This is a genomic window from Microbulbifer sp. ALW1, from assembly GCF_009903625.1.
Taxonomy (GTDB): domain Bacteria; phylum Pseudomonadota; class Gammaproteobacteria; order Pseudomonadales; family Cellvibrionaceae; genus Microbulbifer.
Genome location: NZ_CP047569.1, coordinates 1884752 through 1942422, shown reverse-complemented (window position 1 = coordinate 1942422; position 57671 = coordinate 1884752). Strand labels below are relative to the sequence as shown.

General features: G+C 57.6%; 55 protein-coding genes and 1 riboswitch (2 of these 56 running past the window's edge). Of the genes, 26 read left to right on the top strand and 29 right to left on the bottom strand.

All coding sequences use genetic code 11. The annotated features are described in order from the left end of the window. Positions 1-1909, top strand: partial view of a M48 family metallopeptidase gene (locus GRX76_RS07925; protein ID WP_160152810.1) — the 3' portion only. 113 nt of this gene lie to the left of the window's left edge; 1909 of the gene's 2022 nt are visible here — the last part of the coding sequence; its start codon lies off the left edge, out of view; the stop codon is at positions 1907-1909. 15 nt (positions 1910-1924) lie between these two features. Here GRX76_RS07925 and GRX76_RS07920 read toward each other — a convergent pair whose 3' ends face one another. From GRX76_RS07920 to zapE, 8 genes are all read right to left on the bottom strand, one after another. Next, positions 1925-2545 carry a Yip1 family protein gene (locus GRX76_RS07920; RefSeq protein ID WP_160152809.1) on the bottom strand — a complete coding sequence of 207 codons (621 nt, stop codon included), beginning with the start codon at positions 2543-2545 and terminating at the stop codon, positions 1925-1927. A 201-nt stretch (positions 2546-2746) separates the two neighbouring features. Further along, on the bottom strand, positions 2747-3139 hold the full coding sequence (locus GRX76_RS07915; RefSeq protein ID WP_160154883.1) for a ClpXP protease specificity-enhancing factor: 393 nt from the start codon (positions 3137-3139) through the stop codon (positions 2747-2749). A 24-nt stretch (positions 3140-3163) separates the two neighbouring features. Then, entirely contained in the window at positions 3164-3793 is a 630-nt protein-coding gene (locus GRX76_RS07910) for a glutathione S-transferase N-terminal domain-containing protein (RefSeq protein WP_160152808.1), read from the bottom strand. 124 nt (positions 3794-3917) lie between these two features. After that, positions 3918-6119: a ubiquinol-cytochrome c reductase gene (locus tag GRX76_RS07905; protein WP_160152807.1), complete on the bottom strand. Its 2202-nt coding sequence runs from the start codon at positions 6117-6119 to the stop codon at positions 3918-3920. Next, entirely contained in the window at positions 6116-6715 is a 600-nt protein-coding gene (gene petA, locus GRX76_RS07900) for a ubiquinol-cytochrome c reductase iron-sulfur subunit (protein ID WP_160152806.1), read from the bottom strand. The genes GRX76_RS07905 and petA overlap by 4 nt, the downstream gene beginning before the upstream one ends. A 514-nt stretch (positions 6716-7229) precedes the next feature. Beyond that, complete coding sequence (gene rpsI, locus GRX76_RS07895) at positions 7230-7622, bottom strand: 30S ribosomal protein S9 (RefSeq protein ID WP_160152805.1); 393 nt, start codon at positions 7620-7622, stop codon at positions 7230-7232. 13 nt (positions 7623-7635) lie between these two features. Further along, positions 7636-8064 carry a 50S ribosomal protein L13 gene (gene rplM, locus GRX76_RS07890; RefSeq protein WP_160152804.1) on the bottom strand — a complete coding sequence of 143 codons (429 nt, stop codon included), beginning with the start codon at positions 8062-8064 and terminating at the stop codon, positions 7636-7638. Positions 8065-8243: 179 nt separating this feature from the next. Next, positions 8244-9374 (bottom strand): cell division protein ZapE, encoded by a 1131-nt coding sequence (gene zapE / locus GRX76_RS07885; protein WP_236250599.1) that lies wholly within the window; start codon positions 9372-9374, stop codon positions 8244-8246. Between the two features lie 243 nt (positions 9375-9617). Here zapE and GRX76_RS07880 point away from each other — a divergent pair, with 243 nt between their 5' ends. Then, the gene (locus GRX76_RS07880; RefSeq protein WP_160152803.1) at positions 9618-10085 is read left to right on the top strand and encodes a YhcB family protein; all 468 of its coding nucleotides are present in this window, start codon (positions 9618-9620) and stop codon (positions 10083-10085) included. A 110-nt stretch (positions 10086-10195) separates the two neighbouring features. Here GRX76_RS07880 and sat read toward each other — a convergent pair whose 3' ends face one another. Further along, a complete protein-coding gene (gene sat / locus GRX76_RS07875; protein WP_201276941.1) occupies positions 10196-11386 on the bottom strand; it encodes a sulfate adenylyltransferase in 1191 nt (396 codons plus the stop codon). A gap of 197 nt (positions 11387-11583) precedes the next feature. On the opposite strand from sat, the gene GRX76_RS07870 reads away from it, so the two are divergent. Beyond that, positions 11584-12741 carry a S1C family serine protease gene (locus tag GRX76_RS07870; protein ID WP_160152802.1) on the top strand — a complete coding sequence of 386 codons (1158 nt, stop codon included), beginning with the start codon at positions 11584-11586 and terminating at the stop codon, positions 12739-12741. 57 nt (positions 12742-12798) lie between these two features. Here the strand turns inward: GRX76_RS07870 and hisD are convergent, their stop codons facing one another. The 5 genes from hisD to GRX76_RS07845 all read right to left on the bottom strand — a co-directional run bounded on the left by hisD (position 12799) and on the right by GRX76_RS07845 (position 17356). Further along, positions 12799-14118, bottom strand: a complete 1320-nt coding sequence (hisD, locus tag GRX76_RS07865) for a histidinol dehydrogenase (protein ID WP_160152801.1) — start codon at positions 14116-14118, stop codon at positions 12799-12801. 95 nt (positions 14119-14213) lie between these two features. Next, a complete protein-coding gene (gene hisG / locus GRX76_RS07860; protein ID WP_201276940.1) occupies positions 14214-14840 on the bottom strand; it encodes an ATP phosphoribosyltransferase in 627 nt (208 codons plus the stop codon). A 113-nt stretch (positions 14841-14953) separates the two neighbouring features. Beyond that, positions 14954-16216, bottom strand: a complete 1263-nt coding sequence (murA, locus tag GRX76_RS07855; RefSeq protein ID WP_160152800.1) for a UDP-N-acetylglucosamine 1-carboxyvinyltransferase — start codon at positions 16214-16216, stop codon at positions 14954-14956. Between the two features lie 48 nt (positions 16217-16264). After that, the gene (locus GRX76_RS07850; RefSeq protein WP_160152799.1) at positions 16265-16498 is read right to left on the bottom strand and encodes a BolA family protein; all 234 of its coding nucleotides are present in this window, start codon (positions 16496-16498) and stop codon (positions 16265-16267) included. 201 nt (positions 16499-16699) lie between these two features. After that, positions 16700-17356, bottom strand: a complete 657-nt coding sequence (locus GRX76_RS07845; protein ID WP_236250598.1) for a phospholipid-binding protein MlaC — start codon at positions 17354-17356, stop codon at positions 16700-16702. Between the two features lie 649 nt (positions 17357-18005). On the opposite strand from GRX76_RS07845, the gene GRX76_RS07840 reads away from it, so the two are divergent. The 12 genes from GRX76_RS07840 to yjgA all read left to right on the top strand — a co-directional run bounded on the left by GRX76_RS07840 (position 18006) and on the right by yjgA (position 27625). Then, positions 18006-18977 (top strand): KpsF/GutQ family sugar-phosphate isomerase, encoded by a 972-nt coding sequence (locus tag GRX76_RS07840; protein WP_160152798.1) that lies wholly within the window; start codon positions 18006-18008, stop codon positions 18975-18977. 132 nt (positions 18978-19109) lie between these two features. Further along, a complete protein-coding gene (locus tag GRX76_RS07835; RefSeq protein ID WP_305075904.1) occupies positions 19110-19628 on the top strand; it encodes an HAD family hydrolase in 519 nt (172 codons plus the stop codon). Between the two features lie 92 nt (positions 19629-19720). Continuing rightward, positions 19721-20284: an LPS export ABC transporter periplasmic protein LptC gene (gene lptC / locus GRX76_RS07830; RefSeq protein ID WP_160152796.1), complete on the top strand. Its 564-nt coding sequence runs from the start codon at positions 19721-19723 to the stop codon at positions 20282-20284. After that, entirely contained in the window at positions 20271-20840 is a 570-nt protein-coding gene (lptA, locus tag GRX76_RS07825; RefSeq protein ID WP_160152795.1) for a lipopolysaccharide transport periplasmic protein LptA, read from the top strand. The genes lptC and lptA overlap by 14 nt, the downstream gene beginning before the upstream one ends. 79 nt (positions 20841-20919) lie before the next feature. Further along, on the top strand, positions 20920-21645 hold the full coding sequence (lptB, locus tag GRX76_RS07820; RefSeq protein WP_160152794.1) for an LPS export ABC transporter ATP-binding protein: 726 nt from the start codon (positions 20920-20922) through the stop codon (positions 21643-21645). A gap of 232 nt (positions 21646-21877) precedes the next feature. Next, positions 21878-23353: an RNA polymerase factor sigma-54 gene (locus GRX76_RS07815; RefSeq protein WP_160152793.1), complete on the top strand. Its 1476-nt coding sequence runs from the start codon at positions 21878-21880 to the stop codon at positions 23351-23353. A gap of 168 nt (positions 23354-23521) precedes the next feature. Beyond that, positions 23522-23815, top strand: coding sequence for a ribosome hibernation-promoting factor, HPF/YfiA family (gene hpf, locus GRX76_RS07810; RefSeq protein ID WP_160152792.1), 294 nt, complete (start codon positions 23522-23524; stop codon positions 23813-23815). A gap of 74 nt (positions 23816-23889) precedes the next feature. After that, positions 23890-24351: a PTS IIA-like nitrogen regulatory protein PtsN gene (gene ptsN, locus GRX76_RS07805; protein WP_160152791.1), complete on the top strand. Its 462-nt coding sequence runs from the start codon at positions 23890-23892 to the stop codon at positions 24349-24351. A gap of 108 nt (positions 24352-24459) precedes the next feature. Continuing rightward, positions 24460-25323 (top strand): RNase adapter RapZ, encoded by an 864-nt coding sequence (gene rapZ, locus GRX76_RS07800; protein WP_160152790.1) that lies wholly within the window; start codon positions 24460-24462, stop codon positions 25321-25323. 16 nt (positions 25324-25339) lie between these two features. Continuing rightward, entirely contained in the window at positions 25340-25609 is a 270-nt protein-coding gene (locus GRX76_RS07795) for an HPr family phosphocarrier protein (RefSeq protein ID WP_160152789.1), read from the top strand. A gap of 65 nt (positions 25610-25674) precedes the next feature. After that, positions 25675-27042, top strand: a complete 1368-nt coding sequence (gene mgtE, locus GRX76_RS07790; protein WP_160152788.1) for a magnesium transporter — start codon at positions 25675-25677, stop codon at positions 27040-27042. A gap of 52 nt (positions 27043-27094) precedes the next feature. Further along, positions 27095-27625: a ribosome biogenesis factor YjgA gene (gene yjgA / locus GRX76_RS07785; RefSeq protein WP_160152787.1), complete on the top strand. Its 531-nt coding sequence runs from the start codon at positions 27095-27097 to the stop codon at positions 27623-27625. A 31-nt stretch (positions 27626-27656) separates the two neighbouring features. On the opposite strand, the gene GRX76_RS07780 is transcribed toward yjgA, so the two are convergent. From GRX76_RS07780 to mpl, 5 genes are all read right to left on the bottom strand, one after another. After that, complete coding sequence (locus GRX76_RS07780) at positions 27657-28259, bottom strand: lipase (protein ID WP_160152786.1); 603 nt, start codon at positions 28257-28259, stop codon at positions 27657-27659. Between the two features lie 156 nt (positions 28260-28415). Next, positions 28416-31103: an RND family transporter gene (locus GRX76_RS07775; protein ID WP_160152785.1), complete on the bottom strand. Its 2688-nt coding sequence runs from the start codon at positions 31101-31103 to the stop codon at positions 28416-28418. 94 nt (positions 31104-31197) lie between these two features. After that, positions 31198-31479 carry a SelT/SelW/SelH family protein gene (locus GRX76_RS07770; protein ID WP_160152784.1) on the bottom strand — a complete coding sequence of 94 codons (282 nt, stop codon included), beginning with the start codon at positions 31477-31479 and terminating at the stop codon, positions 31198-31200. A 60-nt stretch (positions 31480-31539) separates the two neighbouring features. Beyond that, positions 31540-32175, bottom strand: coding sequence for a flavin prenyltransferase UbiX (locus GRX76_RS07765; protein ID WP_160152783.1), 636 nt, complete (start codon positions 32173-32175; stop codon positions 31540-31542). Positions 32176-32242: 67 nt separating this feature from the next. Further along, the gene (mpl, locus tag GRX76_RS07760; RefSeq protein WP_160152782.1) at positions 32243-33625 is read right to left on the bottom strand and encodes a UDP-N-acetylmuramate:L-alanyl-gamma-D-glutamyl-meso-diaminopimelate ligase; all 1383 of its coding nucleotides are present in this window, start codon (positions 33623-33625) and stop codon (positions 32243-32245) included. 347 nt (positions 33626-33972) lie between these two features. On the opposite strand from mpl, the gene GRX76_RS07755 reads away from it, so the two are divergent. After that, entirely contained in the window at positions 33973-35241 is a 1269-nt protein-coding gene (locus GRX76_RS07755) for a 6-phosphofructokinase (RefSeq protein ID WP_160152781.1), read from the top strand. A 97-nt stretch (positions 35242-35338) separates the two neighbouring features. Here the strand turns inward: GRX76_RS07755 and GRX76_RS07750 are convergent, their stop codons facing one another. From GRX76_RS07750 to GRX76_RS07720, 7 genes are all read right to left on the bottom strand, one after another. Beyond that, positions 35339-36727, bottom strand: coding sequence for a glutamine synthetase family protein (locus tag GRX76_RS07750; protein ID WP_160152780.1), 1389 nt, complete (start codon positions 36725-36727; stop codon positions 35339-35341). Between the two features lie 153 nt (positions 36728-36880). Further along, positions 36881-37864 carry a hypothetical protein gene (locus tag GRX76_RS07745; RefSeq protein WP_160152779.1) on the bottom strand — a complete coding sequence of 328 codons (984 nt, stop codon included), beginning with the start codon at positions 37862-37864 and terminating at the stop codon, positions 36881-36883. A 173-nt stretch (positions 37865-38037) separates the two neighbouring features. Next, positions 38038-38526 (bottom strand): GNAT family N-acetyltransferase, encoded by a 489-nt coding sequence (locus GRX76_RS07740; RefSeq protein ID WP_160154878.1) that lies wholly within the window; start codon positions 38524-38526, stop codon positions 38038-38040. 29 nt (positions 38527-38555) lie between these two features. After that, on the bottom strand, positions 38556-39554 hold the full coding sequence (locus tag GRX76_RS07735) for an LLM class flavin-dependent oxidoreductase (RefSeq protein ID WP_160152778.1): 999 nt from the start codon (positions 39552-39554) through the stop codon (positions 38556-38558). A 140-nt stretch (positions 39555-39694) separates the two neighbouring features. Beyond that, a complete protein-coding gene (locus GRX76_RS07730; protein WP_160152777.1) occupies positions 39695-40414 on the bottom strand; it encodes a DUF6064 family protein in 720 nt (239 codons plus the stop codon). Between the two features lie 18 nt (positions 40415-40432). Next, complete coding sequence (locus tag GRX76_RS07725) at positions 40433-41368, bottom strand: aldo/keto reductase (RefSeq protein ID WP_160152776.1); 936 nt, start codon at positions 41366-41368, stop codon at positions 40433-40435. Between the two features lie 27 nt (positions 41369-41395). Next, a complete protein-coding gene (locus GRX76_RS07720) occupies positions 41396-41800 on the bottom strand; it encodes a hypothetical protein (protein WP_201276939.1) in 405 nt (134 codons plus the stop codon). Between the two features lie 333 nt (positions 41801-42133). On the opposite strand from GRX76_RS07720, the gene GRX76_RS07715 reads away from it, so the two are divergent. The 7 genes from GRX76_RS07715 (at position 42134) to GRX76_RS07685 (ending at position 49543) form a co-directional block, all read left to right on the top strand. After that, complete coding sequence (locus GRX76_RS07715; RefSeq protein WP_160152775.1) at positions 42134-43153, top strand: phospholipase; 1020 nt, start codon at positions 42134-42136, stop codon at positions 43151-43153. 92 nt (positions 43154-43245) lie between these two features. Then, entirely contained in the window at positions 43246-44580 is a 1335-nt protein-coding gene (locus tag GRX76_RS07710) for a peptidylprolyl isomerase (RefSeq protein WP_160152774.1), read from the top strand. Further along, positions 44577-45170, top strand: a complete 594-nt coding sequence (locus GRX76_RS07705) for a hypothetical protein (RefSeq protein ID WP_160152773.1) — start codon at positions 44577-44579, stop codon at positions 45168-45170. Before GRX76_RS07710 ends, GRX76_RS07705 begins: the two co-directional genes overlap by 4 nt. Positions 45171-45262: 92 nt before the next feature. Continuing rightward, positions 45263-45378, top strand: a riboswitch (TPP riboswitch). A 51-nt stretch (positions 45379-45429) separates the two neighbouring features. After that, positions 45430-47583: a TonB-dependent receptor gene (locus GRX76_RS07700; RefSeq protein ID WP_160152772.1), complete on the top strand. Its 2154-nt coding sequence runs from the start codon at positions 45430-45432 to the stop codon at positions 47581-47583. Between the two features lie 188 nt (positions 47584-47771). Then, positions 47772-48032, top strand: a complete 261-nt coding sequence (locus GRX76_RS07695) for a YkoF family thiamine/hydroxymethylpyrimidine-binding protein (protein WP_160152771.1) — start codon at positions 47772-47774, stop codon at positions 48030-48032. 3 nt (positions 48033-48035) lie between these two features. After that, entirely contained in the window at positions 48036-48674 is a 639-nt protein-coding gene (gene pnuC / locus GRX76_RS07690; protein ID WP_160152770.1) for a nicotinamide riboside transporter PnuC, read from the top strand. After that, the gene (locus tag GRX76_RS07685; RefSeq protein ID WP_160152769.1) at positions 48671-49543 is read left to right on the top strand and encodes a choline kinase family protein; all 873 of its coding nucleotides are present in this window, start codon (positions 48671-48673) and stop codon (positions 49541-49543) included. Before pnuC ends, GRX76_RS07685 begins: the two co-directional genes overlap by 4 nt. A 38-nt stretch (positions 49544-49581) precedes the next feature. Here GRX76_RS07685 and GRX76_RS07680 read toward each other — a convergent pair whose 3' ends face one another. The 3 genes from GRX76_RS07680 to GRX76_RS07670 all read right to left on the bottom strand — a co-directional run bounded on the left by GRX76_RS07680 (position 49582) and on the right by GRX76_RS07670 (position 53965). Then, positions 49582-50811, bottom strand: coding sequence for a HAMP domain-containing sensor histidine kinase (locus tag GRX76_RS07680; RefSeq protein ID WP_201276938.1), 1230 nt, complete (start codon positions 50809-50811; stop codon positions 49582-49584). Beyond that, positions 50811-51488, bottom strand: coding sequence for a response regulator transcription factor (locus GRX76_RS07675; RefSeq protein ID WP_201276981.1), 678 nt, complete (start codon positions 51486-51488; stop codon positions 50811-50813). The genes GRX76_RS07680 and GRX76_RS07675 overlap by 1 nt, the downstream gene beginning before the upstream one ends. 95 nt (positions 51489-51583) lie before the next feature. After that, complete coding sequence (locus GRX76_RS07670) at positions 51584-53965, bottom strand: TonB-dependent receptor (protein WP_160152767.1); 2382 nt, start codon at positions 53963-53965, stop codon at positions 51584-51586. Between the two features lie 270 nt (positions 53966-54235). Here GRX76_RS07670 and GRX76_RS07665 point away from each other — a divergent pair, with 270 nt between their 5' ends. The 3 genes from GRX76_RS07665 to GRX76_RS07655 form a co-directional block, all read left to right on the top strand. Beyond that, positions 54236-55018 carry an OmpW family protein gene (locus GRX76_RS07665; RefSeq protein ID WP_160152766.1) on the top strand — a complete coding sequence of 261 codons (783 nt, stop codon included), beginning with the start codon at positions 54236-54238 and terminating at the stop codon, positions 55016-55018. A gap of 223 nt (positions 55019-55241) precedes the next feature. After that, positions 55242-56471: a helix-turn-helix domain-containing protein gene (locus tag GRX76_RS07660; RefSeq protein ID WP_160152765.1), complete on the top strand. Its 1230-nt coding sequence runs from the start codon at positions 55242-55244 to the stop codon at positions 56469-56471. Between the two features lie 185 nt (positions 56472-56656). Continuing rightward, positions 56657-57671, top strand: the beginning of a protein-coding gene (locus tag GRX76_RS07655; protein WP_160152764.1) for a TonB-dependent receptor. It continues 1238 nt past the right edge of the window; only the first 1015 of its 2253 coding nucleotides appear in the window; it begins with the start codon at positions 56657-56659; its stop codon lies beyond the right edge, outside the window.

Genomic DNA, 57671 nt, shown 5'->3' with positions numbered 1-57671 from the left:
TATAAGCAATTTCTCGCAGATGCAGCCCCTCTCTCCCGCAGCACTGATGACTGCACTTGACCGGGAAACCGTCGCCGGCGTTGCCGTGACCATTGTGGCAATTATCACCCTTGCCAGCCTGTACCGCCTGCATCAACTGGCCGCCGGAGGCCGGGCCGTGGCCGAATCCCTCGGTGGACGCCAGATCAATATCGCCCCCCGAAATCAGGCCGAGCGGCGCGCACTCAATGTGGTGGAAGAAATGGCGCTGGCATCGGGCACGCCCGTGCCCGATGTGTACATCCTCGATGACCCGGCCATCAACGCATTCGCTGCCGGTTACAAGCCCTCTGACGCAGTGATCGGCCTGACCCGGGGCTGCATCGAGCAACTCAGCCGGGACGAGTTACAGGGCGTGGTTGCCCACGAATTCAGCCATATCTTCAACGGTGATACCCGCCTCAACCTCCGTATCGTGGGGCTGCTCCATGGCATCCTGTTTATCGGCCTTCTGGGCACCTGGTTACTGCGAGGCTCGGCCTGGGGAAACCGTCGCAAGCGCGGACAGCCACTGTTATTCGGTATCGGCGCCGGGCTCATACTAATCGGTTATACCGGGACCTTTTTCGGCACACTGATCAAATCGGCCATGAACCGGCAGCGGGAGTATCTTGCGGATGCTTCTGCGGTGCAGTTCACCCGTAACCATCAGGGGATCGCTGGTGCGCTGAAGAAAATTGGCCACCACTCACAGGGAGCCAGCCTGACGATTGCCAATGCCAGCGAGTTCAGCCACATGTACTTTGCCTGTGCTCAGCAGGGGGTTTTGAGACGCGTTTTTAGCGATTTACTTGCTACCCACCCACCACTTCCAGATCGTATCCTGCGACTGGACCCGCAGTGGAATGGCTATTACCTCTCAGCCAGTCAGACACCCGGTCACACGCTCACCAGTGAACCTGTGGAAAGGCAAATGCACCGGTCGCAGAACATACAGATGATGGGAATAGCCCCGGCTGTACCATTCGAGCAGCTAATCGACGCCGTGGATAATCGCATCGGAAGCCCCGACGGGCAGCAGATGGAATATGGGCGCAAGCTGCTGGCATCAGTTCCTTCACCGCTGCACCAGGCCGCTCAGGACCCATTTGCCGCCCGTGCCCTGGTATACGGACTGCTAATAGCCGCTGGCACCACAGATGCATCAGCAGGCAATGAAAAGGAAGTGGCACATCGCCAGGAGCAGCAATTGCTGCTGGAAAACATTGCGCACCCGGCGGTGGTCAGGGAATTCAGACAACTGCAACCTGTGCTGACGGAACTCCCGCCCCACTTCCGGCTCCCCCTGCTGGACCTGAGCATCCCGGCACTGAAAGCCCTGGCACCTCAGCAATACCAGATCTTTAAACGCAATGTGATTAAATTGATCCGCGCGAATGGGGAACTGGAAATCCGGGAATGGGCCCTGTACCGGGTATTAGTGCACGCACTGGAAAGCAACCCGGATCGGCAGCGCATCGCTTCGGACAAACACAACCACGCGAACGCACTGGGAGATGCCCAGCGCTTTTTGCTGGCAGCCATGGCACACACGGGTAGCCCCGACTATTTACCGGCAAAACGTGCCTACGAAGCGGGAATGACGGCACTGAATCTCTCGATAACGCCGCTGCCGACTTCCTCAGATATCACACTGCAACGGCTCGACAAGGCGCTGATGATCGCCTGCGCCACAGCGCCACTGAAAAAGCCGGCGCTGTTAAAAGCCCTGGCGACCACCCTGACCCATGACAACGTCATCCAGGCCCGGGAAATTGAATTGTTACGCGCACTGGCGGACTGTTTGGATTGCCCCATGCCGCCGCTCTCAACAGCTGACGACAGCAGTCCACAAGTGCCGTTTACGCAGCCCGCTGCCAATACCTGTTAAGCCCGCAAACCATGGCTAGTAGTCGTGTTGATAGACCGGGCCTACACCCATGGTCCAGATGATGACGGAGCAAATCATGACGGTCACCATCATGACCAATCCCACCGTCAGTACCGCACTCGCGTAAAGAAATGCGCGCTCCTTGCTCATGTTCATCAAGATAGGGATACCTTCATAGAGCAGGTAAACCGAGTAGAGCCCGGCCAGCCCCATCACCGTCACGACCAGCCACAAATGCGGGTACAGCATAACGATACCGGCCAGCAACACCGGGGTAGTAATAAACACCGCCAGCGCAGTACCTTCGTAGTGCCGCGTCGGCTCATCGCCTTCGACGCCGTAGGCTTTCGCCATCCAGTTGATGAATTCTCCAACCAGATAAATCCCCACCAGAAGCGCGATATAAGTAACCACCGCGAGATAGCCCGCGCTTTTCGGCGTGAGCTTGGCAACATGGCCGCCCAGCTCGAACCCGAAATGCGTAACACCGATATATCCGGCAACACAGGGAATCAATGCCAGTATCGGCACATGGCTGAGGAAGACCTGTACAAACGAGTGCTTGTCGGCCCGAATGGCCCGCCACTCTTTGTCCGGGTTGGTAAATATACCGATAGTATGACTCAATAATTTCACGCGGATCCCTCTCCTGCACACAGCTTGTTTGCAGTATCGGAAGGGTACTGACAATTCACCAATCAATAACAGGATTCAGGCGTCAGTTTTTACGCCAGGGAGAGGGGCGAGGAGTTTTGTGAAAGATAGGCGGGAAGGAAAAAGGACTAGGGCCCCGCGATTACAGGGCCCCAGCTGTACTGACTACGTGTCAATTACCGTCTATTTGACGACCCGCAAAGAGGGCTTCTTGGCCGGCTTTTTGAGGGTTGTTGGCGGCGTTGGTTCTGGCGGTTCCGGGGTTTCTTCCGGCTCAAACACCATCCCCTGCCCATTTTCACGGGCGTATATACCCACTACAGCACCCACAGGCACCTGGATATCCGTGGGCACACCACCAAAGCGGGCATTGAAGCGAATAGCATAGTTATCCATGGTCAGCCCCGCTACTGCGGACTCGGACACATTCAGAACTATCTGGCCATCTTCATTGACATGCTGCTGCGGTACCAGCACACCGTTCAGATGAGTATCCACCAACAGGTAGGGCGTACACTTGTTGTCGGTAATCCACTCATAAAACGCCCGCAACAGATACGGGCGATTGGAGGTCATCGGCGGCTTGTTCAATCAGGCACCTCAGGCGCGCATTTCGCGCTCGTACTCGGTCAGGCTCTGCTGGAAGGCTTCGCGGGCAAACAGGCGATCCATGTAGTCCTGCAGAGGTTTGATCTGCTTGGTCTTTGGCAGAGCAATTTCCAGCTGATCAAGGCGCCACAACAGCGGGGCCATGCAACAATCCACCAGTGAAAACTCCTCGTTAAAGAAGTAAGGCAGATCGGTGAACATCGGTGCGATACCCGCCAGGCTGTCACGCAGTTCTTTGCGCGCTGCCGCAACATCTTTACCACCCGCCAGGATCTTGTCGACCAGCGGACACCAGTCGCGCTCGATGCGGTGCATGATTTGACGGCTCTGGGCGCGGGCAACCGGGTACACCGGCAGCAGTGGCGGATGCGGGAAACGTTCGTCCAGATACTCCATCATGACCTTGGTTTCAAACAGCACCAGATCGCGATCTACCAGGGTCGGCAGGGAGTTGTAGGGGTTCAGATCAGCCAGTTCTGCGGGCTTGTCATCGGGGTCGACATCGATGATGTCGACGGAAACACCTTTTTCCGCCAATACGATACGTACCCGGTGACTGAAGTGACAACGACCATCGGAAAAGAAGGTCATAGAGGAGCGCTTGTTAGTCGGCACACCCATTGTGGAACTACCTCGATTACTGGCCGGCATTAATCCGACGCACATTCAAAAACGGAAAACGGGCGGTTGGGCCACAACCGGAATATCGGCGGCCCACCACCCGGAAAATCACACTGGCTATCGCTTAATGATGGATATCTTTCCAGTATTCGCGATTCAGCAGCCAGGCAAAAATGAAGAATACCAGGATGAACGCCAACACGTAGAAACCGATGCGTTTACGGGTTTCTGCCATGGGTTCAGCGATGTATTCCATGAAGTTGACCAGATCGTAGACCGCCTGATCATACTCCTCGCCGCTCATTGAGCCCTTCACCTTGTCCACTTTCAGGCTGCCACAGTCGGCGTCCATGATCGGGTTGCCCAGCTCATCGCGCACCACTTTACCGTGATCACGCTTGGGGCCAGGGGCGCACTCAGGAAGGCCCTGCAACTCCATCAGAACATGGGGCATACCCACATTCGGGAAGATTTTGTTGTTCACGCCGGTGGGGCGACCGTCATCCTTATAGAAACTGCGCAGATAAGTGTAAAGCCATTCCGGAGAGCGCGCGCGGGCCACCAGCGTCAAATCCGGCGGGGTGGCACCAAACCAGACTTTAGAGTCGTCTGGCTTCATCGCGATTTCCATCAGGTCACCGATCTTGTCGTCGCCCAACACCAAGTGCTCGGTCATCAGCTCATTCGGGATACCCAGATCCGTGGCAACCCGCTCCCAGCGGGAGAAGTTGGCACTGTGGCAACCCATGCAGTAGTTGACGAAGTACTTGGCACCACGCTGGAGCGACGGCTTGTCGTTCAGGTCAATGTTGATGTAATCCAGCTCTACGGAGCTTTCCGCACCTACGGCCTTGATCGGCACGAAGGTCATCAACAGCACCGCGATAATACCGCCCACCAGCACAATGAAAGACTTGCTGCCAGAGGGGCTGGTTACACGGGACGGTTCCGGGTGCACCACGTCGCGGTTGGTCAACCAGGGCAGCGCCGCAAAGAAGGCGGCGAAGACCAGCGAAAGCACGCACACAAACAGGCTCGCTTTCCAGTTCACCAGTGCCATCCACAGGAACAGCACGCCGAATACGCCACTCACAATCCAAGAAGCCATGGTCTTGCGAGTCGTCGGATTGGTCCAGATCGGCATGGTCACGAAGAACGCGAAATAGAACAGGGTCGCTACCTGTGCCAGGAAGTTACGTCCAGGAGTCGGAGACTTCACACCCAGGTAACCCAGGATGATGAAGATGGCAGCGAACACCAGCAACAGTAACTTCGGCAACGCGCCCTTATAGCGAATGGACTTTACCGGGCTCTTGTCGAGCCAGGGCAGTACAAACAGGACAGCAATTGCGGCGCCCATGGCCACCAGGCCGAGGAACTTCGCCGTCAGCGGGCCGATATCAATGGTCACCGCACGCAGAACTGCGTAGAACGGGGTGAAGTACCAGACCGGCGCAATGTGCTCCGGAGTCTTCAGCGGGTTCGCCTCTTCGAAGTTTGCGTACTCGAGGAAGAAACCGCCCATTTCCGGGAAGAAGAACACCACCACACAGAAGGCAAACAGGAACACCGCTACGCCCACCAGATCGTGCACGGTGTAGTACGGATGGAAGGCCACGCCGTCCAGCGGCACACCGTTCGCATCCTTGTTTTTCTTGATCTCGATGCCGTCCGGGTTGTTGGAACCCACCTCATGCAGCGCCAGAATGTGCAGCACCACCAACAGTACCAGCACCAGTGGCAGCGCGATGACATGCAGAGAGAAGAAGCGCGTGAGGGTAATACCGGAAATCAGGTAGTCACCGCGAATCCACTGCACCAGGTCCTCACCGATTGCCGGAATGGCCCCGAATAGGGATACGATCACCTGGGCCCCCCAGTAGGACATCTGACCCCAGGGCAGTACGTAACCCATGAAGGCTTCTGCCATCAGTACCAGGTAGATACACATACCGAAAATCCACACCAGCTCCCGCGGCGGCTTGTAAGAGCCGTACATCAAGCCGCGGAACATGTGCAGATACACCACCACGAAGAAGGCGGAGGCACCGGTGGAGTGCAGGTAGCGGATAATCCACCCCATATCCACATCGCGCATGATGTATTCAACGGAGGCGAAGGCGCCTTCTGCGGAAGGGTTGTAGCTCATTACCAGCCAGATGCCGGTCAACAGCTGGTTCACCAGAACCAGCATGGAGAGCACACCGAAGAAATACCAGAGGTTAAAGTTCTTGGGCGCGTAGTACTTGCCCATGTGGGTGTCCCACGCGCGATAAATCGGCAGGCGCTGATCGACCCAGTCCCCCAATGCGGTTAACCAGTTCATGCGGCGCCCTCCTGATCTACACCAATTACGATCACGTCGTCACTCTCATAGGAGTAAGGCGGCACATCCAGGTTGGTCGGCGCGGGAACACCTTTGTAGACGCGGCCGGCCAGGTCATATTTTGAACCGTGACAGGGACAGAAGAAGCCACCCATCCACTCGCTGCCGCCGAGATCGGTCGCGCCAACTTCCGGGCGATACATCGGAGCACAACCCAGGTGGGTACAGAGGCCGACGAGAACCAGAGTCTGAGCCTTGATGGCACGGTTTTCGGGATCGACGTACGCAGGCTGATTGGACTCAGCAGACTTGGGATCACGCAGCAGCGGATCCACTTTGACCAGATTGTCCAGCGTCTCCTGGGTGCGGCGCACAACGTAGACCGGCTTGCCTCGCCACTCTACGGTGACCATCTGGCCCGCCTCCAACTTGCCGATATTGTACTTGACCGGCGCGCCGGCAGCTTTCGCCTTGGCACTCGGATTCCAGGAGGCGACAAAAGGTACTGCGACTCCGACCGCACCTGCGCCACCCACAACAGAGGTAGCAGCGGTCAGAAATCGACGACGCCCCACATTTACACCGTCATCACTCATGACGTAGTTCTCCCATCACAGCGTCCCGTGACTCACCCAAAGCAAGCCCGAAACTGACTGGCCCAAACCCAAAAAAAACACTGGAAAATCTCTGTAGAAAATCTCGAATGCCAATACAAAAACGACTCCAGGGAGCCGGCAGATGGCGATGTGGCGCTCGCCCCAAAGATCCGAGATGACAACTCAGGACCAGACCGAACAGAGCACCCGAACAGCAGCAAGTAGCTCACTACTGCAAAATCAGAGACTTAAGACAGAAACTCCCCTACAACTGGCCCGCTCGCTTGACCATAGAACAAAGTAGCCAAACCCCAAGTGCAAGCGGATAGAAATTCGCGCAATGTTAAAGAAAATGCCAAATTGATACAAGGCGAAACCCGAGGGGAACTTCGGGAACCTCGCAGCGAACTGGCGGCATTTTAGACAGACTGGAACTGCAAACACCGCCTCACGACGACGTGCAGACAAAAAAAAGCCCGGCATTTGCCGGGCCAGAAAAAACTGAAATTCTCGCTTAACGCTTGGAGAATTGCGGCTTCTTACGCGCTTTGCGCAGACCGACTTTCTTACGCTCAACGGCACGTGCATCGCGAGTTACGAAGCCGGCTGCACGCAGCGGCTGACGCAGGGACTCGTCGTATTGCATCAGAGCGCGAGTCAGGCCGTGACGGATAGCACCCGCCTGACCGAAGGAACCGCCGCCCTTTACAGTGACGTTGATGTCAAATTTTTCGACCATGTCGACCAGTTCCAGCGGCTGACGCACGATCATGCGCGCCACTTCACGGCCGAAGTATTCGTCGAGAGTGCGACCGTTAACGCTGATTTGACCTTCACCCTGCGCAATGAATACACGAGCGGTGGAGGTTTTGCGGCGGCCGGTACCGTAGTATTGAGTAGTTGCCATGAGAATGTTCCGTTTAGATCGACAGTTCAATCGGCTGCTGGGCCGCATGAGGATGTTCGCTACCTTTATACACCTTCAGTTTCTTGAACATGGCGCGGCCCAGAGGACCTTTCGGAAGCATGCCTTTTACTGCACTTTGAATAGTGCGCTCAGGCGCCTTGTCGATCAGCTTCTCAAAGCTAATGGATTTAAGACCACCAGGGTAGCCGGAGTGGCTGTGGTAGATCTTGGCTTTGGCCTTATTGCCCGTCACGCGAACTTTTTCCGCATTGATCACAACGATGTAATCACCGGTATCCACGTGTGGGGTGTATTCAGGCTTGTGCTTGCCGCGCAGACGACTAGCGATCTCGGCGGAAATACGACCAAGAGTCTTGTCGGCAGCGTCAACAATGTACCAGTCGCGAGTTACCGCTTCCGGCTTGGCACTGTAAGTCTTCATGTTATAAAACACCTGTACATGGCCCTAGAATTGGGCCGTCCCACGAAAAGAGCGCGAATACTACATAAGCGCCCGGGGCTTTTCAAGCAGAAAGTTGGCCAACTTGTGACCAGTTATACCTCACCATCTCACCACCCGGAAGGGCCTACAACGCCCTGACAACATAGTGTCAGCACGCATCACTCTGGGCGGTGCGGCCTCGCCAGATATTCCCGGGATTGCATCTCCTGCAAGCGGCTTACGGTGCGCTCAAACTCGAACCGCAATTGGCGCCCGCCATACAGGGACTCCACCGGTTCGGCCGCGGAAATAACCAATTTGACGCAGCGGTCGTAGAATTCATCAATCAAATTAATAAAGCGGCGCGCCTGGCTCTCCATGCGCTCATCAAAACGCGGCACATTCGCCAGCAATACCGTGTGGAACTCCCGCGCCAGCTCGATATAGTCATTCTGCGAGCGGGGACCGTCGCAAAGCTCAGTAAATTCAAACCAGGCCACATCATCCGCCACACGGTTGGCAACAATCGGCCGCCCCTCGATATCCAGCTTTACCACTTCACGCACCTCGCAACCTTCCACCATCAGGTTACCGAACGACTGCTCCAGGCTGGCATCTGCCCCCGCGTCCAGTGGAGAATGGTAGAGCTCCGCCATCTCCAGTGCGCGCAGCCGGTAATCGACTCCGTTATCCACATTGATTACTTTGGTGTGCTCCTGCAGCAGGGCAATCGCGGGCAGAAAGCGCGCCCGCTGCAAGCCATCCTTATATAGTCCCTCAGGCACAATATTGGACGTTGCCACCAGGGTAACCCCCCGCTCGAACAGCGCCTGCAGCAAATTTGCCAGGATCATGGCATCGGTGATATCGGAGACAAAGAACTCATCGAAGCAGAGCACCAGCGCCCGCTCCGCAATCCGGTCGGCGACTTTTTCCAGCGGGTTCTTTTCCCCGGCCAGCGCCTTCAATTGCCGATGCACATCGCGCATAAACCGGTGAAAGTGAGTCCGCTGCTTGCGCTCGAGGGGCAGCGCTTCAAAAAAAGCATCCATCAGGTAGGTTTTGCCCCGCCCCACGCCCCCCCAGAAATACAGCCCCGTCTCCGGCCCGCTCGGTTTGCGCCAGATGCGCCGCAAACTGCCCACAAAACCGCCCTTGCGCCGATCGGCCAACAAGCGGTCGTACAAATCCTGCAATTCGGCAACGGCCGCCTTCTGCGCCGGGTCAGCAACAAAATCCGGGCGCTGCAAATCGCGCTCATAGCGCTGCATGGGTGTCATACGAGGGGGCGCAGACTGGCGCTGTTCCATGACCATCAATCCATAACCATTCATTAAACTTGAGAATACCTTGCGAAACTGGCGGCAGCGGAGGCGCGCATCATCACAGTCAAGCAAACACCGGAAAGCCGACCGGCCGGCAAGTGGCGCGCACTTTACCAAATCCGTCACGACTTGGCATAAACCTCAGCACAGCACCGCGGTTGGATTTGCGTATAATAAGGTCACCGTCACGGATGGCCGGTGCCACTTTTTATATGAGGAGGAAGTAACGTGCACTCAACTTCGATTTTAATTCTGGTCGGCGTCGCCGGCCTCGCCCTGGGAGCCCTGCTGGCCTTCCTCGCTACCCGCAGCCGCCAGAATATTGACCGCACCCAGGAGCTGGAACTGCGCCTGAAGGAAGCCAATACCAAACTGGAAGACTTCCAGTTGCAGGTCAACGAGCATTTTGACCAAACTGCACAATTGGTTCACAACCTGACCCAGAGCTATCGCGACGTGCACGAGTACCTCGCCAACAGCGCCATGCGACTGTCGAGCCAGGATATCGGTCGCCAGATGCTGGAGGCCGGCAGCGGCAAATTGAGCGACAACGACGACAACCTTCGAGTGCTCCCCCCCAGAGACTGGGCCCCTAAAGAGCCGGGCGCCAAAGGCACCCTATCTGAAGATTTCGGCCTGGACAAAGAGCAGACAGCGCCAACGCCCGCGCCGACGGCAGAGGTGGTGAACCGTTAGATATTGCCGAGCAACTAACATCAGCGCTTTCGGGCGCGCACAAAAAAAGGCGGGTGATACCCGCCTTTTTTTGGCTATTCGAAGCTCAAAGCTTCACAGACCCTGGTACTTCACAGGCTCTGGTAATAGTCCATCAAGATCTGGGCAACTTCCGGGCGAGAGAACTCCGGAGGCGGCGCAATGCCGTTACCCAGCATTTCACGGACCTTGGTACCCGACAGCAGAATAAAGTCGTCTTTGGTGTGATCCGGCACATCGCGCATCATCACCACGCGATTCAGCTTTTTCGAGTAAGCAGTGTGGTCCGCACGGAAGATTTCAATCTCCAGCGCACCTTCCGGCACCTTGTCATCAAAGATGGTCTGCGCATCGAAAGCGCCGTAGTAGTCACCCACACCGGCGTGGTCACGACCAACAATCAGGTGGCTACAGCCACAGTTTTGACGGAACACCGCATGCAGCACCGCTTCCCGCGGGCCGGCGTAGAGCATGTCAAAGCCATAACCAGTAACCATCACGGTATTTTTCGGGAAGTAATCTTCCACCATTTTCCGAATGGAAGCGTCGCGTACGTGTGCGGGGATATCACCGGGCTTCAGCTTACCCAGCAGCATGTGAATCAGCACACCGTCCGCATCTACCGCTTCCAGGGCCATTTTGCACAGCTCCTCGTGGGCGCGATGCATCGGGTTACGGGTTTGGAAAGCAACCACTTTGCTCCAGCCGTGCTCAACGAATTCATTGCGAATTTCCACTGCGGTACGGAACGTATCCGGGAAGTCAGACTGGAAATAGCTGAAATTCAGCACTTCAATAGAGCCAGAGATCAACTGGCGGCCGGCGCCTTTGAAAGTAGCCACACCCGGGTGGGCATCATCCAGGGTACCGAAAACGTGTTCGGCGATGGTGTTGATCTGCTCGTCGGTTACCGTCTCGATGGCATCCACGTCCATGATCGCCAGCACCGGGTTGCCCTCTACATTGGGGTCGCGCAGCGCAATGCGTTTCACTCCGGCGATGGCCGAAGTGTCTTCCACCATGTTTACCACCGGCACCGGCCAGAACAGGCCATCCGCGGTGCGCAGGGTTTCCGCAACACTCAGGGTGTCTGCCAGGTTCATGTAGCCGTGCAGTGGGTTGAAGTAACCCGCCCCCAGCATCACGGCATTGGCTGCCGCGGCGGAACTGACCACGATGGACGGCAGGGACTCCGCCTCGTGCATCAGCTGATGATGACGCTCACTGTCGTAAACAAAGCGGGGCTGCAGCTCGACACTGCCGTGCGGGCGAACCAGAGACATAGACACTCCTGGGATATATGGGCAAAAATTGAACAGGTTCAACGAAATTTTTTGAGCGCCACATTATACGGATTACCACGCCAGCACCAAGTAGCCTGAGCGTATCTCCGACTGCCGGAATAGAACACTTAGCGAGCACTTTAGAACCGAAAAGCACATAAAAAGGCGTATAATGGCCACAAACCAAGGAGCTGTCGGTGTCACCACAACGATTTCTACAAGACTGGGCCATCCCGGCCGCCATTGGCCTGCTGGTAGCCGCAGCACTGTTACTCGCCTTTCCGCACCTGCGCACTCAGGATCAATCCGCTCCTGCAGCCGGTGACGCCCAGGGACCAATCTCCTACGCCAGTGCTGTCAACCTGGCGGGCCCTGCCGTCGTCAACATTTTCACTCGCAAAAAAGTTTCCCAACAGCGCTCCCCGTACGCCAATCACCCGCTGGCCAATCACCCCCTGTACCGCCACTGGTTTGACAAAATGAACCAGCTTCAGCAGGAGCGCATGGCGGCCAATCTGGGATCCGGGGTTATCGTCAATGAAGAAGGCTATGTACTGACTAACTACCACGTGATCGCCGCTGCGGAAGAAATTGCCATCGTGCTGTCGGACGGTCGCGAGGCCCAGGCCAGGATCGTGGGCTCCGATTCAGACTTCGACCTCGCGGTCCTGAAAATCGACCTCGACAATCTGACCGCTATCGCTGTTGGGGAACCAGACAAGACACAGGTGGGGGATGTAGTACTGGCGATCGGCAACCCCTTCGGTGTCGGGCAAACAGTCACCCAGGGAATCATCAGCGCTACCGGCCGCGACCTCAGTAATACGGGGACCGGCAGCTATCTATTGAACTTCCTGCAAACCGATGCCGCCGTTAACCCAGGCAACTCTGGCGGTGCCTTGGTCGATGCGCGCGGTAAATTACTGGGGATAAATACTTCAATCCTGAACCAGAGCGGCTCGGTCGGCGGTATCAGCTTTGCGATTCCCGCCAATATCGCCCTCAAAATCATGCAGGACATTATTGAATTTGGAAGAGTGGTTCCCGGCTGGCTGGGTATTGAGGCACAGACGCTGTCTCCGCAGCTTGCCCGCTCCTTCAACCTGGCCTCGACCAACGGTGTCATCATCACCGCCATCTACAACCAGGGGCCTGCCGATCAGGCCGGCTTGAAACCAGGGGATGTGATCACCCACATCAATGACGACCCGATCAACGACGGCAAGCATGGTATTGCAGCAATGGCCACGCTCAGACCTGGAGAAGTGGTAAGCATCATCTATGTGCGCAACGGTGAGATACGCACCACGCAAGCGACGGTATCCGAGCGGCCTCAATCCCGCAGCCGCAGCTAACAATCCAAGACACTAGGGCGCGAAGCGTGCGCTGGCGCCCCTAACCGATCAGCCTGTTCAGCTTTGTATTTCCTCAGCCAACCGATACTCCGCAGACCGGGCGTGCGCATCCAGCCCCTCGCCCTTGGCCAGAGTTGATGCAACGCGACCGAGGGTATCTGCCCCTTGCGGCGAACAGTAGATGATGGAGCTGCGCTTCTGGAAATCATAAACCCCCAGGGGCGACGAAAAGCGCGCTGTGCCGCTCGTGGGCAACACATGGTTGGGGCCCGCACAATAATCCCCCAGGGCTTCTGCGGTGTAACGCCCCAGGAAAATTGCACCTGCGTGACGGATCTGGGGTAGATATTGCTCCGGGTCATCCACCGAGACCTCCAAATGCTCGGGGGCTATTCGGTTGCCGATTTCTATCGCCTGGGCGATATCACTGACCAGGACTAATGCTCCGCGGTCGGCAATGGAGCGATTGGCAATTTCATTGCGGGGCAATTGCTGCAGCAGTTTCTGCAAAGACACCTCTACGGCGTCCAGGAAAGCGGCATCCGGGCACAACAGGATCGACTGTGCCTGCTCATCGTGCTCCGCCTGGGACAACAGATCCATGGCAATCCAGTCCGGATCGGTTTTTCCATCGCAAATCACCAGGATCTCGGAAGGCCCGGCAATCATGTCGATGGCGACCTGGCCAAACACCGCACGCTTGGCTGAAGCAACGAAAATATTTCCCGGTCCGACAATCTTGTCGACCCTGGCGATAGACTCAGTGCCATACGCCAAAGCCGCGACTGCCTGGGCGCCGCCAACGGTATACACCCGATCCACTCCGGCAATGGCCGCGGCGGCCAGCACCAGGTCATTGAGCTGGCCATCCGGGGCCGGCACCACCATCAAAACCTCATCCACTCCGGCCACTTTCGCCGGGATCGCATTCATCAGCACGGACGACGGATAGCTGGCTTTCCCCCCAGGCACGTAGATACCCACACGCTCCATCGGGGTAATCTGCTGTCCTAGGATGGTGCCATCGTCCTCCTGGTACTGCCAAGACGACTGCAGCTGATGTTCGTGATACGCACGCACGCGCTTGGCCGCAATTTCCAGCGCCATCCGCTTTTCCGCAGGAATCCGCTCCAGCGCGGACTGCAGGTCTGACTGCTGCAGGCAAAATTCCGCCGCCCCTTGCAGGTTTCGACGATCAAAGCGATTGGTGTACTCGACCAGTGCCGCATCACCCCGCGCCTTCACCTGCGCCAGAATTTCTGCCACCACGGTTTCGACCTGATGATCCGCCACCGACTCCCAGGCCAGCAGACGATCGAGGCTCTCGGAAAACTCCGGGCTGCCGGCGTCCAGCCGGCGGATGGAAAAATCACTCATAACACTTATTTCGAAATGTAGTCGCTCGAATTGCAACGAAGCCGGGGCATTCGTCGCAGCTGCCCTGTAATCGTGACTAGCGCGGCTTTATACCTTTACGCCTTTACGGCCTGAGCCAGCTGCTCAATCAGCGCATTGATCGGGCCGTATTTCATTTTCATGGAGGCCTTGTTCACGATCAGGCGGCTGCTGATATCGGCAATTTTCTCACGAGCTTCGAGGCCGTTTGCCTTGAGGGTATTGCCGGTATCCACGATATCCACGATCTCGTCCGCGAGATCCATCAGCGGTGCCAGCTCCATTGCGCCGTACAACTTGATGATATCTGCTTGGCGCCCCTGAGCGGCGTAATAGCGTTTGGCCGACTGCACAAATTTTGTGGCCACCTTGATACGGCCGCTGGGCAGGGCTGCACCCTTAATACCCGCTGTCATCAACTGACAGCGGGCAATGTTCAGATCCAGGGGCTCGTAAATATTGCTGTCATCATGCTCCAGCAGGTTATCTTTGCCAGCCACCCCCATATCGGCGGCCCCATGCTGTACGTAGGTGGGCACGTCCGAACCGCGCAGGATCAGCAAGCGCACATTTTCCTGATTGGTTGCAAAAATAAGCTTGCGGCTCTGGGTAATATCTTCCAGCGGCTCGAGACCGGCAGCAGCCAGCAGCGGCAGCGTTTCCTTGAGAATACGCCCCTTGGTCAGGGCAATAGTGATCTGCATAGCGATTATATTTATCTGAAAGGCCCGCCTACAGCGGGCAGGAAAGCAGTGCCAGCCCCTTTATCCCCCGGACCTGGCACCCCTTGGATTCGCTGATTATAAAGCGGCGGCCATCAGCCGGGAACACGGCGAATATTCGCACCCAGCTGCTGCAACTTCTCCTCAATGCACTCGTAACCACGGTCGATATGGTAGATCCGATCCACGATAGTCGTGCCCTCTGCCACCATACCCGCAATCACCAGGCCAGCAGAGGCGCGCAGGTCAGATGCCATCACTGGCGCGCCCTTCAACTTTTCCACACCGGTGACGATGGCGGTATTCCCTTCGAGTACAATATTCGCGCCCATGCGATTCAGCTCATGGGCTTGAATCAGGCGGTTCTCGAAAATCGTTTCCACCACCGCACTTTTGCCCTCAGCCACCGCGTTGACCGCCATGAACTGGGACTGCATATCCGTCGGAAATGCCGGATAAGGCGCCGTGCGGAAGCTCACCGCTTTAGGGCGATTGCCCTTCATGTCCAGCTCAATCCAGTCGGGACCTATCCCGATATGGGCACCAGCCTCTTCGAACTTCACCAGTACCGCATCCAGGATATCCGCGCGGGTGTGGGTCAAACGGACCTTGCCCCTAGCTGCAGCCGCCGCGGCCAGAAAGGTGCCGGTTTCGATACGGTCCGGCATCACCGGGTAGGTACAGGGAGACAGACGCGGCACGCCGTGCACGCGGATGGTGTCGGTGCCCGCACCCTCGATCTGGGCACCCATGGCGATCAGGAAATCGGCCAGGTCCACAATCTCCGGCTCCCGCGCAGCGTTGTGCAGCACGGAAGTGCCATCGGCGAGCGCCGCAGCCATCAGCAGGTTTTCAGTGCCGCCTACGGTCACCTTTTCCATCACGATATTGGCACCCTTGAGGCGACCATTGCTCCGCGCGCGAATAAAGCCCTCATCGATGGTGATCTCCGCCCCCATGGCCTCCAGGCCCTTGAGGTGGATATCCACCGGGCGACTGCCGATGGCGCAGCCTCCGGGGAAGGACACATTGGCCACCCCGTGGCGAGCCAATAGCGGCCCCAGCACCAGAATCGATGCGCGCATGGTTTTCACCAGCTCATAGGGAGCGGTCAATTCATTCACCGAACGGGGGTCTATTTCAACGCCCAGCTTTTCGTCGATGGTGATATCGGCTCCCATGCAGCGCAACAGAGTGATCATGGTGGTGATATCGTTGAGGTGCGGCAGGTTCTGAATCTGCACTGGACCATCTGCCAGCAGTGCAGCCGCCAGGATTGGCAGTGCCGAGTTCTTGGCTCCGGAGATTTTCAGGGTTCCGGAAACGGGGCTTCCCCCTTCGATAATCAGCTTATCCATTCGAACTGCTTTCCCTTTGCGAAGCAGTAACTCCCGATAACACAGGAATCACTGACCGGCCTCTTCTGGTGTCAGGGTTTTCATCTGCACGGCGTGCAGTGAGCCATCGGCAATCTTGTCGGCCAGTGCGCCATAGACCAACTGCTGCTTTTTCAAGCGACTGAGGCCAGCGAAAGCTTCACTGATCACGGTCAGCTGCAGGTGACTACCTTCAAAGGCGACCTCAACCTGGCTATCGGGAATTTGCCCTTCAATCAGGGACTTGATTTGATCTGGTTGCATAGGTGGGACTTAGAATCGGAGTTAAAACAGCGCGCAAGTGTACTGGAATACAGTATCCCGCGCAGCCCGAGCCGCTACGGCAGCCCCGGCCAAGACACCGGATGCGACACGCGGGTCCGGTGTCGCATCCATCGTGGGTACTTACAAGAGTGCCTACAAGGGTGCTTACATGAGCACTTAAACAGGCACTTATACCGGCGCTTAGCGCGCGTCGTCGGCGACGTTGTCCGCCGCCGACCAGTTGGCAATCACTTTATCGATGTCACCGCCATTGGCCTGCATCGCCTGGGAGAACTGCCCACGGAACGTCTTTCCGAGATTGACCCCGTTTAGGATGACGTTGATCAGCTTCCACTGACCACTGCGATTGCGCACCAGGGTGTAAGAGACCTTGGTCAACCCTTCCTGGCTGCGGACTTCCTGCAGCACATTCACACGATTACTGCTGGGCGCAGTACCCGGGTTTACAACCTTTACATCCATAGTGCCAAAGGTCGCCACACCACGGGCAAAAGTGGCAACAAGGTCACGGCGGAAAGTGCTGGCAAACTTCGCTCTTTGCGCAGGCGTTGCCTGTTTGGCATAGCTGCCCATGACACCGCGAGCGATGAAATCAAAGTCCACCACCGGGGCAAGTACTCGGTCGATGGCCGCGTAATAGCGCTGCGGACTGGAGTTGACATGTTGCCCCTCTGCGCGAATGACGCCGAGCAATTCGCCTGAGACACGCTCAATCGTTGTATATGGATTTTCAGCTGCGGCAGCAAAAGGTGCCAAGCAGCACAGCAGAATGGCGGAAAACAGCACTTTGGCCTTGCACGCCATTCTATCTTGGATGGTCATAGTGAGTGCACTCACAGAATATCTCCCATTGGCAATTCGTCCCTTTGGATGCACACAACACCAAAAAGTGTCATGGCGACGCCAAAAAATCACGCTGGCGGCGATGGAGAGGCGTAATGTCCACTCAGCCCGACTCCGCAGCTGACAATAGCGGCGGCAAACTATACCATTGCGCCGCATCTAACAAGCGGCACTGGGTCACTTTCCCACTGCCACCGAGTGCGCCCCGGCACGACTGCATCACCGGGGAAGCAAGAGACTACCGGGCACCCGACAATGCCGGGAGGCAGCGACAAACTCCCAGCTCAGTGAACCAATAGACCGAAACCCTGTCCGTCATTGAACAACCAGGGTTTAGCAATCTGGGCGCCTACACATATATAGACGTAAAACGCTTGCGCAGCAGTCGCCCGAGTGGACCAACGGCCGCTGCGACGAACTGGCACCAGCGAACACTGCCGGCTAATTACTGCCTGCTATTAGTGAAAGGTTAGCACGTCAGATCGCCTCACAAGGGACCGCGCCCCGGGAAAGGGAAACCACAATATAGCGTTGGGCAATACCCGCAGGGCAGCCACATGAAATATGGCTTCTCTACACTGAACGGGATGACACAGGCAGCCGCCCGCAACTACCACCCAGCAGAATCCACGCGAGAGATGTAATGGGAAAAGATCGGATCATTCAGGCCGGACGCCGCACCATAGCAATGGAAACTGCCGCAGTAGCGGCACTGGAAGCGCGTATCGGTGAAGACTTTCACAAGGCCTGCGAGCTGATGCTCGCCTGTCGCGGGCGTGTGATCGTCTCCGGCATGGGCAAATCCGGACACATCGGCCGTAAAATTGCCGCCACCCTCGCCAGCACAGGCACCCCCAGTTTCTTCGTGCACCCCGGCGAGGCCAGTCACGGCGACCTGGGCATGATCACCCGACAGGATCTGGTCGTCGCCATATCGAATTCAGGTACATCGGCAGAAGTACTCACTTTGCTGCCGCTGTTGAAGCGCCTGGGAATCCCCATGATCAGCATGACCGGCAAGCCGGACTCCCCGCTCGCCCAGTCTGCGGATGTCAACCTCGATATCGCGGTAGAGACAGAGGCCTGCCCGCTGAACCTGGCGCCGACATCCTCTACCACCGTTACCCTCGTCATGGGGGATGCCCTGGCGGTTGCACTGCTGGAAGCCCGCGGCTTCACCGCCGAGGATTTCGCCTTTTCACACCCGGGCGGCGCCCTCGGCCGGCAATTACTGCTCAAGGTCGAAGATGTAATGCACGCGGGCGATGAACTGCCCCAGGTGGCACCGGAAACGCACCTTTCCCAGGCCCTGCTGGAAATGACCAGCAAAGGTTTTGGTATGACCACCGTGGTGGACGGCAAGGGTCAGCTGCTGGGCGTATTTACCGATGGCGACCTGCGCCGGGTAATCGACCAGAAATTTGAACTTAATAGCGCCACCATGGAACAGGTCATGAGCCGCCGCCCGAAGACGGTCAGCGCCCAGACCCTGGCCGCGGAAGCCCTGCGTATTATGGAAGACAACAAGATCACCGCGCTGGTGGTCGAAGACCCTGAGCACCACCCGATTGGGCTGCTGCATATGCACGATATACTGCGCGCCGGCGTTATCTGACCCGCAGCCCTGTCATCGCAGCCCAAATAAAGGGCACACGACAGGCAGATTGATAGAGCGATAAAAGGCTTAACCTTGAACCAGCAAAACGAAACACAGCAAACCGCTGCACAGTACGCGACCGAGGAAGAAATTCACCACAAGCTTTCCCGGGTACGCCACCTGATTCTCGATGTGGATGGCGTACTCACCGATGGCCGCCTGTATTTCGACAACCACGGCAACGAACTGAAAACCTTCCACACCCTGGATGGCCACGGTATCAAGATGCTGCAGCAATCCGGTGTCGCCGTCGCCATCATTACCGGGCGCCGCAGTTCCCTGGTGGAAAAGCGCGCTCACGACTTGGGAATTACCCGGCTGATTCAAGGGCGCGAAGACAAGTTCAGAGCCTTTCAGGAGCTGTTTGCCAACGAGGCTTTCGACCTGGAACAGATCGCTTACGTAGGCGACGACTACCCTGACCTGCAGCTGATGACGCGGGTCGGCTGCCCCATCGCCGTCCCCAACGCCGCGCAGCCAGTACTGGACAGGGCCCTGTTTGTCACCCAGCGCAGCGGTGGTGCGGGCGCCGTAAGGGAAGTCTGTGACCGCATCATGCAGGCTCAGGGCACTTTCGACGCCGCCCTGGCACCCTACCTGGCCAATTGAACCCGGCCGGCGGAAGCGAAAGTCATCGACATCAAAAACAGCGGGCAACTGTCAGGCCCGTCAGCAGAATATTGAAAGGAAAGCGATAGCTCATGCGCACCTGGTTACCACTGGTCATAGTGGTCGCACTTGTTTCCCTGGGGCTCTGGTTTGCAGAGAGCCCGCCCAAGCAGCTGCTCGGCAAACGGCCGACGCAGCAGGACCACAACAAAGCGGCCGACCTGATCATCCGCGACGCCCGCACCCGCCACTTCAATGTCGAGGGGACCCTGGCTTACGAAGTGGACGCCGAGCGCATCACCTTTTTCCAGTTTGCGCGCCGGGACAGAGCCGACCTTACGGAGCCAAGGATGATGTTTTATCAGGGGGAAAGCTCCAAGTGGCGTACTGAGTCTCGCTCCGGTGTCGCCTATGACAACGGGCAGAAAGTAGTGCTGGAAGGCGACGTTTCCATCAAGGAACTGCCACAGCCCGGCATCACCCTACGCACCCCCAAGATCGTGATAAAGCCGCGAGAAGAATTCGCCGAGACGGACAAAGTTGTTACCATTACCGACGGCCCTAATCGCACTACCGGCAAAGGCCTGCGTGCCGATCTCAAACAAGACACGGTAGAAATTCTGTCTGATGTGGAAAGCAGCTATGAAACCCGTTGATTTGTCCCGCACCTTGCTGCTTCGCAGCGCCTTTCACAGCGCCTTTCGCGGCCTGTGTACAGCCGCACTGTCGTCTGTGTTATTGCTCGCCGCCAATGCCCAGGCGCTGCCAAATGATCGCGAGCAACCGGTCAAGGTCTCGGCTGACAACCTGGAAGCCAATCGCAGCAAGAACCTCTCCGTATACAGTGGCAATGTGGTCATCTCCCAAGGGTCGCTACAGATACGCGCCGACCGGGTGGAAGTACACGGTAACGCCCAGGGGGAGATCAACAAGGTGGTAGCCACCGGCAAGCCGGCGCACTTCCAGCAGCAAGTAGAAGAAAGCACCACCCCGGTAAAAGCCCGCGCCCAACGGATCGAATTCCTGGTTGGGAGCGATGCACTGCAGCTCACCGGCGAAGCCTTCGTGGATCGCGACGGCAACACCCTGTCTGCCGAACGCATCGACTACGACCTCAACAGCGAACAGATGACGGCCCAGGGCCAGTCGGAGAAGAAACGGGTGGAAATGATCTGGAAACCGGAAGGTAAAACTTCGGACAACAGCCAGTAACGCCACAACCAGCAAGCCCCGCGACAGCAAACATCAGCAAGACGAGGCGGTTGCATCCGCCCAGATACCGGAATTCACTATGCCGACGCTCAAAGCGTTACATCTCGCCAAGCAGTACAAAAAACGCAAAGTCGTCCAGGATGTCTCCGTGAGCGTATCCAGTGGCCAGGTAGTTGGCCTCCTGGGACCCAATGGCGCCGGTAAAACCACCTGTTTCTACATGATCGCCGGCCTGGTGCAGGCAGACGACGGCCAGGTGATGATCGACAGTGAAGACATCACCGGGCTGTCCATGCACGGCCGCGCCCGCAAAGGTATTGGCTACCTACCTCAGGAAGCCTCCGTATTCCGCCGCCTGTCGGTGCAAGACAACATTCTCGCCATCCTGGAAACACGCAAGGACCTCAATCGCAGCCAGCGCAAAGAGCACTTGGAATCCCTGCTCGAAGAATTCCATATCACGCACATCCGCGAGAGCCTCGGCATGGCGCTGTCCGGCGGCGAACGCCGCCGGGTTGAGATTGCCCGAGCCCTGGCCACTAACCCCGCCTTTGTGCTGCTGGATGAACCCTTTGCTGGGGTAGACCCCATCTCCGTCAACGACATCAAACAGATCATCCGTCATCTGCGGGATCGCGGTATCGGCGTGCTCATCACCGACCACAATGTGCGCGAGACCCTGGATATCTGTGAAACCGCCTACATCGTCAGTGAGGGCCATATCATCGCCTCAGGCAACCCCAAAGACGTGGCCGAAAACAAGCAGGTGAAAGACGTCTATCTGGGACACGAATTCACCATCTGAGCACCATCACGTGTATTTATCAGCTTTTCTCACTCTTCGGCTGATACCCATCACAATTTCGTAAAGAGTGACCGAAGGGACGAAATTTTTCGGCACGCTTATTGCTTAACGTGCCTCTTGAGTTCCGTTTTGCCCCGGGGTAGTCTGCAGGAAATGAGCTTTCCGCCGCCGCTTCAAGCATCAAATTTGTCGCAGTGGCCCAACGCCAGATTTTTCTGCCGGCAAACTCCCTATGAAGCAGTCACTCCAGTTAAAACTCGGCACTCAGCTGACCATGACGCCACAGTTGCAACAGGCTATTCGCTTGCTGCAACTGTCGACGCTGGACCTGCAACAGGAAATCCAGTCCGCCCTGGATAGCAATCCGCTGCTGGAGTCCGATTTCGAAGAGCACGCCGGTGAAGCCCCCCAGGAACAGAACACCCCCGCCACCTCCGAGCGCCAGGAGCGCGAAGCCGCCAACGCCGACAGCGTCCGCGAAGCGCAGGCCGAGGCCGGTGTGGACGGCGACTGGAACGGGGAAATTCCCGACGACCTGCCCGTCGACACCCGCTGGGACGACATTTACACCAACAGCAGCTACAGCGGCGGCGACGCAGAAGAGTATGCGCTGGAGCAACGCAACGCGGTCTCGGAGAGCCTGCAGGATCACCTGCTGTGGCAACTTAACCTCACTCCCCTGACCGATGGCGACAAGCTGATCGGCGAAGCCCTGATCGACGCCATTGCCCCCAACGGTTTTCTGGATGCCGACCTGGACGAGCTGGCCGCAGCGCTGGACGTGGAAACCGATGAAGTTCTGGCAGTACTGAAAACCATCCAGCATCTGGAACCGGTCGGATGTGGCGCACGGGACCTGCGCGAGAGCCTGCTGTTGCAATTGCGCCAACTCCCCGAGCAGACGCCCTGGCTGGCCCAGGCGCAGGCGATTGTCGGCCAACACCTGGACTTGCTGGGCAAGCGGGACTTCCGCCAGCTCAGCCGCCGCACCCGCCTCAGCGAGACACAGCTGGGCGAGGTGATGCGCCTGATCCAGACGCTCACGCCTTACCCGGGTGAAGCCTTCGGCGGCGAAGAGCCGCAATACGTGGTGCCGGATGTGATCGTCAGCCGCCGGGAACAGCGCTGGGTGGTGGAACTGAACCCGGAAACCACCCCCAAACTGCGTATCAACGACACATACGCGGCGCTGATCAAGCGCGCGGACAACTCCAATGAAAATAACTACCTGCGCGACAATCTGCAGGAGGCACGCTGGTTCCTGAAAAGCCTGCAGAGCCGCCATGAAACCCTGCTGAAGGTCGCCAGCTGTATCGTGGAGAAACAGCGGGGGTTTTTCGAGCAGGGCCCGGAAGCCATGAAACCCATGGTGCTGGCAAATATTGCCGAAACCATCGGCATGCACGAATCCACCATTTCCCGGGTCACCACGCAAAAATACATGCTTACGCCGCGCGGTGTGTTCGAACTCAAGTATTTCTTCTCCAGCCATGTGAGCACCGACTCCGGCGAGGACGCCTCCTCCACCGCCATTCGCGCTCTGATTCGCAAGCTGGTGGATGCGGAGCAGCCACGCAAGCCACTGTCGGACAACAAGATCACCCAGGAGCTGGATGCCCAGGGCATCAAGGTGGCCCGCCGCACCGTAGCCAAATACCGCGAATCCATGGGAATCCCCTCCTCCAGCGAGCGAAAGCGACTGGTCTAACCAGTCCAGTCACCAACTGGTGGCGCCACACCCCTCTCCCGGTCAGTTTCTGGACAACCAATGGCCAGACATTGAGTGTATCCTTCCATTCTGGCGCACTTCCTAGTAGGGTTGCCGCCCTGTGCGGGGGTGCCACCGGATTGTGTTGTACCCTTTGAGGAGATTTCCATGCAGATCAATATCAGTGGCCACCATGTAGACGTTACTCCGGCCATTCGCGATTACTGCCTGACCAAACTGGACAAGCTCTCCCGCCACAATGACCTGATCACCAACGCCCAGGTCACTCTGTCCGTCGACAAACTTATCCAGAAAGCCGAGGCGCGGGTTCACGTGAACGGCAACAAGGATATTTTTGCGGATTCGGAATCTGAGGACATGTACGCAGCGATCGACTCGCTGTCCGACAAACTCGACCGGCAGCTGCTGAAACACAAAGAAAAGTTACGCAGTCACCGGTAGTTTTCACTAGCCGTTAGACAACTGGCAACTTGCGGGCTCACGCCCGGCAGGTTGCGCCAGATCATTAGTAAGTTATGACACTGGAAGCATTACTCTCTCCCCGCCTAAGCCTTTGCCACCTGGCGGGGAGCAGCAAAAAAAAGCTGCTGCTCAATATCGCCCAGGCGATCTCAGAAGAATACCCCGATCTGGATTCCGACACCGTCTTCAACCAGTTGGTTGCCCGGGAGCGCCTGGGCTCCACCGGCATCGGTGAAGGCGTGGCCATTCCCCACTGTCGCCTGCCCGGCTGCGAGCGCCCGATTGGCGTCCTCTGCACCACATCGCCAGCAGTCGACTTCGATGCTATCGACCGCCAGCCCGTAGACCTGCTGTTTGCCCTGCTGGTACCGGAAGACTCCGACCAGGAACACCTGGACACCCTGGCCGAGATCGCCGCCCTGTTCAGCGATAGCCGTGTGCGCGAAAAACTGCGTGAGGCCACCACCAGCGACGACCTCTACGCGCTGGCCATCAACAGCGCTGCCGCGGCATAATAACGCCACTCGACCCGGACTAAGGTCCTGGCATTCGACCATCGTTGCCCCGGCAGCCGCATCGCGCGGTCTCATGCAGTGAATTCAAAAGCAAGGAGCGCTTGTTCTATGCGACTGGTAATCATCAGCGGCCGCTCAGGCTCTGGAAAGAGTTCCGCCCTGCAGTTGCTGGAGGATGTCGGTTTCAACTGTATCGACAACCTCCCCGCCAGCCTGCTCCCTGAGCTGGTTCGCCGGGTGTCGGAACAGCCCCAGGAAAACACCCAGTTGGCCCTCGGTATCGATGCCCGCAATCTGTGGCACGATGTGCGCCAGGCACCCAAGGTGATTGAAGATCTGCGGGAAAGCGGCATCGATTGCGATGTCATCTACCTGGACGCCCGCTCACCGATACTGGTACAGCGCTTCAGTGAAACCCGCCGCAAGCACCCCCTCAGCGACAGCCGTACCCACCTGCTGGAAGCCCTGAACCACGAGAAAGAACTGCTCGCGCCGCTGTCGGCCATGGCCGACCTGGTGATCGACACCAGCAGCCTCAGCCTGCACCAGTTGCGCGACCAGGTGAAATCCCGCGTGGTGGGCAAAGACTCCCCGGGTATGGCAATACTCTTCCAGTCCTTTGGCTTCAAGCACGGGGTACCGGTGGATGCGGACCTGGTCTTCGACCTGCGCTGCCTGCCCAATCCCTACTGGGTCGCCGAGCTGCGCAACAAGACCGGCATGGATCCGGAAGTGGCCGAATTCCTGCGCTCACACCAGGAAACCGAAGATATGCAGCGGGACATCACCGCCTTCCTCGAGCGCTGGCTGCCGTCCTACCAGCAGAGTAACCGCAGCTATACCTCCGTCTCTATCGGCTGCACCGGTGGCCGCCACCGTTCCGTGTACATGGTGGAGCAGCTGGCCAAACACTTTTCCAGCGAATTCAAAAACATCCAGATACGCCACCGCGAACAGCAGAAACACGCCTGACAAACAGAACAGTCCCATGCAGAAAAGCCGAATCACCATCATCAACAAACTGGGCCTGCACGCCCGTGCCGCCAGCAAGTTTGCCCAGACCAGCGCACGCTTTTCTTCCGAAGTAAAAGTGCATTGCCAGGGCAAAGCGGTGGATGGCAAAAGTGTGATGGCGCTGATGCTGCTGGCCGCGGGCAAAGGTATAGAACTGGAACTGGAAGTGTGCGGTCGCGATGAGGATGCCGCGCACGAGGCGATTTGCGCACTGATCAATGACCGTTTCGGGGAAGGTGAATAACCGCTCCCGACCGCTGCCCGCTATAATGCCCGCACTTTAACGCCAGCCAGACAGCAGGAATCTCTGTGCCCAATCCCGTCACTGCCGACATCAAGTTCAGCGCCCAGAATCAGCTCGGTGAGCTGTTTGCGGCACTGGACAGCGGCACCGGGCGCGAAGTGCAGCGGATGCTGCATTCCCTGTCACCCCAGAGCATCGCCCAGCTATTGGAGAGCTCGCCGCCCCGTATTCGCCAGGTCCTGTGGAAACTGATCGACCGCGAAGTGGAAGGCGAAGTACTGCAGGAGCTGACCGACGAGGTACAGAGCCAGATCCTCGCCACCATGGACACCGAAGAAATGGTGGCCGTGATGGAAGGGCTGGATGCGGACGACGTTGCCGACATACTGCAGCAGCTGCCGGACCGGGTAATGGCAGAAGTGCTCTCGGCCATGAGCGAGAGCGACCGCCAGCGAGTAGAAAGTGTACTCGCCTACGACGAGGAAACCGCCGGCGGTCTAATGGATACGGACACCGTATCCGTGCGCCCTAACCTGACGCTCGACGTGGTCTTGCGCTACCTGCGCCGCCACGCGCAATTGCCAGAATCCACGGATAACCTGTTCGTGGTCAACCGCCAGGACAGGTTCATCGGCCTGCTGCCGCTGACCAAACTGCTGACCACCGATCCATCGGTGACGGTACGGGAAGTCATGCTCACCGATGCCGACCCTATTCCCGCGGATATGCCGGACCACGAGGTCGCACAGCTGTTTGCAAAATACGACTGGATCACCGCGCCGGTGGTGGATGAGCACAACCGCCTGCTGGGGCGTATTACCATCGATGATGTGGTGGACGTGATCCGCGAGGACGCCGACCACTCGCTGATGAGCCTCGCCGGCCTCGACGAGGAAGAAGATACCTTTGCCCCCGTCCTGCGCACCGCACCGCGGCGCGCCGTGTGGCTCGGCATCAACCTGCTGACCGCGCTGCTCGCCTCCTGGGTCATTAACCTGTTCCAGGACACCATCGACAAGGTGGTGGCACTGGCGGTGCTGATGCCAATTGTGGCCAGTATGGGCGGCGTGGCCGGCAGCCAGACCCTGACCGTGGTGATCCGCGGTATGGCCCTCGGCCAGATTGGGCGCAGTAACCTGAGCTGGCTACTGTCCCGGGAGCTGGGCTCCGGCGCCCTCAACGCCCTGCTCTGGTCCACGGTCATGGGCGCCATTGCTGCGCTCTGGTTTGGGGATCACCGCATTGCACTGATTATCATTGCCGCTATGCTGATCAACCTGATCACCGCTGCTCTCGCCGGCGCCATATTGCCGGTTGCCCTGCGGGCGATGCGCATAGACCCGGCACTGGCCGGTGGCGTCGCCCTGACCACGGTGACCGATGTGGTGGGCTTTATGTCTTTCCTCGGCCTCGCCACCTGGTTTTTTGCCTGACGCCGACCGCGCCCAGGCTCCGTTTTTCCATATCCCGTTTCAGAGATACACAATGCACAACTCCGACGATTTCGACGCTTTTGATGAGTTTGATGACGAGAATTACAAAAGCAAAACCCAGGTCAAACAGGAAATGCACCAGCTGCAGGATCTGGGCAAGCAGCTGACCGAGCTCAACGCCAACAAGCTGGCGGAAGTACCCATGGATGCCGATCTGGCGGAGGCCATCGCCACCATGCACCGGATCAAATCCCGCGAGGCCAAGCGTCGACAGCTGCAATACATCGGCAAGTTGATGCGCAAGGCCGATGTGGAAGCCATTGAGGCAGTGCTGAACAAACACAAGGAACAGGATCACCTGCACCTGCGTTTCGACCGCATGGCCGAAGAATGGCGCCAGCGCCTACTGGAGCAGGGGAAAGAAGCCCAGAGTGCGTTTTTCGATAGTTTTCCCGGCGCCGACCACCAGCAGCTGCGCGCGCTGATCCGGGAGTCCAACAAGGAAATCGCCAACAACAAGCCACCCAGCAACCAGCGCAAACTGTTTCGCTACCTGCGGGACTTTTTTATGCAGCAGAGCTAGTTCATGCAGCAGAGCTAGTTGCTGCCGCCGGCTAGTCGCTCGCTTTGAGGACGTCCGCCAGTTCCGCGGACACAATATCGATAACCGCAGGGTTCTGGGGTACCCAGCGATGCAGGCTGACCGGTACCTGATAGGTCTTGCCCAGCGGCAACCGGGAGCTGGTGTGGGGCACGATGGTGGTATCGTAGGGCGTCCAGATGGATACGGGCGCGGCGCTCTCCAACATCGCCGCATCCCGGTTCAGGCCACTGAGGAATTCGCTGCCGATACGCAACTGCCGGCCGCCCTTGTAGGGCAGCAAATGCGCCCACAAGCTACCGAAGTGGGGACTGGAAAGGGCAATAAACTTGTGTACTTTTTCCGCACCCCCGAGCCTCTGCAAGTAGTAGCGCGCGACTATCCCGCCCATGCTGAAGCCTACCAGCGCGCAGGTATCCCCCTTTTCAGTCACCTCTTCCACCAGCTCGCCCAATTGCTGGGCCATGGGCTCCATCCCGTACCAGCCACTGTTGGTTTTCAGGTTGATACTGTGTGCGGCAAAACCGGCCCGATCCAGGGCCCCTTCCATTCTGCGCATGGACTTTCCCCGGTCGAAGATACCGGGAATCAGTATGGCAACGCGGCTTTTTGGCATTTTTGCATCACCTTGTTCGCGGGAAATTTATACAGAGCTGCCCAGTAAGGTTAGAAGGCCGCAGCCGTAAGCGGAAAACAAATCGGGCCCGGGGATAGAATCCGCGGGCCCGAATGGCGATCACTGAAAAGCTGCCGATCTATCAACGTCAACCTATCAGCTAGGACAGGCCTCCACCGCCGCGACCGGCTTTCCCGGCAGAGTCTCCTCGGCAGGTTTCGGCAGCGGCTTGATCAGCACCAGCAGCAGCGGCAGCAGGGTCAGGGAACCCAGCAGGGCTGCGGTCATCGCCAGCGCCGTCAGCAACCCAAAATAGATCGACGGCACGAACTTGGACAGCGCCAGGATCGAGAAGCCCGCGATAATGGTGATGGCGGTGTAGAACATGGCCCGGCCGATAGTGGCGTGACTGCGATGCATGGTCGCCACATAGTCACCATCTTTGGCAAATTCCTCGCGGAAGCGGTACAGGTAGTGGATGGCATGATCCACACCGATACCCACGGTAATCGCCGCAATGGTGATGGTCATCATATCCAGCGGGATATTCGCCAGGCCCATACCACCCAGTACCACACAGGCCGCCAGCATATTCGGCACCAGCGCGATCACCGCCAGCCACAGGGAGCGGAAGAGCACCAGGAACATCAGCAGAATGCCGGCAAAAACCGCACCCAGAGTGAGAATCTGGGACTTGAACAGGCTTTGCAGCATATTGTTGTAGAGCACCAGCATACCGGTCTGGCGAACATCCGCCGAGGCAATACCCAAGTCACTCTCGGCAAAGGCGTAAATACGCTGGATCAGCTCATCCCGGCGCAGGTTGGGGTCCGTCTCCTTCACCCGCATGGTAATCCGGGCCTGCTGGTTCTCCGGCGACCAGTAGGGGTGTACCAGTACCTGGTTGATTTCCTCCGGCAGACTCTGGCGGGCAATCGCCAGCTCGAAGTCATTCAACCCGCCATCGTTCAGATCCTGGGCCACCTTGTACAGGGTCGCCAGGGACTGCACCTTGCCAATTTCCGGCTGTGCCTCGAGGAAGTCGTGCAGCTTTTCAATCTGGTTCAAACCGGCAACGGTAAACCAGTAGGCGTCCGGCGACTGGCTGTCACTACCGCCGGCGAAAGGATCATCGGCCGCGAAAGGATCTTCCGCGGCGAAGGGGTCTTCCGCAGCAAAAGCATCCTCTTCTGCGCTCTCGGCAATTTCTTCGCCGTCGCCAGCCCCTTCACTGCCGTACTCTTCACCACCAATCTCTTCACCGCCAAATTCGGCACCAAACGGGTCTTCTTCGCCTTCACCCTCCCCCTCAAAAGCGGGCGCGGACTGCTCCGGCTTGTTCAGCACCACATCCAGGTTGATGGTGCCGCCCAGGCGCTGGTCGATCACCAGCATCCCCTGATAGATCTCGGTGGAATCATCGAAGTAGTCGATAAAGCGGTTTTCCACTTTCAGGCGGGTGATGCCCACGGCGCTGATAATGGCCGCCACCACCGCCACGCCCAGCACCACACCTTTGTGGTTTTCCGCGAAACGGGAAAAGATCTGGGTAAAGGCGTGGGAGTTATCTTCCCCCTGCCCGGCGTCGCGCTTTCTGAGCAGCATCAGGCTGGCGGGAATAATCAGGAAAGACAGAAGCAGCGCCAGGATGACCCCCATGGTCATCATCCAGCCAAAATCGATCACCGGACGGATACCGCTGACCACCAGTGAGATAAACGCCACCATGGTGGTCAAACCGGTGTACAGGCACGGCTTGGCCATAAAGGTCACGGTCGCCGAGGCCAGCTGGAAACGATCCCACTCGGGGTGCTCGGCGAAATATTCGCGGTAGCGCACCGCCAGGTGAATGGTGATCGCCAGGGTAATGATCAGCAGCAGCGCAACGAAGTTGGCGGAGATCACCGTGAGGCGCCAGTCGAGCCAGCTCAGCAGCCCCAGCATCATCACCGCCGTGGTCACACAGGTGACCAGCGGCAGCAACACCCAGCGGGCCTGACGGAAGATCAGTAGCAGGGTAACCACGATAAAGACCAGAATGCCCGCGCCGAACACCATCAGGTCGCTCTGGATGAACGCGATCATGTCAGAGGTGATCATGGTGAGACCACCGAGGAACAGCTCCGCGTTGTCATCGTAGTGGCTCAGGATCTGGCGCACCTCTTGCACCCGGTCCCGGGCGGCGTCTTCCTGCGCGGTGCGGTGCATCAGGTACTCGGCAGAAACGGCTTCCAGGCGCCGGGTTTCTTCCGCATTCAGGCCCTTTTCGTTGCGCTGGCGACGCAGGGCATCGCGCTCGCGCACCAGGTCCAGACCCGCTTTATCCAGCTCGAGGTTGAGCATCATGGCGGTGGTCTCGCCATCGGGGCTCAGGATCAGGTCCTTGTAGATGGGGCTTGCCAGAAATTCTTGGCGCACCAGGTCGCGGTCGACCCCGGGAGCAGACAGGGTACGGATACCCTCTGCCACATCGCTAATGGAGAGCTTGGGGCTGTATAACAGCGGCACATTGAGTACCGACTGCACCCCGGTGACGCCATCCACCATTGCCAGCTCGTCCTGCAGGCGACGCATGGTCGCGAGGGATTCGTCACTGAAGAGGTCGCCATTCTTATAGCGGTAGGTGACAACGAGGAAGTCGCCGGAGTTGTAGCGCTCGGAAATCTCGCGGAAGAAATCCAGCGAGTCGTCCGTTTCCAGGGTCAGGGAATCCGCCGATGCATCCAGTTTGAAGCGAGGCAGCCCCGCCGCGGCGGCAATGGTCAGCAATGCGACCAGTGCGAGTACCGTTTTCGGGTGCCCGAGCACCAGCTTTTCATACCAGGTCTTTAAGCCCAACAGCATAATGAGTTCGCTTATCGTGAAATGATGAAAGTGCGATCTACACGCACTGACAATGTTGATTCGTGCTTTCTTGTTCGCCGATGTTCAGAACCGGCTACTTGTCCACATGACCCAGATCCCGCTCCGGGAACAATAGGTCACGCACCTTTTGTTTGAGCTCTTTCGGCCCCGGGAAACCCCCGTCGCGCTTGCGCTCCCAGATCAGCTGGTCACCGACCCGTATCTCGAAGATACCGCCAGTACCCGGCTTCAAGGCGACCTGCTCCAGGTCCTCGGCAAAGGTGTAGAGCAGTTCCTGCGCCATCCAGGTGGCTCGCAGCATCCAGTTGCACTGGACGCAGAAATGAATGGTGACGCTTCGGTCCAGATTCGCCATCAAGCCCCTCCCAGTAATAAACAGGCAGTAAACCGATAAATATCCCGTTCAGCCGTGACCTCAGCCATCGCCCCAGGGGGGTAACAGTGACTGCTCCACGTCGAGCTGGCTCATGATCCGCGCCACTACAAAGTCCACCAGGTCCTCCACCGTCTGCGGCTTCTGGTAGAAGCCCGGGCTGGCCGGCAGTACCACGGCGCCCATGCGGGTGAGCTTGAGCATATTCTCCAGGTGGATCTCGGAATAAGGCGCCTCGCGCGGCACCAGGATCAACTGGCGGCGTTCTTTGAGTGCAACATCCGCCGCCCGTTCAATCAGGTTGTTCGAGGCACCGCAGGCAATGGCCGACAGGGTCCCACCGCTGGCCGGGCAGATCACCAGGCTGCTGGCGGCTCCAGTGCCGGAGGCCACCGGCGAGAACCAGTCGCGGCGTCCGAACAACGTCAGCTGTCCCTCCTCCGCGGCATACAGGTCACGCAGGAATGCCTCGGTCTGCCCCTCGTCTTCCGGCAGGGTTACCTCGGTTTCGGTGTCGATCACGATGCGCGCGGCATCGGAGAGCAGCAGCCACACCCGCACCCGCGCTGCCAGCAGACACTGCAGCAGGCGCAGGCCGTACTGGGCGCCGGAGGCACCGGTGATGGCGAGGGTGACGGTCTTGGAAAACGTTATTTCGGGCCAAGTTGTTTCGGGCAAAGTTGATTCGGGCAAAGCAGTTCCGTATCACCCCGACCGGGGCTCTTTAATGGTGCCAGGCTTGATACTACCCGGCGTATTTCTTCTGCAGGGCACTCAGCAGTCGCTGGTGCACACCGCCGAAGCCACCATTGCTCATCACAATAACGTGACTGCCAGGCGCAGATAATTCAAGCACGGATTCTACCGCAGCGTCGATGCTATGGAGAACCTTCGCCGGCACGGTGGAGTGGTGCACCACCTCATCCAGGGACCAGTTCATCCCTTCCGGTTGATACCAGAGCACCAGATCTGCACCGCTGCAGGCCCGCGCCAATTGTCCCTGATGATGTCCCATACGCATGGTATTGGAGCGCGGTTCAATCAGCGCGATGACTTTTTCACTGCCCACTTTGGCGCGCAAGCCATTGAGGGTGGTCTCGATGGCCGTGGGGTGATGGGCAAAATCGTCATAAATACGGATGCCCTGGACATCCCCCAGACATTCCATACGGCGCTTGACGCCGCCAAACGCCGCGAGGGCTTCCGCCGCGGTATCCGGCGCCACACCCACGTGGCGGGCTGCGGCCATGGCGGCGAGGCCATTTTTCACATTGTGCAGCCCGGTCTGCTGCCACTGAACACTGGCAACAACTTTGCCTTCAAACAAAACCTCAAAACTGCTGCCGTCGGCGGCAACACTGGCAGCGCACCAGTCTCCCAGACGAACGCCGTCGGCGCTCTCGACATCAAGCCGCTGCACCTGGCTCCAGCAGCCCTGATCCAGCACCTGGGTCACCGCGTCTTCCTGCGCCGCCACCACCAGGCCGGAACCCGGTACCGTGCGCACCAGGTGGTGGAACTGTTTCTGGATCGCCGCCAGGTCATCGAAGATGTCTGCGTGGTCGAATTCCAGGTTGTTGATGATCAGGGTGCGCGGGCGGTAGTGGACAAACTTCGAGCGCTTGTCGAAAAACGCCGTGTCGTACTCATCCGCCTCTACCACAAAGAAAGGCGTGTTGCCGAGGCGCGCGGAAACGTCGAAGTTCTGCGGCACACCGCCGATCAGGAATCCCGGTTCCATACCGGCGTATTCCAGCACCCAGGCCAGCATGCTGGCGGTCGTGGTCTTGCCGTGGGTACCGGCAACCGCCAGCACCCAGCGGCCGCCGAGGAAGTGGTCGCACAGCCACTGGGCCCCGGAGGTATAGGACAGCCCCTTTTCCAGCACGGCTTCTACCGCCGGGTTACCGCGCGAGAGGGCGTTGCCGATGATCACCAGATCCGGCGCAGGCTCCAGCTGGGCGGGGTCGTAGCCCTCGGTCAGCACAATGCCGGCACGCTCCAGCTGGGTGCTCATCGGCGGGTATACGTTGGCATCGGACCCGGTGACCTTGTGGCCTTCCGCCACGGCCAGCTGGGCCAGGCTGCCCATAAAAGTGCCACAGATACCTAAAATATGAATATGCATATCAGTGCGAATGCTCTCTCAAAAATTACCAATTGCGTTCAGACCGAGTGTTCACGCAATTTCTCCCACCCGATCCTCAGATCTTTGGCGGTAAAAACGGTCCCGGCGCGGTTCTTGCTAATTAATATGGCAAAAACAGCCAACACTGCCAGAAGCCTTAAATCCAATGCCGCGCAAGCTTATCACGGCCATTTCCAGCAGTAAGTGTCGAATGTCCGCATTTCCATGCAATTGCCATATGAATACATTAGACTTCGCGCCGCGTGAGGCAGCCGCCAAGAGCCACCCACCGCCAACCATCGCCAGAGGTGGTTTACGACGAGAAACCGCGACCCCATAGGATAGACATGTCGAAGAAGAACGCTTTTTATGCACAATCCGGCGGCGTTACCGCCGTTATCAACGCCTCCGCCTGCGGAGTCATCGAGACTGCCCGCCAGCATAGCGACAAGATCGGCACCGTCTACGCCGGCAAGAATGGCATTGTCGGTGCCCTCAGAGAGGAGCTGATCGATGTCAGCCAGGAGAGCGACGAGACCATCGCCGCCCTGCGCCATACCCCCTCCGGCGCCTTCGGCTCCTGCCGCTACAAACTGAAAAGCCTGGAGCAGAACCGCGCCGAGTACGAGCGCCTGATCGAAGTGTTCAAAGCCCACGACATCGGCTACTTCTTCTATAACGGCGGCGGTGACTCCGCGGATACCTGCCTCAAGATTTCCCAGCTATCGGAAAAGATGGGCTACCCCATCCAAGCCATCCACATCCCCAAAACCGTGGACAACGACCTGCCGTTTACCGACAACTGCCCGGGCTTCGGCTCCGTAGCCAAATACGTCGCGGTTTCCACCAAGGAGGCTGCTCTGGACGTCGCCTCCATGTGCGCCACCTCGACCAAGGTGTTCATTCTCGAAGTGATGGGCCGCCACGCAGGCTGGATTGCCGCCGCCGGTGCCCTCGCCCAGGAACAGCAAGGCGATGCGCCACATATCATCCTGTTACCGGAAGTGGCCTTCGATAAAGAGAAATTCCTGAAGAAAGTCCAGGAGACCGTCGACGAGCAGGGTTACTGCGTGATCGTCGCCTCCGAGGGCGCCCAGTATGAAGATGGCACCTTCCTGGCCGACGCCGGTAGCGTCGATGCCTTCGGCCACAAACAGCTGGGCGGTGTCGCCCCCACCCTGGCCAAGATGGTCAAGGACGAACTGGGCATGAAATACCACTGGGCCCTGGCCGACTACCTGCAGCGCGCCGCCCGTCACATCGCCTCCGCCACCGACGTGGAGCAGGCCTACGCCGTGGGCAAGGCGGCCGTAGAAGCCGCAGTGGCCGGCAAGAACGCCATCATGCCGACCATCGAGCGCAACGGCACCGGCCCCGCCGACTACAGCTGGAGCATCGGCGAAGCACCGCTGAGCGAAGTAGCCAATGTCGAGAAATTCATGCCCAAGGAATTCATTTCCGAAGACGGTTTCGGCATCACCCAGGCGGGACGTGACTACCTGGAGCCGCTGATTCAAGGCGAAGACTACCCGCCCTACAAACACGGTATCCCGCAGTATGCGCGCCTGAAAAAAGTACTGGTAGAGAAAAAATTGGCCGAAGGGTTTGACGTCTAAGACTCACCCCCGTCCCAATTAAAAAAGGCCCCGCCTCAATCGAAGCGGGGCCTTTTTTGTATAGCGCGAATTTGTATAGCGCGAAATCGAGCTTGTATTACACGTTCAACAGTAAATGCTGCCTCTCCCAGGGCGAGATTTCCCGGTGAAACAGGCGCATTTCCTCGTACTTGACCGCCGCATATAACTGACAAAAATCCTCACCCAGCGCCTGGCGCACATCGTCGGCGTCGTCAAAAATCCGCAGTGCCTCATCAAACGTCGCGGGAATAAAAAAGTTCGCTTCCTGCCCTTCCGCCAATTCCGATTCCGCCGGTGCGCTGGGTTCAATACCATTGACCATCCCCAGATAGCCACACACCAGGCTCGCGGCAATGGCAAGGTAGGGATTGGCATCCACACCCACGACCCGATTTTCCAGACGGCGGTCCTGGGCGCCGGAGTTGGGCACGCGCAATCCGGTAGCGCGATTATCGTAACCCCAGCCGGTGTTGGTCGGCGCACTGGAATTCGCCTCGGATTCAAAACGCCGGTAGGAATTCACATTCGGTGCAATAAACGGCATCACTTCGCGCAAATGTTTTTGCGTGCCACCGATAAAGTAACGGAACAGGTCCGTGGCATTCCCGTTCTCGTCAGAAAAAATATTTTTACCGGTTTGCATATCCACCACACTCTGGTGCACATGCATGGCGCTACCGGGCTGGTCGCGCATGGGTTTCGCCATAAACGTGGCGAACATATTGTTCTTGAGCGCCGCCTCCTTGATGATGCGTTTGAAATAAAACACCTGGTCCGCAAGCCACAACGGGTCGCCGTGGGTCAGGTTGAACTCCACCTGACCAGCGCCGTCTTCCTGGATCACGGAATCGATGTGCAGGCCCGCGGCTTCCGCGTACTCGTAAATGGTGTCGATCACCGGGCCATATTCGTCGATGGCCGTCATCGAATAGGACTGCAGTGAAGTGCCGGAGCGGCCGTTACGCCCCACCGGTGGTTCAATCGGCTCGTTGGGGTCGATATTCGGTTTGGTCAGGTAGAATTCCAGCTCCGGCGCCACGATGGGCTTCCAGCCCCTGTCCGCATACATGGCCATCACGCGCTTCAGCACATTGCGGGGTGCACAGGCAATGGGGTTACCGTCGAGGTCCTGCAGGTCGTGAATAATCTGCAATGCCGGTTGCTTGGCCCAGGGCACCGCCATTGCCGTAGACATATCCGGCACCAATGCCATATCGCTCTCGGCCCACTGGTTCTCGATATCCATCTCCACATCCTGACCGGTGATGGTCTGGTAGAAAATGGAGATAGGCAGAAAAATCGGTGTCTCCGGCGAGAACTTGTTCAGCGGCATCGCCTTACCCCGGGACATGCCATTCAGATCGGGAATAATACATTCCACCTCATCCAATCTGCGGCCATCGAGATAGGCGTGGAAGGCTGCGGGTAATTTTTCCAACCAGGAACGGGGATCATGCTGATCCATAGTGACTCCGAAGACATCGATAAATAGAGCCGCCAGTGTAATGGAACCGGGAGCCGTCTGAACAGATGGCGACAAGCAGGAACTTTCAGAGGTGCCGTGAAGGGTGCTATCTAGGGAGGGAAGTTCCTAGGGAGACTAGTTCAGCAAAAAATACTATTCAACCGGCTCGACACCATCGACGCTGACGAACGCTTTCGCCATCACCGGATTGTCGACATCCTTATGCATGGTTGCCGCGTGAATATATTCCCGCTGTATCGCAAAGACCTGTTTCATCTCGGGGGAGTCTTTCGCTTCCCGATAATATTTCAGAATCGGATCGCAAAAATAGGCGTTGCATATATCCGAGCGCAGCGCCTTTGGCAAACTGCATCCCGTCGCGGTCTGGTTAATACAGGCGTTTTCGATGCTCTCCTGGGGCAGGCAGGCAAGATACAGCGACACTATCCCCTGCCCGTCCAGATCCGGGTTCGCGTCCATCGTACGGCGCATACTCAGCGGTGACAGGTAGGCGTGATCCTGGCCGGAAGAACAACAGGCGCCCTTGCACAGTGAACACAGATGATCGCCGATCGCTTCCAGTTCCGGCGCATCCCTTTGCTGAGTCTCGCGCAACTGTATTTCCCGGGCCGGCACAAGGTTCTGGTCCCGCGCCTCGAGCAGACCCGGATCCGGGCTCTGCGCCTGGGCGACAATTTTTTCCAGGTGAGCCCGGTAGTCCACTAGCCGCGCTGCATTCAAGGGCGCAACTTGGGTTCGTCCTACCGGGATTACCATCATGTAAGCTGTCCCCTCAAGCGAAGGACACCGCTCCGCTAACGCCGACTGGAGCAGGCGTTGATTCTCCACTTCTTCTTGCCGGATGCGCGCCTCAATATTGCGCTCGCGTTCGGTTTGCTCGGCTTGTTTCTCACGATTCAGGTTTTGCTGAAAAGCCAGCCTTGCTTTGAATACGTTTTCCGGCAGCGATTTTCCCTGCTCGATAAACCGCTGACACTCAAAATTCTGACAAACGGGGGAGTCTTCTGGAGAAGTATTTAAAGAAGGCGACAGGCCTAACGGCGTGTCGCATACCAGGCAGCGAGTGGATTTTTGCGTATGCGCTGAACGTTGAGCGCCCGGGCTTGCTATTTTCATTATCGAAACATCCTTATTTTATACCGGTCTGTATTCCCTCAGACTTTCTTCTTTAGACCCACTTCTTTAGACCGGTTTCTTTAAACCAGTTTCTTTCCTTAGCGGCAGCGAATGCATCACGCGCGCAAAAAGGTTACTAGCGGTAGCCGTGCAAACAAGGGCGGAGTTTCGTACTAATCTGCCAGCCACTTGTACATCACCAAAGCATCCACATAGCCCTGAGTGGGGTGATCAAATGCCCTGGGCAGGCGTCCAACCGTTTCAAACCCCAGCTTCAGCCACAGTCGCACCGCACCCTCATTGGTAGAGGCCACAAAGTTGAACTGCATGGCGCGGTAGCCCAGCGCTCGCGCCAGATCCTGCGAGTGCTCGCACATGGCCGCGGCGATACCACGACCGCGCGCCGCGGACGCAACCATATAGCCACAGTTGCACACGTGCGCGCCGGGCCCCGACTGATTCGTCTTGAGGTAGTAGCTTCCCAGAATCTCTCCCTGATCCTCAAAGACCAGGGTCTTCCTGGGGCTATTCATCCACAGTTCAAACGCCTGTTCCCGCGCAATATCCCGCGGGTAAGCATAGGTGTCGCCGGCCCGTGCCACTTCACAAAAAATTGGCCAGATAGCATCAAAGTCTGCGGGCTTGGCCTCGCGTATCGTCACTGTCAAACCTCAATTCCATTCAACAATAATCAGCTATCGACGCGCGATTGCAGAACCTCGGCCGCCAGTGCAAACGAGTGCAGCCTCGCCGGGTGATCATAAATCGCGCCGGTAACAATCAATTCATCTACCTGGGTGCGTTCGAGAAAACGGTCGATCCAGGGAGCAATGGTTTCTCTCGTGCCTACGGCACTTTCGGCCAAGGCCTGGGTCACCTGCATCCGTTCCACCGGTGATGCAATGGATTCCGGGTCATCCACCGGTGGCTTAATGCGGCCAGGGGTTCCCCGCCGCAGAGCCACAAACTGCTGCTCAATAGAGGTCATCAGCTTGCGCGCCTCTTGATCAGAATCTGCGGCGAAGACATTGATCGCAGCTGCAGCATAGGGTTTGTCGAGATGTTCGGAGGGCTGAAATTTCGTGCGGTACAGATGCAACGCCTGATCCAGCATGGCCGGCGCAAAGTGGGAGGCAAACGCAAACGGCAACCCCAGGGCCGCCGCCAGCTGCGCGGAGTATAGACTCGAACCCAGCAACCAGATAGGCACACCCAGCCCGACACCCGGCACCGCGCGCACCCGCTGGCCCGGTTTTTCCGGCGCGAAGTAGTGCAGTAACTCCTGCACATCCTCCGAAAAGTGATCCGCCGCATGCATGGGATCCCGCCGCAGCGCCTGCATGGTGGCGCCGTCGGTGCCCGGCGCACGCCCAAGCCCTAGGTCAACCCGTTCAGGATAGAGCGCCGCGAGGGTACCGAACTGTTCGGCAATCACCAGTGGCGCATGGTTTGGCAACATAACGCCCCCGGCCGCCACACGAATTTTGTCGGTGCCGGCAGCAATATAGCCAAGCGCCACCGCCGTTGCGGCGCTGGCTACCCCGGTCATATTGTGATGCTCAGCCATCCAGAAGCGCTTGTAACCCAGGCTCTCTGCGTGCCTTGCAAGATCTCGGGAATTCATCAGTGCCTGCCGAGCATCGCCCGTGTCTGTAATTGGAGAGAGGTCCAGTAGTGAAAATGCGCGCACAGTGGCTCCTTGGCTAATTCCAGACAACGAAATTGAGCCAATCCTAGCGCAGCAGCGCACAATTACCTATGGCGGAATACAACGGGGAAGAGGGAAAAAGCACAGTGAAGTCCAATATACACTCAGGTATACACGCAGGCTCAGCGGGCAACCTGGGAATGCCGGCCGCTCAACAATCCTGCGAATACCACCGCCATAATGGCAAACAGCGCCGGATACCATGGAGAGCCAAGCACCTTCAGGGTAACCCCGGAAACCAGTAACCAGAGTAACGGCACCAGCGTCAAAGCCCACAGCCATGAGCCTCTGGCGACCATAAGCAATATACCGAGCGTCACCACCGCCGTGGGATCCGGGTGCAGACCGAAGGCTTCCCCCTGTGACCAGCCACTGCCAAGAGCAACCGCAAGTAGCGGATATCCGACCAAACCACAGCCTGAAACGAGAAGTCCGGCCTGCACCGACGCACTCGACCCAAGCGCACTCGACCCAAGCGCACTCGGCCCTGGCGCGCTAAAAAGAGGCGCGCTCGGTGCAATTCCCCGGCCGGTCACGGCCGGCAGCAACAGCAACAGGCACTGAAGCAGCCAGGCCCAGCAAAAAGCACCACCCGCCCAGTTGAGCGCTGCGTAGCGCTGAGCAAAAAATGCAATACCTATAAACGCCCAAAGTGGCGCAACGAGAACCAAAGCCACCCTGCCACGCCCGGCCAACGCAAGTATTAGCGCAACGATTCCCAGTACCAGTGTCGCCAGCTGCAGCGGCCAGAAATGTTCCCCCATACGCGCAAGCAGGCGGAAATAGACATCCGCATCGAAGGGAATGAAATCCTGCAGTTGATAGGTTGCCCAATCGCCCATACCACCCCCTTTCTGTATTTACAGCGCTTCGATAAATCGCGCCATACGCGCACGGGAACCGGGATCCGGCATTCGCCCACTACCCGCCTGCATATTTTCCTGCATATGCGCCACCCGGGTGGTTGCCGGAATGGCGCAGTTGAGCGCCGGGTGACTGACGATAAATTTCAGCAGGAAATCCGCCCAGGTGCGACACCCCAGCTCCTGCTGCGCCCATTCCGGCACTGTCTCACTGCGCTTTAGCCGCTTGATCAGGTTGCCACCGTCGTAGGGGCGGTTGGCAATAACCGCGATACCTTTCTCGCGCGCTAGCGGCAGCAGCCGCGCTTCCGCGGATCGATGAGTAATGTTGTAGGTGAGCTGGGCAAAGTCGAGCTGCTCCGCAGTCATTACCTGCTCAAATTCTTCGTGGCGGCGACCATGCGAGGTGGTGATCCCCAGATAGCGGATCGTACCCGCCGCCTTCAACTCCCGCAGTACCGCCAGGTGCTCGCGCCAGTCGTCGAGGTTGTGCACCTGCACCAGGTCGAATGTGGGCAGACCCCAGCGCGCAGCGAGGTTCGCAATCTGCTCGCGGGCGCCGCCACCGGCGGGGCTCCAGACCTTTTCCGCGGCGAACAGCGATTTCGGTCTGCCCAGCTGCTTCAGCACATAGCCCAGGGTATCCGGCGCGGAACCGTACATGGGGGAGGAGTCGATCAGGCCGCCACCCAGGCTGAAAAATGCCTTAACCACCCCGGTGCGCGCATTCAGCAGTTGGAGATCATCCCCCACATTGAACGTGCGCCAGGTGCCCATACCGATCACCGGCAGTTGCTCACCACTACTCGGAATCGCCTTGTGCGCAAGAGCGGAAGTTTGTGCCAGAGTCGAAGAAAACCTCGCACAGTAAGCAGTAACCGCGCCGACGCTCAGCAACTGCAAAAATTTTCGGCGGGCTGGTACATCATCCATGACTTATCCCTGATTTTGATCTGTCAGTTAAGACCTGACAGCCCGGAACCATTCCGGTTTCACCAAGGCACTAAGCAATACCAGTATAAAACACGCCAAAACGAACACCTTGTTCACAAACCAGTTAGTGCGCCAGATGGTCCACTCCGGATCCTCGAGAAATACGACAAATTTACTGATGATGATCACGATTTCGATCACCGACATCACCACCGCCAGGCGGCGGGTATAGACCGGTTGCGCCAGCAGCGCCCAACCCATCCACAGATGCGCGATGGGCCAGAGATCCCAGTAAACATGGGTATCCCACGCCTCCCCCACGCCCAGAGCATAGGCGATGGGAAATAGATATTTAATGAACACCGTCCATGCCGTGAGGATAAACAGGAAATGGGCGAGAAACCGAATCCAGGAGTGCACCACAGGTTTCAAATTCTTACTCCAGAGGCTGATACATCAGCTTATACAGCGATTTATACACCGACTGACACATCGACTTATACATCGACTTATACACCATCGCGACATTCAGCGTGCGCCGACAATGCATGCGGCGAACATTACAAAAATACCGCAGGTGAATGAAACCAGACGATCGAATTGCGATGTTCGCCACATTTCTACGACGAAACAAAAGCCACAAGCAACTGTCGTCATTCCGCACGAAAAGCTGTCATTTAAAAACTCCAGACTGGTATAGACCAGAAAATTACTGGCGCGCGACAAGCATCTAGATAAGCAACCACACAAGCAACCGGAGTTTTTATGTATAAATTACTGATCACCAGTCTATTGGCCGCCCTGCTGGCCACTCCTGCCCAGGCATTCCAGCAAATCACCCACAAGCGTATCGCGATCGACGCCGTCAACTATATGCGCAACAACCCCGGCACCACGGAATACGCGAATCTGAAAGCCTGGGTGAACGCCGCCGGCTACACCGTGGACCAGTTTGCCGAGGTCCTGGGCCAGGGCGCCTACGATGTCGATGACTTTCAGGACACCTACCTCTGCGGTGCGGTTACCGGCGACTGTGTATACGCGCCGGTATTCAATGCCGGCGCCTCCCTGGTGAACTACACCAGCTACTGGCACTTCCAGAATCACACCCGCGGGCCCGACGTGCATGGTAACGACCTGGGTGGCTACAACTACGACCTGCTCACCGTGTGGGGGGATATCGACAACCTGGCCGCCAGCTGGCTGGTGGGCGATTACCTGGATGACGGCAATGGTGGTATGTCGGGCTGGTTCTGGGCAGATGATTCGGAGTACAACAGCTACGGCATTACCGAAGCAAACTATCGACAGGGAAGTCATTCCGCAAAATCCATGTACGACGATTTCGAGGAAATTCCCTTCCAGCCCATCGATAACCTCGGCCAGTACTGGTACAGCCAGTTCCTCGCCCAGCCCACCGCGCAAAGCCTCGGTTTTGTCATGCACACCACCGACCTGCTGCAGCCCCACCACGTCTGGACAACGTCCGCATTGAATCACAGCGGCTGGGAAGGCTGGGTCGCCGACTACTATGACAGTGAAAACCTGAACGACAACACGCTAGTTACCCAGGCCCTGAGCAACTTTGTCCCGGTCAACAGCAACAACCACGATATCCGACCGTTGCTCACCCAGGGTGGCGCACTGGCGTATAGCAGCGGTGGCATCGTGTTGTCGAGCACAGATCACAATGACCGGGTCCAGGTAGCGCGCACCGTTGTCCCCAACGCGATCGCCATGGTAGTTCACATCCTGAACCACGCCGCACAGCGGGTAAGCCAGTAACTATCGATAGGTAAATCGATAAGTAAATCGATAAGTAAATCGGTAACGAAAGAATGCCGGTATCTCTCGATACCGGCAGACGGAAATCAACGATGAAAAACAACAAGCTCTGGTTACTGGTTCCGGCAGTCGCAGTGATACTTTTGACCGCTACCCTGTTCACTCCTGCACTGCCAGATCATGTGGCGGCACGTATCGATGGCGAGGCTATCACTTTCGAGGCGCTGGACCTTTTCGTTGCTGTAGCGCGGCAGCGAAACGCGTCCGCGGATCGGGAGTCCGTGTTAAAAGGTCTGTTGGAAAACCGGATCCTGGCGAACAAGTTCACCGGGCAATCGTCCGAGGCTGCTCCCTCTCTAGTGGGTTACGACCGAGATACCCAGCTGGAGCAACAGCTGTTCCGCCTCATTCGCAGCGCTTTCAGCGAATCACTGCAAAACGACATGCGCAATACTGGTACTGGCGACGTCCTGGACTTCCTTACCGCACCGCTATCCATCGATACCGAATACCTGGCGCCAGCGCTGCGGCTGCAACAGCAACTTTACACTTCGATGACGCCACAACAGCAGCAACAAGCAAAAAATCTGGTACTGGCCCGGTATCGTTTTCATCCGCAACAAGCTGAGCGGCAGCTGACGCTGTGGGACTTGTACCGCCGCCAAAATATGCAGCTCAAGGTACAAATGCACAACCTGAATCAGGACTTCATTCGCGAGGCGATCCGGCAGCAGTTAACCATGGAATTTGTACTCGACTGGTTTGAGCGCCAATCCGGTGTGAGTGAACTCTCTCGCACGATCATCAAGCAGTGTGTGGAAGATGCACTGGTGCGAGAATCCGGCCTGCGCCAAATGGGATTGCTACAGGATATCCACGACGAAAACCCCAAACTGCAGGCCCTCGCCAGACAGGTCACCGCTGAGGAAATTGCAAACTATTACTGGCGCCACCGGGACAAATTTACCCGGGTGGAAAAAGTTCATGCCTATCACATTCGCCTGGACAGCCAGGAGCTAGCGGACCAGGTGTACGCAGAAATTCAGGGCGGCTTGTCCTTTGCGGAAGCCGTAACACGTTACTCCCAGGCCGAAGACAAAGCCTCCGGTGGCGCACTGGGGTGGATAGACCGCAACAGCCGTGAGGATCACTGGAGCAAGGCGCTGGCATTTGTGCAAACACCCCATCAGGTTTCCCGACCCGTTCGCAGCCCCCAGAACGGCAAAGTGCTTTACTGGGAAATACTCTTGGTAGACCAGCGGGAAACCGGTTTTCAACCGGCAGACGGCGAGTCAGTGCGCTACCGGGCTGCCAACGCCATTGCGCAGCAAAAGCTACAGCAGACGTTCCAACAGTTACTGCACGAATCTCGGGAAGCCGCCCACATCGAAATACACAGAGAAATAAACCGGAAGAACGCATCATGACGCGCCAGTTAATCACCTTCGCATTTATTTCCGCAGCTCTTCTCGGTGTCTATTGGTCTGGGGTTTGGCCGACAGCGGCTAATGGTGTCCCCACCAATGGCTCTGGGCAGTCATCGCAAAAAGCTGACGCAATCGCCAAGCGGAGTCCCTCATCCTCCCCCTTGCAGTCATCCGACCAGCAACCTGCACAACCGAAAACCGCCAGCAAAGGGCCTCAGGAGACAGAACCCAGCGCGGTTACCTCGCTGCGCCAGACTATGGCCGCAGGCGACCCGCGCATGCCCCCTCTGGCCCCCAGGCCCAGCGATCGGGTTGCTCCCACCACCCAAGAGCTGGCAGACCACAAGCTGTATCAGGCGTACGAAGCGCGTCAGCAGCAGCAGGTGTACGCCTCTTTTGCCGCCGCTTCGGCCAAAAAAATCGCCGATTTAAAAGACATGATCGCACTGGGACGGCAGGGCGGAGTATCACCGGAGCAGCTGGCTGAAGGTGAGAGAAAGCTGGATCGACTGAAGAAGCAGCGGGCGCAGCTGCTAGAGCAGCATCCACAACCTGCAGGAGAAGCGCCGCCGAAGCAGGTCCAGAAGTAGCCACAGAAGCAAGCCCCGTCCTCGACCTGGCGGCTGCTGGGGTTCACATTCACCAGTTCCGACACTTCTGCATATCTGCTACCATCGCGCCCGCAAAACCTAAGGGGTGGCAACCGCCTGAGATGCCGCCAGATCATATCGGTCTGGCCCGCAAACCCTTGAACCTGATCCGGCTAATACCGGCGTAGGAATAGGTAGTCCACAAGCTCCCCTCTTCACGTCGCACTCCGGGTCTCTCACTTATTTGTTCGAGAGAGCCATGAATTCCAATAACTGCATCAAGCCCAGAACCAAATCCGGTATCAAGCCTGTCGCCCAGGCGATCGCCACTGCCACAGCCCTGGCCAGCGTGCCTGCCGCTGCGGAAACCGCCATCGAAGAAGTGGTGGTTACCAGCCAGCTGCGCACGGCCAGCCAGTTTGACACCCCCACCAGTGTGAGTGTTTTGGATACCGCCGTCATTGAAACCCGCGGCGCGACCAATCTTGAGCAACTGCTGAATCTGGCGCCCAACGTGAATTTTTCCAGCGGTGCCTCTCGTGGCCGCTTCGTGCAGATCCGCGGTATCGGCGAGCGCAGCCAGTTTATCGACCCGGTGAATCCGTCCGTTGGCCTGATTGTCGACGGCATCGACTTTACCGGCCTCGGCCTCGCCGCCAGCACCCTGGATATGCAGCAGGTGGAAATCCTGCGCGGCCCGCAGGGCACCGTGTATGGCGCCAACGCGCTGGCGGGTCTGGTGAGCATGACCAGCAATGCACCGACTGCGGAAACCTTTGCAAAAGTATCCGCCGAAGCCGCCCGCTACGGTTCCCACACTCTTTCTGCGGTCACCAGTGGCCCACTGTCAGAGCAATTAAGCTACCGCTTCGCGATACAGAATCAGCAGTCCGACGGCTATGTGCACAACCGCTACCTGGACCGCAAAGACACCAACAATATTGATGAGACCGTGGCCCGCGGCAAGCTGCGCTACCAGGCCAGTGACGACCTGCAACTGGACTTCACCCTCTTCTACCTGGACGCGGACAACGGCTACGACGCCTTTACGCTGGATAACTCCCGCAACACCCTGTCCGACCAGCCGGGCTGGGACCGTCAGGAAGCCCTCGCCGGCGCAGTGAGCGGACTTTGGTCCGGCAACGAACTGTTCACCGTCAAATCCGTACTGAGCGCCGCCACCTCCGATACCGAATACGGCTATGACGAAGACTGGACTCATGTGGGCTTTCACCCCTGGGAATACAGCTCCACCGACAACTACCTGCGCGACCGCGACAACCTGAGCGTCGACGTGCGCCTGGTCTCCACCGACGAAAGTCGGCTGTTCGGCGGCAGCACCGGCTGGGTGGCCGGTGCATACCTGCGCACCGAGGAAGAAGCACTGGAACGCAACGCCAGCTTCGCCAGCCAATTCGATACCGACAATGCGGCCATTTACGGGCAGCTGAATACCGCCCTGAATGCGCGCTTCGAACTGATTGCCGGCCTGCGCCTGGAGCAGCGCCGCGCGGACTACAGTGACTCGCTTGCGGTCACCAGCGATACCAGCGAAGACCTGTGGGGCGGCAATATCACCCTGCAGTTCAACGCCACCGACAACACCATGCTTTACGGCACCCTGTCCCGCGGCTACAAGGCCGGCGGTGTCAACGGTCGCATTATTTCTGCCTCGGAAAACAACCCGGCCATCGGCAGCGACACCTTCCTGTTCGAAACCGAAAGCATGCTGAACTACGAGTTCGGGGTAAAAGGTGATTGGCTGGAAAGCCGCCTGCAGGCCCAGGTCGCCGCCTTTTACCAAGACCGCAGCGACGTTCAGGCCAAGCAGTCCATCTTCAACCCGGACGACTTTTCCTTCGATGACTACCTGGCCAATGCTGCCGGTGGTCACAGCACCGGTATCGAAGCGGAAATCAACTTCCAGGCCAGCGATGCCCTGCAACTCTTCGCCACCTTCGGCTGGCTGAATGCGGAATTCGAAAACTTTGTCAGCAGCACCCACGTCGATGGACGCGATGACAATACCGGGGAAGCTTCGCCGGTGGACCTCAGCGGCCGCGACCTGGCCCACGCCCCCAACTACCAGTACTTCACCGGTGCCGAGTACGCACTGACCAGCAACCTGACGGCGCGCGTGGAACTGGAAGGCAAAGACGACTTCTACTTCTCCAACAGCCACAACGAAAAATCCACCGCCTACGAACTAGTCAATGCGCGCCTCACCTACCGCGGCGACAACTGGGATCTGTCCCTGTGGGGCAGAAACCTCACCGACGAAGTGATCTACACTCGCGGTTTCTATTTCAGCAATCAGTTCGGCAACAATCCGGCCAACGGCTACGTGCCGGAAGCCTACTACCAGCTGGGAGAACCGCGCACTGCGGGTATCTCCGGCAGCTATACATTTTGATTTAGTGAACTGAACTTGCTATGAAGGTACCGATGCCGGGTATACCTTTGCGAGACCGTCTGCGGCCTGGATGGCCGCAGCCGAGCCCCCATGGATGGGTTCACGGCGTGTCGCGCAAAGGTATACCCGGTATCGGTACCGCCTCGCACAAGTTCAATGGAACGCCCCTATAACTCAAGAGATTTGATATGCAACTCTCCGTAGATATCAGCATGTACCCGCTGAAAGACGAGTACATTCCGGCCATCAAGGATTTTATCCAGCGTCTGAACGAACAGCCGCAGCTGCAGGTAATCTCCAACACCATGAGCACCCAGGTATTCGGTGATTACGATGTGGTGATGGATGTCCTGAAAGCGGAAATGCGCAAATCCTGGGAGCAGTTCGGACGCGCGATCTTCGTGTGCAAATTTATCGACGGCGACCTGAACCCCAACATTGGACTCTGATCCATGTTCTCCCCGGAAATCCGCGAAGCCATCGCCACCGCCTACGCCGCCATGACCCTGTGGGAACTGGCAGCGGTGGTACTGGCGCTGACCTATCTGCTGCTGGCAATGCGGGAAAATATCCTGTGCTGGTACGCAGCCTTTGCCAGTACTGCCATCTACCTGTTCCTGTTCTGGGACGTCAGCCTGTTGATGGAATCGGCGCTACAGATTTTTTATCTGGTGATTGCCGTGTACGGCTGGTGGCAGTGGCGACACCGCAATAAAGAAGGTGAAAAGCTGCATATCCACCGCTGGTCCGCCGCCATGCATTTCTCTGCATTTACGGGAGTGGGCGTACTCACCCTGATATTTGGTTACGTACTGGATAACTACACCAGCGCCGCCCTGCCTTACCTGGACTCCTTCACTACCTGGGGTGCCGTGGTAACCACCTATATGGTCACCCGCAAGGTACTGGAAAACTGGCTTTACTGGATCGTCATCGACGGTGCCGCGATTTATCTGTATATCGACCGCGAGCTGTATCTCACAGCACTGCTGTTTGTGCTGTACGTGATCCTGGTCATTATCGGATTTTTCCAGTGGTATGCGCTGTACCAAAAACAAACTGGCAGCCAGGAACAGACGGTTACCGCATGAACCAGAGCGTCGAACATCTCATTGCCAACGAGTGGCAACGATGGAGTGACAGACCGCCCAAACTGATTCGCTCGCTGGAAGGCGGGCTCACCAACCGCAGCTTTCTGATTGATGCGGGCGATAAAACGCTGGTACTGCGCATTAACGCTCCCAACTCCCTTGCGCTTGATCTCAACCGCGCCGCCGAGGCAGAGGCACTGCAGCAAGCGAGTCCGAAAGACCTGTGTGCACCGCTGGTGTATGTGGATCCGGCTCACCGCTACCTGCTGACCCAGTTTGTCGACGGCGCGCCGCTGGATATCAACCAGCCCCAGGCTTTTGCCCAACTCGCGCAATTGCTACAGCAGATTCACCAGCTGCCGCCGATTTCCGTGCAACTGGATATTGCCGACAAGGCGAACCGCTACTGGCAGTGCATCGACAGAAATACGGATTTCTTCCCGGTGCTGGCCCAGCTACACCAATTAATGGAACTGCAGCTTAAGCAAAGCAGCACATGCCCAGAAAGCTATCGGCTTTGCCATAACGACCTGCTGCCCAACAACCTGCTAAAGGATATCTCCGGCCAGCTCCGGGCCATAGACTGGGAATACGCCGCGTGCGGCGACCCCTTCTTTGACCTTGCGACAGTAACCGTGGGATACGATCTGGATCGGCAACAGCAGCGGACACTACTCACCGAATACTTGCTGCGGCCAGCGTGTGAAGCCGACCTGACCAGACTGGACCACTGGAAGCGAACTTACCGCTACCTTTCCGTGCTCTGGTATGCGGTCCAATTCTCCCATTCCCCCGAAAGTGCCTCACCGCAGATCGAGCAATCTGCGCTGGACACAGAAATCACTGAACTGCTGGCGAGTTTTTATTAGGCTTTCAGTTAGACTATCAGTGTTGCGGTCTGCCCTCGTCACCACGAAAGGCGGGCCGCTACACGCGCCTCATCAGCGTGCAAAGAAAACGACCAGCCATTGCGTTCACACAGCCGTTGAACGATACCCAGACCCAGCCCATATCCTTGAGACGACGCCTCGGTCGTTGTGTGCCGCTCACTAGCTTCACTACTGACCTGATTGGTGACGAACAGCGCGCGCTCTCTGATGTGAATCGTGATCGGCCCCTGTCCGTCTAGCGTGTGCTGAAATGCATTTCGCACCAGATTATTGACCGCGATAGAAAAAGCCTGGGAATGTCCGCAGGCGATGGGTTTTGATAAATCATCGATTTCAACATCGACGAACTTGCCGTTCAACAGGTGGCGCTGCTGATCTATCGCCTGGCTTACCAGCGGCATCACTAAAAACTGCTCGTCATACAACCCATTGTCGGTTTCGCGAGCGAGGCACAAGAACATTTCAATCGTGGCTTTCATTTCGAGCGCCGCGCACCGCACTCGATCTACCGCCTTACTATCGGTCGCCGACAGATCACTTTCTTCCAACAGCTCAAGCGCGCCCAGTATCACGGTGACCGGCGTTCGCAACTCATGACTGGCTGAACCGGTAAAGTATCGCTCCCTCTCAACAAATTCGCTGATCCGCTCAAGCGTCTTCTCAATGGTCCTGGCGAGTACGCCAACCTCATCATCGCCAAACCGGCTGGACTCTATGCGTTTATAATCCTCGGCCGATAGCTTTTCCGGGTCGATGTCCGCAACCACGTTCGCGAGTTGCACAACAGGGGCGACAGCTCTACGCATCACCACAACACCCAGCCCGAAACCTAGCGCACCGAGCGCCCCCACGACCCCGGTGATCACGAGCAGCCACCACCAATCCTCTGAAGATGCAGCCTCAATACCGGCAACGTCAAAAACTACAAATGCACGTCGCTGTGCGTTGTCGGCAGCTATTACCGCGACATGCAGCTCCTCGGTATCGAATTCATACAACCCTTCATCGGGGTTTGTCTGCGCCCATTCCCGTAGTGATTCCGGCAAGCTAGCAACCTCATCGTATCCGCGAAGGTTCAGTGACAGGGAGGGATAGCTTTCGGCGGCGCGCTGCAGCTGATGCGCCAAGACATGGTCTTCGCTCAACCGGATTGCAGAAAAGAACGCGAACCCCCAGACCACACTAAGTACAGCAACACACATCGCAAAGGCAATGGCGACACGCTTGCGTAAACTGTACTTGTACATTATTGAGCGTCCTCTGCAATGCGATAGCCGATACGATGCACCGTATGGATCAGCGGGCGATCAAACGGTCGATCGATCGCCTGCCGCAGCTTGTACATGTGCGAGCGAAGCGCATCACCATCGGGGCGCTCATCCGCCCACAGCAAGGATTCGAGATCATCGCGAACCACAACAGACGGCGCCACTTCCATCAATCTCTGCAGTAGCCGCATACCAGCAGGTGTGAGATCGATGTGTAACCCCGCGCGATGCACTTGCAGCGTAGACCGATTCAGAGTCAGGTCCCCTACCGTTAACAGATTAGCGGTTTTACCGCGACTACGTTTGAACAGCGCCTGCAGTCGCGCATGCAGCTCTTGTAATGCGAACGGTTTGATCAGATAGTCATCCGCCCCCGCTTCGAATCCCTTGAGCTTATCGTCCAGCGTATCTCTCGCAGTCAGCATAAGCACGGGCGTGTCTAATTGAGCATCCGCTCGCAGCTTTTGACAGAAACTCAGGCCATCCATCCCAGGAAGCTTCAGGTCGAGAACAATAACATCGAACGTATTGGTCAACGCCAGGTGCATAGCGCTGATACCGTCATAGGCAAAATCCATAACATAGTTATACCTTTCAAGATACGCGGCAATATTCTCGCAAATGCCGCGGCTATCTTCGACGATCAACACTCTAATCGGCGCCGCACCAAGCGCATGTACCATCTACTGTTCCCCATTACCAAATACGATTTACCAGGCCTGATTACCACGCCTGATTTACCAGGCACTATCTACCAGGCATAGTCCAACCGCAGGCCAATAAGCGGCTCGGCTTCACTATCATCGTGTACTACAACTCCCCGGCGGTAGTCAAACTCAGACTCATCGCTCGACGACGCGGCCGTTACGTTGATGACATCGAGAAAGGCGGTTACATCGATGGGACCGAATGCACGCCGGTAGTCAACACGAACGTTCAACGAACCGGCTCCACTGGTGCGGCCGACATTCCGCTCAATGATCTCCTTCGAGTAGCGTAGAGGCTGCCCTACTCCCAAGACGTCTGAGTGGATAATAAACAGATCATCTGGCGTACCGGAAAGGTATTTGTAGCGCCCGGCGACTTTCCAGCGGCTGCTGATTTCCCAGGTCAGGCCCAGGGTAGCAACATGCTCGCGGCTGAAGTCAGCGGCAACGTCACCGCGCCCGTCTTTGCGGTCGACTACCGCATCGTTGTACGAATAGGTTGCGGTAGCGTAAATATCCTCGCGGATCATACCGTTGGCCACAACATCGACCCCGTAGGATGTGCCGTCACCAATGTTGGCAAAGGTCCCGCTTGCCCGGTCAAGGTCTACCACCAGGTTGTCGAGGTTTTGATAATAGGCTTCCGTCAACACCGACCAGTTGCTGTTCGGGAAGTATTCATAACCGATACTGGCATGGGTAATTTCTTCATTCTCAAGAGCGTTCGATTCGTTCGCGGCCAGCTCCAAAAATCGTGGTGACTGGTGGAACAGTCCAGCCGTTGCAAAATATCGAACCTTTGCACTCGGCCGCCAATTGGCACTAAACCTAGGCGACGCCAAGCTCTGATCGGCAAAACCGTCACGTTCAAACCGCATGCCGGTGCGGATATCCCAATCGCCATGTTGAAACAGTTGCTCAACGTAACCGGCGTAGTTGGTCTCTTTCTGAACGAGCGAAGAGTTGATGCCGTCGGGAGTCAGCACAATAAAGCGCTGATCGGGGTCTGGCCTGAAATCATCGTCGTCGTAGGTATATCGGATCCAATCACCATCGAGGACGGTGTTATAGTCCAGTTCAATCTGCGTGACGCGAGTACCGGCACTGAACACGCCCCATTGGTTTACCGTCTCGAAGTCACTGCGCCAGCCGATCTCTGTCTCGGCCTCACCGATAGTGGTGATGTCTTGCCGCACGGGAAAGCTGGACGCAGGCGATCCCTCAGGTACGAGATCAGGAAATGATTCCCCCTCTGAACTGACCTTGTCGCTGGTGCGGTAGTACACCTTGTTGGTCCAGACAGCGTCTTCTCCGACCAGAGAGCGCAACGTCATACCGTACAAATCACTATCCTGTTCGGAATCCTGAAGTGACGCATCTTCGAAATTGGGCGACGCAAACACGTGGGTTACGCCGCGGGTATAGTCCTCGTGCGTATCCATCAACAGAATTTCGAAGGTGTGGTTCTGGTTGAGGGGTATGACCGACTTTACGATCACGTCTCTCAAGACCGGCTCACCGATATCGAGCTCTTCGATCGTTTCAAACAAAGCGCCGAAATCCAGCCGTCGAGCAGAAACGAGTAAGGTAGAGTCTTCAGTGATACCGGTAGGACCGTCATAACCAATTTCATAGCCCGCAAGGTCGTAGCGGAAACTGGCGGAAGGGCTGGGATTGCCGTCGGCAACTTCCAGCTTGAGTAGCGATGCCGCCCGGCCGCCATAAGCCGCACTCCACCCGCCCGGTGAAAACTCGGCACCGCCAATTACATTCGGTGCGAAAATCGAGAAACGGCCGCCACCACCGACATCCTCCTCTTCACCCAGCGTCGCATCAAAGTGCACCGCTTTATCAAAGGGAAAGTCATCGACGAATATCAGATTATCCCGGGGGCCACGGCCGCGTACGCTGAAGCTCGCGAACTCACTGGCGGATGCCAGGCCCGGTAAACCGTCCAGCGAAAGGAGAGGATCTGCGCCGCCACCAACAGCACTGCGCAACGCTTCTCGATCGAGGTAGGTGCTGTTAGCGGCTAATGCTTCCGCCTGCTGTGCCCGCACCTCCACTTCTTCAAGTGCCTGCGCGCCAAGTTCGAGTTCGACCTTGACGTTTTTGCGCGTAACCACGCGGATACTTGGCTCATACAGGGAATTGAACCCACCTTTGGCTACGCTCACCGAGTAGAGGCCGGGGTCGAGCTGGTCAATGACGATGCGACCTTGTGCATCCGTCTGTACAGATCGCGTGGTATTGGTTTCCCGTTCCTCAAGGGTGATCTGCACGGATGAGAGCGGACGGTCGGTATACTGGTCCTTGACGATGAAGGTCAGTGCACCGGGCGCCTCTGCTGCGTGGGTTATAAGCGGAGTTCCCATCAACAGCGCCGAAAGAGTAAACCACGATACCTGTCTCAACTGCCTGCTCATATTGCTATTCCCTTTGTTATACCTTTTTCGTCCCGACAACAATCTACCGTTTTTATTTGGTGAAACGCTGGGAGGTTAGCAACGCAGATGTGACTAAAATGTCGCTGAGATGTGAAAGCACCATCAAAGCCCGGTTGTCTGCCGCCGGTTTAACGCAAAGGTAATACCGGTACCTTGCTATTTGGCACGTAAAGTCAGTTGTTTTTCACTTAAGTCAAAAATGGGTGTATTACACTTTTTATTCAACGGGTATATATGGAGTTACCTTGAATGAAACGGATATTAAAATTTTCACCCATCCTGGCACCGCTGGCATTGGCGTTTAGTAGTACTGTGTCGGCCAACCCCCTCGGCTTGACCGAGCCACAGGACTTTATTGTCCGTGTTGGCGGATACTACATTTCCCCCGGGGAAGACGAAGTTAGCTTTGTCGACGATTCCTTCCAATTTTTCGATGCGTTTCGCTCTACGGTTGATCCAGGTTCCGAGTGGGGCTGGTCTATCAACTTCGAGTGGCAACCTGTAGAGCACTGGGGTATCGAGCTTGGCTATATGAACGGCGACAACCATACCAGCAGTCACGCTGACAGGTTTTTTTCGCCGGATTTCGAAGATGTCGAATTTCGTGATGTAGCCATTTTTAGTGCCGATATCAGTACCGCAAGCCTTAAGTTCTATCCCCTGGATGAAACCTGCATGGTTCAGCCCTATATAGGCGGTGGAATTAGCTATACCGACTTCAGTGAACGCCGCCTTAGGCGTGTACTGCGAGACGACCTGGCTGAATTTGATCTTCGCGGCAATTTCGATATGGGACATTCTTGGGGCTATACCTGGCAAGCGGGTATGGATTTCAATTTCGGACGCGGTAGTGCCTGGCTGGTAAATGTGGCCGCGATTTACGCACAATCCGACACGGATATGAGGCTACAGATTTTTGATGATGTACCGCCGCCCCCGGATGTAGATCCCATTTTCGAGTCCTATTCCGGCGACTACAGCTATGATCCATGGATGTTCAACCTGTCAGTAGGGTACAAATTCTCCTTCTGACACTCTGAATTCGGCAGATTATATTGGGCGCTTCGGCGCCCTTTTTTTGGGGGATGGGAAATGCCGGCGGATTGAAGATGGCTGACGTACCGGCCAAACAGTGCAGACTCAGCACCGCGCAACTCCCGAAGAAACCGAAGTGTTGTACGCAGAAATCACTGACCTGCCGGCAACTTTTGATTAATCTTCCGCTTCAGCCAGGCAATCAGACCCATCCGCGCCCATGCTTCTGACCCAAGAGATCACCCTCCACCTGATCACCCTCGTGATTCTGTTCGGCATCGCTACCGGTATCACCCTTGCACTGCTGCTGTTTATGGCACCCTGGGGCAATCGACGTGCCAACCGTTGTCTGGGCACCCTGCTGGTAGTATTCAACCTGGTGGCGCTGGCGTATATCCCACGCCTTGAGGTGGAGGCGTTGCCGGATGCATTTCGCGCGGTATTTGCTCTGCAGCTGCTATTCGGCCCATTGCTCTACTTTTACTGCCGCCTGCTAACCGAGCCCGAATTTCGCTGGCACCCGCGCCACCTGTGGCACCTGATGCCGGCGCTGGTCTCGGCGGGGCTGTGGTTATGGCAGTTGCCGGTGGCCAGCGACGATCTGCTCAATGCCCCGTGTATCAACGATGCAGGCTGTGCCACCAATGAAGTGACCCGCGCGCGCTTTATCCACCGCGCGGCGGCAATGATTTCCCCCATCGTCTACTCAGTCTGGGTGTTGCGCCTGCTGCGCCCCTACCAGCGCCGGGTGATGGAGAGTTATTCCAATATCGATTCGGTAAACCTGCGCTGGCTGCGGGTACTGAGCTACGTCTTTCTCGCCACCGCGGCACTGGCCATCCTGCTGGAGCTGGTCAACTGGCTGGCACCACCCAGCCGCGCGCTGACGCCGGGTCTGCTGCAGGCGCTAGTGCCGCTGTTGCTGAGTGTGTTGTTGGGATGGTTTGGCCTGCAGCAGCGCCATATCCGCTTGACGGTGCAGACGCCTGAAAAGCGGGGAGTTGTACCGGCGACGCATGACGCAGAGCAAGGTGTTTCTGAAGACACAGCTCCAGCCATCAGAAAATCCAGCGTGCGCAATCTCAGCGAGAGCGCCGCAGAGGCCCTCTGGCAGCAGTTGCTGGTCAGCATGGAGCAGCAGAAGCCCTACCTGGAACCGGGCCTGAAAATCGCCCAGCTGGCCAAACGGCTGGATGTACCAGCACACCACCTGTCGGAAACCATCAATGGCCTCGCCGGCCAGTCGTTCTACGATTTCATCAACCAGTACCGGGTAAGCGAGGCCGCGCGCCTTTTGACCGAACCGTCAAATGCACACCTGTCGGTCACGGATATCGGCCTGCAGGCTGGGTTCAACTCTAACTCGACCTTTTTCTCCCAGTTCAAGAAACGCCTTGGGGAGTCACCGAGCCGCTACCGGGCTCGCCACGACAAATCGATAAACGATTGATTTAAAAGGAAAAATAAATCCGGATTCGCAAGTTCGGACTTTCCAACCCGCACGGCGCAGCAAGAATTTTCTCCAAGTTTGCGAGGCCGGACGCCACGCTGGCGCACGACCGCTATAACCCTGACGAGCCCCGGCCTATCCCTGAGCCGCAGGCACCAAAATAAGAAACCCGTCAGGAGAACCACATGCAAAGCCGTCTCGCCGCTCACTTCAATACCCGAGTTGCCGCGCCCCGTGCCTTGGCCGCAGCCATCACCGCCGCAGTGGCAGCCCAGGCAGCGCCCACCGTCTTCGCTGCAGAGCTGGAAGAAGTTACCGTCACCGCGCAGAAACGCGCCGAGCGCATCACCGAGGTACCCATCGCCATCACCAATGTGGGTGCCGAGGCGATCAAGCAGACCGGCGTGCGCCAGGTACAGGAAGTGGCGCAGTTCGTGCCCAACCTGAATATCAGCTCCGGCACCGACTTCACCACCGCGGTGACCATGCGCGGAGTCGGTTCCGCTAGCCGCAATATCGGATTCGATACCCGCGTGGGCGTCTATCTGGATGGGGTCTATCTGGGGCAGTCTCCGGCCATCAACCAGGACCTGGTAGACCTGGAACGCATCGAAGTGCTGCGCGGTCCACAGGGTACCCTGTTCGGCAAGAACACCGTGGCCGGTGCCATCAACCTGATCTCGCAGAAGCCCAGTGACGAATTCTCCGGCAGCATCAGCGCCGAATACGGCAGCATGAATTCCCGCCAGCTGTCCGCCACCATCAACGCTCCCCTGTCCGACAGCCTGTTCGGCAAGATCTCCGTCAACCGCCAGCAGCGCGACGGCTACGTGAAGAACCTGACCACCGGCAACCTCCTGAATGAACAGGATGGCAGCGCCTACCGCGCCCAGCTGATGTATGACGCCGGCGGCAGTTTCAATGCAATCCTGGCACTGGACGGCATGGAGAGCGACCGCCTGTCCACCACCGGCGAAGCCGTCACCAATACTTTCGGTAGTGCACCCGACACTGCCGCACCGGAAAGGCACCAAGTGGCCATGGACGTCGACCCCCGCGAAGAGCGCGAAATCCGCGGTACCGCCCTGACCATGGAATGGAACCTACCCAGCGACTTCACCCTGCGCTCCATCACCGCGTCCCGCGACACGGAAATGACCTACCACAACGACACCGATTACTCCCCTTATCCTCTGGCGG

Excerpts from the sequence above, each read along its gene's own strand:
- GRX76_RS07915 (WP_160154883.1), bottom strand. The coding sequence starts at position 3,139 with ATGACCTCCAATCGCCCGTATCTGTTGCGGGCGTTTTATGAGTGGATT.
- GRX76_RS07910 (WP_160152808.1), bottom strand. The coding sequence starts at position 3,793 with ATGGGTGTGCCGACTAACAAGCGCTCCTCTATGACCTTCTTTTCCGAT.
- GRX76_RS07905 (WP_160152807.1), bottom strand. The coding sequence starts at position 6,119 with ATGAACTGGTTAACCGCATTGGGGGACTGGGTCGATCAGCGCCTGCCG.
- petA (WP_160152806.1), bottom strand. The coding sequence starts at position 6,715 with ATGAGTGATGACGGTGTAAATGTGGGGCGTCGTCGATTTCTGACCGCT.
- rpsI (WP_160152805.1), bottom strand. The coding sequence starts at position 7,622 with ATGGCAACTACTCAATACTACGGTACCGGCCGCCGCAAAACCTCCACC.
- rplM (WP_160152804.1), bottom strand. The coding sequence starts at position 8,064 with ATGAAGACTTACAGTGCCAAGCCGGAAGCGGTAACTCGCGACTGGTAC.
- zapE (WP_236250599.1), bottom strand. The coding sequence starts at position 9,374 with ATGGAACAGCGCCAGTCTGCGCCCCCTCGTATGACACCCATGCAGCGC.
- sat (WP_201276941.1), bottom strand. The coding sequence starts at position 11,386 with ATGTCTCTGGTTCGCCCGCACGGCAGTGTCGAGCTGCAGCCCCGCTTT.
- hisD (WP_160152801.1), bottom strand. The coding sequence starts at position 14,118 with ATGAGTGATTTTTCCATCCGCCGGCTGGACGCCGGCAGCCCGGAGTTT.
- hisG (WP_201276940.1), bottom strand. The coding sequence starts at position 14,840 with ATGCAGATCACTATTGCCCTGACCAAGGGGCGTATTCTCAAGGAAACG.
- murA (WP_160152800.1), bottom strand. The coding sequence starts at position 16,216 with ATGGATAAGCTGATTATCGAAGGGGGAAGCCCCGTTTCCGGAACCCTG.
- GRX76_RS07850 (WP_160152799.1), bottom strand. The coding sequence starts at position 16,498 with ATGCAACCAGATCAAATCAAGTCCCTGATTGAAGGGCAAATTCCCGAT.
- GRX76_RS07840 (WP_160152798.1), top strand. The coding sequence starts at position 18,006 with ATGGGAAAAGATCGGATCATTCAGGCCGGACGCCGCACCATAGCAATG.
- lptC (WP_160152796.1), top strand. The coding sequence starts at position 19,721 with ATGCGCACCTGGTTACCACTGGTCATAGTGGTCGCACTTGTTTCCCTG.
- lptA (WP_160152795.1), top strand. The coding sequence starts at position 20,271 with ATGAAACCCGTTGATTTGTCCCGCACCTTGCTGCTTCGCAGCGCCTTT.
- lptB (WP_160152794.1), top strand. The coding sequence starts at position 20,920 with ATGCCGACGCTCAAAGCGTTACATCTCGCCAAGCAGTACAAAAAACGC.
- GRX76_RS07815 (WP_160152793.1), top strand. The coding sequence starts at position 21,878 with ATGAAGCAGTCACTCCAGTTAAAACTCGGCACTCAGCTGACCATGACG.
- hpf (WP_160152792.1), top strand. The coding sequence starts at position 23,522 with ATGCAGATCAATATCAGTGGCCACCATGTAGACGTTACTCCGGCCATT.
- ptsN (WP_160152791.1), top strand. The coding sequence starts at position 23,890 with ATGACACTGGAAGCATTACTCTCTCCCCGCCTAAGCCTTTGCCACCTG.
- rapZ (WP_160152790.1), top strand. The coding sequence starts at position 24,460 with ATGCGACTGGTAATCATCAGCGGCCGCTCAGGCTCTGGAAAGAGTTCC.
- GRX76_RS07795 (WP_160152789.1), top strand. The coding sequence starts at position 25,340 with ATGCAGAAAAGCCGAATCACCATCATCAACAAACTGGGCCTGCACGCC.
- yjgA (WP_160152787.1), top strand. The coding sequence starts at position 27,095 with ATGCACAACTCCGACGATTTCGACGCTTTTGATGAGTTTGATGACGAG.
- GRX76_RS07780 (WP_160152786.1), bottom strand. The coding sequence starts at position 28,259 with ATGCCAAAAAGCCGCGTTGCCATACTGATTCCCGGTATCTTCGACCGG.
- GRX76_RS07775 (WP_160152785.1), bottom strand. The coding sequence starts at position 31,103 with ATGCTGTTGGGCTTAAAGACCTGGTATGAAAAGCTGGTGCTCGGGCAC.
- GRX76_RS07770 (WP_160152784.1), bottom strand. The coding sequence starts at position 31,479 with ATGGCGAATCTGGACCGAAGCGTCACCATTCATTTCTGCGTCCAGTGC.
- mpl (WP_160152782.1), bottom strand. The coding sequence starts at position 33,625 with ATGCATATTCATATTTTAGGTATCTGTGGCACTTTTATGGGCAGCCTG.
- GRX76_RS07755 (WP_160152781.1), top strand. The coding sequence starts at position 33,973 with ATGTCGAAGAAGAACGCTTTTTATGCACAATCCGGCGGCGTTACCGCC.
- GRX76_RS07750 (WP_160152780.1), bottom strand. The coding sequence starts at position 36,727 with ATGGATCAGCATGATCCCCGTTCCTGGTTGGAAAAATTACCCGCAGCC.
- GRX76_RS07745 (WP_160152779.1), bottom strand. The coding sequence starts at position 37,864 with ATGAAAATAGCAAGCCCGGGCGCTCAACGTTCAGCGCATACGCAAAAA.
- GRX76_RS07730 (WP_160152777.1), bottom strand. The coding sequence starts at position 40,414 with ATGGGCGATTGGGCAACCTATCAACTGCAGGATTTCATTCCCTTCGAT.
- GRX76_RS07725 (WP_160152776.1), bottom strand. The coding sequence starts at position 41,368 with ATGGATGATGTACCAGCCCGCCGAAAATTTTTGCAGTTGCTGAGCGTC.
- GRX76_RS07715 (WP_160152775.1), top strand. The coding sequence starts at position 42,134 with ATGTATAAATTACTGATCACCAGTCTATTGGCCGCCCTGCTGGCCACT.
- GRX76_RS07710 (WP_160152774.1), top strand. The coding sequence starts at position 43,246 with ATGAAAAACAACAAGCTCTGGTTACTGGTTCCGGCAGTCGCAGTGATA.
- GRX76_RS07705 (WP_160152773.1), top strand. The coding sequence starts at position 44,577 with ATGACGCGCCAGTTAATCACCTTCGCATTTATTTCCGCAGCTCTTCTC.
- GRX76_RS07700 (WP_160152772.1), top strand. The coding sequence starts at position 45,430 with ATGAATTCCAATAACTGCATCAAGCCCAGAACCAAATCCGGTATCAAG.
- GRX76_RS07695 (WP_160152771.1), top strand. The coding sequence starts at position 47,772 with ATGCAACTCTCCGTAGATATCAGCATGTACCCGCTGAAAGACGAGTAC.
- pnuC (WP_160152770.1), top strand. The coding sequence starts at position 48,036 with ATGTTCTCCCCGGAAATCCGCGAAGCCATCGCCACCGCCTACGCCGCC.
- GRX76_RS07685 (WP_160152769.1), top strand. The coding sequence starts at position 48,671 with ATGAACCAGAGCGTCGAACATCTCATTGCCAACGAGTGGCAACGATGG.
- GRX76_RS07680 (WP_201276938.1), bottom strand. The coding sequence starts at position 50,811 with ATGTACAAGTACAGTTTACGCAAGCGTGTCGCCATTGCCTTTGCGATG.
- GRX76_RS07670 (WP_160152767.1), bottom strand. The coding sequence starts at position 53,965 with ATGAGCAGGCAGTTGAGACAGGTATCGTGGTTTACTCTTTCGGCGCTG.
- GRX76_RS07665 (WP_160152766.1), top strand. The coding sequence starts at position 54,236 with ATGAAACGGATATTAAAATTTTCACCCATCCTGGCACCGCTGGCATTG.
- GRX76_RS07660 (WP_160152765.1), top strand. The coding sequence starts at position 55,242 with ATGCTTCTGACCCAAGAGATCACCCTCCACCTGATCACCCTCGTGATT.